Source organism: Shewanella sp. SM69 (assembly GCF_025653985.1).
Taxonomy (GTDB): Bacteria; Pseudomonadota; Gammaproteobacteria; order Enterobacterales; family Shewanellaceae; genus Shewanella; species Shewanella oncorhynchi.
Genome location: NZ_JAKKRV010000015.1, coordinates 56,885 through 114,555, shown reverse-complemented (window position 1 = coordinate 114,555; position 57,671 = coordinate 56,885). Strand labels below are relative to the sequence as shown.

55 protein-coding genes (1 of these 55 cut by a window edge) are annotated in these 57,671 nt (G+C 45.6%); 28 read left to right on the top strand and 27 right to left on the bottom strand.

Annotation, left to right across the window (positions count from 1 at the left end; genetic code table 11):
* The 12 genes from L5M37_RS18380 to L5M37_RS18325 all read left to right on the top strand — a co-directional run.
* Positions 1-285, top strand: the end of a protein-coding gene (locus L5M37_RS18380) for a hypothetical protein (protein WP_263195749.1). 600 nt of this gene lie to the left of the window's left edge; 285 of the gene's 885 nt are visible here — the last part of the coding sequence; the start codon falls outside the window, past its left edge; it ends in the stop codon at positions 283-285.
* Positions 286-396: 111 nt separating this feature from the next.
* On the top strand, positions 397-564 hold the full coding sequence (locus L5M37_RS18375) for a hypothetical protein (RefSeq protein WP_263201516.1): 168 nt from the start codon (positions 397-399) through the stop codon (positions 562-564).
* Positions 565-582: 18 nt separating this feature from the next.
* Positions 583-765 (top strand): hypothetical protein, encoded by a 183-nt coding sequence (locus L5M37_RS18370; RefSeq protein ID WP_263195750.1) that lies wholly within the window; start codon positions 583-585, stop codon positions 763-765.
* Between the two features lie 97 nt (positions 766-862).
* Complete coding sequence (locus L5M37_RS18365) at positions 863-4,828, top strand: DEAD/DEAH box helicase (protein ID WP_263201514.1); 3,966 nt, start codon at positions 863-865, stop codon at positions 4,826-4,828.
* Complete coding sequence (locus L5M37_RS18360; RefSeq protein ID WP_263195752.1) at positions 4,825-7,224, top strand: PIN domain-containing protein; 2,400 nt, start codon at positions 4,825-4,827, stop codon at positions 7,222-7,224. Before L5M37_RS18365 ends, L5M37_RS18360 begins: the two co-directional genes overlap by 4 nt.
* 3 nt (positions 7,225-7,227) lie before the next feature.
* Positions 7,228-8,373 carry a hypothetical protein gene (locus L5M37_RS18355; RefSeq protein ID WP_263195753.1) on the top strand — a complete coding sequence of 382 codons (1,146 nt, stop codon included), beginning with the start codon at positions 7,228-7,230 and terminating at the stop codon, positions 8,371-8,373.
* Positions 8,370-10,232 carry an AAA family ATPase gene (locus L5M37_RS18350; RefSeq protein WP_263201513.1) on the top strand — a complete coding sequence of 621 codons (1,863 nt, stop codon included), beginning with the start codon at positions 8,370-8,372 and terminating at the stop codon, positions 10,230-10,232. Before L5M37_RS18355 ends, L5M37_RS18350 begins: the two co-directional genes overlap by 4 nt.
* Position 10,233: 1 nt before the next feature.
* Entirely contained in the window at positions 10,234-10,821 is a 588-nt protein-coding gene (locus tag L5M37_RS18345; RefSeq protein WP_317629680.1) for a 4Fe-4S single cluster domain-containing protein, read from the top strand.
* A gap of 26 nt (positions 10,822-10,847) precedes the next feature.
* A complete protein-coding gene (locus L5M37_RS18340; RefSeq protein WP_263201511.1) occupies positions 10,848-11,876 on the top strand; it encodes a radical SAM protein in 1,029 nt (342 codons plus the stop codon).
* Positions 11,873-12,733 carry a histidinol-phosphatase gene (locus L5M37_RS18335; protein ID WP_263201509.1) on the top strand — a complete coding sequence of 287 codons (861 nt, stop codon included), beginning with the start codon at positions 11,873-11,875 and terminating at the stop codon, positions 12,731-12,733. The genes L5M37_RS18340 and L5M37_RS18335 overlap by 4 nt, the downstream gene beginning before the upstream one ends.
* On the top strand, positions 12,730-13,854 hold the full coding sequence (locus L5M37_RS18330) for a phosphoribosyltransferase family protein (RefSeq protein ID WP_263201507.1): 1,125 nt from the start codon (positions 12,730-12,732) through the stop codon (positions 13,852-13,854). The genes L5M37_RS18335 and L5M37_RS18330 overlap by 4 nt, the downstream gene beginning before the upstream one ends.
* A 77-nt stretch (positions 13,855-13,931) precedes the next feature.
* A complete protein-coding gene (locus tag L5M37_RS18325) occupies positions 13,932-15,977 on the top strand; it encodes a capsular polysaccharide synthesis protein (RefSeq protein ID WP_263201506.1) in 2,046 nt (681 codons plus the stop codon).
* A gap of 172 nt (positions 15,978-16,149) precedes the next feature.
* On the opposite strand, the gene L5M37_RS18320 is transcribed toward L5M37_RS18325, so the two are convergent.
* Positions 16,150-16,386 (bottom strand): helix-turn-helix domain-containing protein, encoded by a 237-nt coding sequence (locus L5M37_RS18320; protein WP_263201503.1) that lies wholly within the window; start codon positions 16,384-16,386, stop codon positions 16,150-16,152.
* A gap of 155 nt (positions 16,387-16,541) precedes the next feature.
* Here L5M37_RS18320 and L5M37_RS18315 point away from each other — a divergent pair, with 155 nt between their 5' ends.
* From L5M37_RS18315 to L5M37_RS18305, 3 genes are read left to right on the top strand one after another with little or no spacing between them, the layout of a single operon-like run.
* Complete coding sequence (locus L5M37_RS18315; RefSeq protein WP_011717288.1) at positions 16,542-16,754, top strand: hypothetical protein; 213 nt, start codon at positions 16,542-16,544, stop codon at positions 16,752-16,754.
* Between the two features lie 9 nt (positions 16,755-16,763).
* Entirely contained in the window at positions 16,764-17,942 is a 1,179-nt protein-coding gene (locus L5M37_RS18310; RefSeq protein WP_263201502.1) for a site-specific integrase, read from the top strand.
* Positions 17,939-18,814 carry an HD domain-containing protein gene (locus L5M37_RS18305; RefSeq protein WP_263201500.1) on the top strand — a complete coding sequence of 292 codons (876 nt, stop codon included), beginning with the start codon at positions 17,939-17,941 and terminating at the stop codon, positions 18,812-18,814. The genes L5M37_RS18310 and L5M37_RS18305 overlap by 4 nt, the downstream gene beginning before the upstream one ends.
* 183 nt (positions 18,815-18,997) lie before the next feature.
* Here the strand turns inward: L5M37_RS18305 and L5M37_RS18300 are convergent, their stop codons facing one another.
* From L5M37_RS18300 to L5M37_RS18280, 5 genes are all read right to left on the bottom strand, one after another.
* Entirely contained in the window at positions 18,998-21,901 is a 2,904-nt protein-coding gene (locus tag L5M37_RS18300) for a site-specific integrase (RefSeq protein ID WP_263201498.1), read from the bottom strand.
* Positions 21,886-24,159, bottom strand: coding sequence for a hypothetical protein (locus L5M37_RS18295; RefSeq protein ID WP_263201496.1), 2,274 nt, complete (start codon positions 24,157-24,159; stop codon positions 21,886-21,888). The genes L5M37_RS18300 and L5M37_RS18295 overlap by 16 nt, the downstream gene beginning before the upstream one ends.
* A complete protein-coding gene (locus L5M37_RS18290) occupies positions 24,159-24,773 on the bottom strand; it encodes a hypothetical protein (protein WP_263201494.1) in 615 nt (204 codons plus the stop codon). The genes L5M37_RS18295 and L5M37_RS18290 overlap by 1 nt, the downstream gene beginning before the upstream one ends.
* A gap of 396 nt (positions 24,774-25,169) precedes the next feature.
* Positions 25,170-25,889 (bottom strand): hypothetical protein, encoded by a 720-nt coding sequence (locus tag L5M37_RS18285; RefSeq protein WP_263201492.1) that lies wholly within the window; start codon positions 25,887-25,889, stop codon positions 25,170-25,172.
* A 61-nt stretch (positions 25,890-25,950) separates the two neighbouring features.
* Entirely contained in the window at positions 25,951-26,988 is a 1,038-nt protein-coding gene (locus L5M37_RS18280; RefSeq protein ID WP_263201490.1) for a helix-turn-helix transcriptional regulator, read from the bottom strand.
* A gap of 163 nt (positions 26,989-27,151) precedes the next feature.
* Between L5M37_RS18280 and L5M37_RS18275 the strand changes: the two genes are divergently transcribed.
* Positions 27,152-27,502 carry a hypothetical protein gene (locus L5M37_RS18275; protein WP_263201488.1) on the top strand — a complete coding sequence of 117 codons (351 nt, stop codon included), beginning with the start codon at positions 27,152-27,154 and terminating at the stop codon, positions 27,500-27,502.
* On the opposite strand, the gene L5M37_RS18270 is transcribed toward L5M37_RS18275, so the two are convergent.
* Genes L5M37_RS18270 through L5M37_RS18260 form a run of 3 tightly spaced genes read right to left on the bottom strand, consistent with a single transcriptional unit; the run spans position 27,495 to position 28,815 of the window.
* Positions 27,495-28,094: a metallophosphoesterase gene (locus tag L5M37_RS18270; RefSeq protein WP_263201487.1), complete on the bottom strand. Its 600-nt coding sequence runs from the start codon at positions 28,092-28,094 to the stop codon at positions 27,495-27,497. The genes L5M37_RS18275 and L5M37_RS18270 overlap by 8 nt on opposite strands.
* Positions 28,095-28,096: 2 nt before the next feature.
* Positions 28,097-28,516, bottom strand: coding sequence for a hypothetical protein (locus L5M37_RS18265; RefSeq protein WP_263201485.1), 420 nt, complete (start codon positions 28,514-28,516; stop codon positions 28,097-28,099).
* Complete coding sequence (locus L5M37_RS18260) at positions 28,513-28,815, bottom strand: cyclic-phosphate processing receiver domain-containing protein (RefSeq protein WP_263201483.1); 303 nt, start codon at positions 28,813-28,815, stop codon at positions 28,513-28,515. The genes L5M37_RS18265 and L5M37_RS18260 overlap by 4 nt, the downstream gene beginning before the upstream one ends.
* Positions 28,816-29,341: 526 nt before the next feature.
* On the opposite strand from L5M37_RS18260, the gene L5M37_RS18255 reads away from it, so the two are divergent.
* A complete protein-coding gene (locus tag L5M37_RS18255) occupies positions 29,342-29,974 on the top strand; it encodes a hypothetical protein (protein WP_069217084.1) in 633 nt (210 codons plus the stop codon).
* Between the two features lie 545 nt (positions 29,975-30,519).
* Here the strand turns inward: L5M37_RS18255 and L5M37_RS18250 are convergent.
* Positions 30,520-30,669: a hypothetical protein gene (locus tag L5M37_RS18250; protein ID WP_263201481.1), complete on the bottom strand. Its 150-nt coding sequence runs from the start codon at positions 30,667-30,669 to the stop codon at positions 30,520-30,522.
* Between the two features lie 363 nt (positions 30,670-31,032).
* On the opposite strand from L5M37_RS18250, the gene L5M37_RS18245 reads away from it, so the two are divergent.
* Together L5M37_RS18245 and L5M37_RS18240 are read left to right on the top strand one after the other, a co-directional pair.
* A complete protein-coding gene (locus tag L5M37_RS18245; protein ID WP_063885021.1) occupies positions 31,033-31,545 on the top strand; it encodes a DUF1993 family protein in 513 nt (170 codons plus the stop codon).
* Between the two features lie 411 nt (positions 31,546-31,956).
* A complete protein-coding gene (locus L5M37_RS18240) occupies positions 31,957-32,166 on the top strand; it encodes a hypothetical protein (protein WP_105251048.1) in 210 nt (69 codons plus the stop codon).
* A 97-nt stretch (positions 32,167-32,263) separates the two neighbouring features.
* Here L5M37_RS18240 and L5M37_RS18235 read toward each other — a convergent pair whose 3' ends face one another.
* The 7 genes from L5M37_RS18235 to L5M37_RS18205 form a co-directional block, all read right to left on the bottom strand.
* Positions 32,264-32,740 (bottom strand): GNAT family N-acetyltransferase, encoded by a 477-nt coding sequence (locus L5M37_RS18235; protein WP_219251305.1) that lies wholly within the window; start codon positions 32,738-32,740, stop codon positions 32,264-32,266.
* Between the two features lie 102 nt (positions 32,741-32,842).
* Positions 32,843-34,159 carry a sensor histidine kinase gene (locus L5M37_RS18230; protein ID WP_263169656.1) on the bottom strand — a complete coding sequence of 439 codons (1,317 nt, stop codon included), beginning with the start codon at positions 34,157-34,159 and terminating at the stop codon, positions 32,843-32,845.
* 4 nt (positions 34,160-34,163) lie between these two features.
* Complete coding sequence (locus L5M37_RS18225) at positions 34,164-34,823, bottom strand: response regulator transcription factor (RefSeq protein ID WP_011787606.1); 660 nt, start codon at positions 34,821-34,823, stop codon at positions 34,164-34,166.
* Positions 34,823-35,089, bottom strand: coding sequence for a PepSY domain-containing protein (locus L5M37_RS18220; RefSeq protein ID WP_105251051.1), 267 nt, complete (start codon positions 35,087-35,089; stop codon positions 34,823-34,825). The genes L5M37_RS18225 and L5M37_RS18220 overlap by 1 nt, the downstream gene beginning before the upstream one ends.
* The gene (locus L5M37_RS18215; RefSeq protein WP_263169658.1) at positions 35,082-35,645 is read right to left on the bottom strand and encodes a diheme cytochrome c; all 564 of its coding nucleotides are present in this window, start codon (positions 35,643-35,645) and stop codon (positions 35,082-35,084) included. Before L5M37_RS18215 ends, L5M37_RS18220 begins: the two co-directional genes overlap by 8 nt.
* 90 nt (positions 35,646-35,735) lie before the next feature.
* On the bottom strand, positions 35,736-36,182 hold the full coding sequence (locus tag L5M37_RS18210) for a DUF1924 domain-containing protein (protein WP_259524463.1): 447 nt from the start codon (positions 36,180-36,182) through the stop codon (positions 35,736-35,738).
* A gap of 53 nt (positions 36,183-36,235) precedes the next feature.
* Complete coding sequence (locus L5M37_RS18205; RefSeq protein ID WP_263169661.1) at positions 36,236-36,823, bottom strand: cytochrome b/b6 domain-containing protein; 588 nt, start codon at positions 36,821-36,823, stop codon at positions 36,236-36,238.
* A gap of 216 nt (positions 36,824-37,039) precedes the next feature.
* Between L5M37_RS18205 and L5M37_RS18200 the strand changes: the two genes are divergently transcribed.
* The gene (locus tag L5M37_RS18200) at positions 37,040-37,504 is read left to right on the top strand and encodes a DUF2809 domain-containing protein (protein WP_263201480.1); all 465 of its coding nucleotides are present in this window, start codon (positions 37,040-37,042) and stop codon (positions 37,502-37,504) included.
* Positions 37,505-37,587: 83 nt separating this feature from the next.
* The gene (locus L5M37_RS18195) at positions 37,588-38,091 is read left to right on the top strand and encodes a hypothetical protein (RefSeq protein WP_263201479.1); all 504 of its coding nucleotides are present in this window, start codon (positions 37,588-37,590) and stop codon (positions 38,089-38,091) included.
* 166 nt (positions 38,092-38,257) lie between these two features.
* Here the strand turns inward: L5M37_RS18195 and L5M37_RS18190 are convergent, their stop codons facing one another.
* Complete coding sequence (locus tag L5M37_RS18190) at positions 38,258-39,778, bottom strand: aldehyde dehydrogenase family protein (RefSeq protein ID WP_263201478.1); 1,521 nt, start codon at positions 39,776-39,778, stop codon at positions 38,258-38,260.
* A gap of 381 nt (positions 39,779-40,159) precedes the next feature.
* On the opposite strand from L5M37_RS18190, the gene L5M37_RS18185 reads away from it, so the two are divergent.
* The 4 genes from L5M37_RS18185 to L5M37_RS18170 all read left to right on the top strand — a co-directional run bounded on the left by L5M37_RS18185 (position 40,160) and on the right by L5M37_RS18170 (position 45,702).
* Positions 40,160-42,061, top strand: a complete 1,902-nt coding sequence (locus tag L5M37_RS18185; protein WP_263201477.1) for a sigma-54-dependent Fis family transcriptional regulator — start codon at positions 40,160-40,162, stop codon at positions 42,059-42,061.
* Between the two features lie 281 nt (positions 42,062-42,342).
* Complete coding sequence (locus L5M37_RS18180) at positions 42,343-43,863, top strand: catalase (protein ID WP_113941374.1); 1,521 nt, start codon at positions 42,343-42,345, stop codon at positions 43,861-43,863.
* A 178-nt stretch (positions 43,864-44,041) separates the two neighbouring features.
* Positions 44,042-44,548 carry an ankyrin repeat domain-containing protein gene (locus tag L5M37_RS18175; RefSeq protein WP_219254959.1) on the top strand — a complete coding sequence of 169 codons (507 nt, stop codon included), beginning with the start codon at positions 44,042-44,044 and terminating at the stop codon, positions 44,546-44,548.
* Between the two features lie 173 nt (positions 44,549-44,721).
* Complete coding sequence (locus L5M37_RS18170) at positions 44,722-45,702, top strand: MDR family oxidoreductase (protein WP_263201476.1); 981 nt, start codon at positions 44,722-44,724, stop codon at positions 45,700-45,702.
* Positions 45,703-45,795: 93 nt separating this feature from the next.
* Here the strand turns inward: L5M37_RS18170 and L5M37_RS18165 are convergent, their stop codons facing one another.
* On the bottom strand, positions 45,796-47,145 hold the full coding sequence (locus L5M37_RS18165) for an ATP-binding protein (RefSeq protein ID WP_263201525.1): 1,350 nt from the start codon (positions 47,143-47,145) through the stop codon (positions 45,796-45,798).
* A gap of 14 nt (positions 47,146-47,159) precedes the next feature.
* Entirely contained in the window at positions 47,160-47,846 is a 687-nt protein-coding gene (locus L5M37_RS18160) for a response regulator (protein ID WP_105251061.1), read from the bottom strand.
* A gap of 284 nt (positions 47,847-48,130) precedes the next feature.
* Here L5M37_RS18160 and L5M37_RS18155 point away from each other — a divergent pair, with 284 nt between their 5' ends.
* The 3 genes from L5M37_RS18155 to L5M37_RS18145 all read left to right on the top strand — a co-directional run bounded on the left by L5M37_RS18155 (position 48,131) and on the right by L5M37_RS18145 (position 50,494).
* Positions 48,131-48,640, top strand: coding sequence for a Spy/CpxP family protein refolding chaperone (locus tag L5M37_RS18155; RefSeq protein ID WP_113941370.1), 510 nt, complete (start codon positions 48,131-48,133; stop codon positions 48,638-48,640).
* 51 nt (positions 48,641-48,691) lie between these two features.
* Positions 48,692-49,582, top strand: a complete 891-nt coding sequence (locus L5M37_RS18150; protein ID WP_212600228.1) for a cation diffusion facilitator family transporter — start codon at positions 48,692-48,694, stop codon at positions 49,580-49,582.
* A gap of 354 nt (positions 49,583-49,936) precedes the next feature.
* Positions 49,937-50,494, top strand: coding sequence for a porin family protein (locus L5M37_RS18145; protein WP_263201475.1), 558 nt, complete (start codon positions 49,937-49,939; stop codon positions 50,492-50,494).
* 145 nt (positions 50,495-50,639) lie between these two features.
* Here the strand turns inward: L5M37_RS18145 and glnG are convergent, their stop codons facing one another.
* The 7 genes from glnG to L5M37_RS18110 all read right to left on the bottom strand — a co-directional run bounded on the left by glnG (position 50,640) and on the right by L5M37_RS18110 (position 57,440).
* On the bottom strand, positions 50,640-52,052 hold the full coding sequence (gene glnG, locus L5M37_RS18140) for a nitrogen regulation protein NR(I) (RefSeq protein WP_006079736.1): 1,413 nt from the start codon (positions 52,050-52,052) through the stop codon (positions 50,640-50,642).
* A gap of 38 nt (positions 52,053-52,090) precedes the next feature.
* Positions 52,091-53,137 (bottom strand): nitrogen regulation protein NR(II), encoded by a 1,047-nt coding sequence (glnL, locus tag L5M37_RS18135; RefSeq protein WP_105251067.1) that lies wholly within the window; start codon positions 53,135-53,137, stop codon positions 52,091-52,093.
* Positions 53,138-53,290: 153 nt separating this feature from the next.
* The gene (locus L5M37_RS18130; protein ID WP_263174538.1) at positions 53,291-53,797 is read right to left on the bottom strand and encodes a DUF4124 domain-containing protein; all 507 of its coding nucleotides are present in this window, start codon (positions 53,795-53,797) and stop codon (positions 53,291-53,293) included.
* A 204-nt stretch (positions 53,798-54,001) separates the two neighbouring features.
* Positions 54,002-54,628: a glutathione S-transferase family protein gene (locus L5M37_RS18125; protein WP_263201474.1), complete on the bottom strand. Its 627-nt coding sequence runs from the start codon at positions 54,626-54,628 to the stop codon at positions 54,002-54,004.
* 133 nt (positions 54,629-54,761) lie between these two features.
* Positions 54,762-55,454 carry a type 1 glutamine amidotransferase domain-containing protein gene (locus L5M37_RS18120; protein WP_263201473.1) on the bottom strand — a complete coding sequence of 231 codons (693 nt, stop codon included), beginning with the start codon at positions 55,452-55,454 and terminating at the stop codon, positions 54,762-54,764.
* Between the two features lie 59 nt (positions 55,455-55,513).
* Positions 55,514-56,671: an iron-containing alcohol dehydrogenase gene (locus L5M37_RS18115; RefSeq protein ID WP_263201472.1), complete on the bottom strand. Its 1,158-nt coding sequence runs from the start codon at positions 56,669-56,671 to the stop codon at positions 55,514-55,516.
* A gap of 172 nt (positions 56,672-56,843) precedes the next feature.
* The gene (locus L5M37_RS18110) at positions 56,844-57,440 is read right to left on the bottom strand and encodes a TetR/AcrR family transcriptional regulator (RefSeq protein ID WP_105251071.1); all 597 of its coding nucleotides are present in this window, start codon (positions 57,438-57,440) and stop codon (positions 56,844-56,846) included.
* Positions 57,441-57,671 lie beyond the last annotated feature (231 nt).

Genomic DNA, 57,671 nt, shown 5'->3' with positions numbered 1-57,671 from the left:
GATGATTTAAAGGCGCGGCTTCCTGCGCACATCAAATTGTATTGGTACTGGCTTGATGACAACGGCAGTGGTTATTTGCATCAAAGGGGATTGTTCACCGCTAAAGGTGGTCTGATCTACGACAGAGGGTTTGAAGAACCAAATGATCGTCTGCAAAGACAGGCGTTAACCGATATAACGCCAATGCCCCAAAGGGGGTTAGAAGCCAAGGCCAGAGATTTTAACCCCGCGCAACTGGGCCCTGAGTTGGCACTTGTCGGCATCCCCTGGAAGTCGCACCCATAGTGAATAGAACATTCTTGAAATTTGATACATATCTGTTTTTATGCACGTGCATGTGGTTTGTATATTGCTGAAAAATAGGAAATAACTTAGATTATTCGCAGGCGTGTAAAGATGAAGTACAAGGTGAAAACCTGGTTGGAAACTAAGTTTGGATCGCCATCTAGGCAAACCAATAAGCTGCTGGCCTGGCATATCCGCCCAGGCTATAGCGTGGCGCTACAGCTTGACCAGCCAGCTGATGATATTCAGAGCGGCAGTGACAGGTATGCACTGCTTTAGCTGCCAGTTGAAAGCGCCATGGAAGTGCCGGGTAGTATCGAACAGCGCCTCTACGGCGAAGGTGAGGGCCGCCACAGCAACACCTATGCCTCACCCGGCCTTGAGATAGGCCAAAGCGTCATCCGGCTTCACATAGAAAACTCGCTCCAGCTGGAGCAACTCGACAAGACACTGGTCGAAGGCAACAAGTCTGGAATGTAAAGACATAACTGCTGAACAGAGCGATGAATACTTTTTGGGATGAAACAACATCCGGTCGATTCTGGATGTTTGCATCAGGTAATGGAATACGAGAATAATGAACCTATACATAACCATTGATCAGAGTAATCAAGAACGAATTAGTAAGACTCTGATCGATATTAAGCGCCGTCATCAAGATTTTGATAAAAAGTGTAATGAGCGCGATGGGGTGGAAGATTTATATAGTCTTCTTTTCCCGAACAACATGCCATTTACTGGGTTTATCTCCAATAGACAGCGCGAAAAGCAGAATCCACGCTATGCCCAAATGGCAATTCGCCCCAGGATTCAAGGACGGAATGGGTGGCCTTTTCCAGAACTGTGTTCGTTCATTGTAACCGGCAGTTGGGATACTGCGCATCCAGCGCCACTGTTCAACATCACCAATTTCATCGAAACAGCAGATTTGCCCTCACGGCCGTTTGAGAGGGAGATTACGGCTTATGCGATACATGACAGTTTGCAACAGCCTCCACCGGGCGTGCGCCGAATTCAACGAACCAATAATCTGCTGACCCCTCAACTGTTAGCTGAATTGCCGCCTATCACCCAGCAAACTCAAACGCAGTTGGCCGAGTGGTCCGAATTTCTTCAATGGAAAGAAAGCCTCATCCGCTATAAGGCGCGAGGTTTGCGCTACATTGCGCGCGAGTGGCGTGACGATCAGTTAGTTTTTTCCCTCGTCGCACAGAGTACGCAAGAGTTGCAAAAATGCCGCAAGGCCTTGGGGCGGGATGACTTGATTGCATTTCAGATTGGGCAATCCAAAGATCCCTGGGTGTTCGGATTGCCAGAAAGGGAGGAGCGCCGCCTCCCCAGACTTGGGCAAGCTGGCAAACCCTCGGTGCCAACGCCTTTGCCAAAAGGCATGAAATTACCCAATAAAGATAACGTGCCTGAATGTCCGTGGCATGCACCTGTGCTGGCCGAATTGAGCGTCTCATTGACTGAAGATGATGCGAATGACCTTGCTAATGCCGAGGAGCCGGATACGTTACGTGAGCGCATTTTGAGTCGGATTCCTGAGTCTGGATTTCTGTCCATTTCTACGGCTGGCGACATGAGCTTGATCAAACGCCATCAGCAGGCGCTGCGACAGTTGCAGGAACAAGGCGGTTATGCGCCATATCTGACTGATTATCTGTTCGAAGCAGCTCAGGTATCTGTGCCGCAGTGCTTGGTTCCAGTGACAGAGTGGGCTAACCGTTCGCTCAACCCAGCCCAGAAAGAGGCCGTGGTTAAGATTCTTTCTGCGCCAGACTTGTGCTTGGTTCAAGGTCCACCAGGTACAGGCAAGACTACCGTGATTGCTGAGGCCATTGTCCAACTCGCGCGGCGTGGGCAACGGGTGTTGCTCGCATCTCAGGCGCATACCGCCGTAGACAACGCGCTGGACAGGCTAGGCCATGATGCCTCATTGCGCGTGGTGCGGTTGGCACGGAATGAAAGTAAGGTGACTGAAGATGGTGCTGCTTTCGCGGGGCATGCATCCTTACAGCGTTACTACAAGGCCTTGGCTGCACAAACAGAAGATCGCCTCGCAGTGTGGAGGCGGGCTGACGAAGACTTGCGTCTCCTGTTGGTGTGGCGTGACCGTGCAGCTTTTGTGCTGCACGACGAGAGGGAGTTGAACGCCAAGCATGGGCAACTTGAAATGGATTTTGCATCGGCTCGCAGCCAAAAAAGGCAGGCGCAGCAGGCGTATGACGCTGCTTGCACAGTGGTGGATGACGACAAGGCAAAACGCCATCGCCTACAAAGCGTTCAGGTTTTGCTGGATGGTGAAACCGAAACGCTACATGGTGACTTACGGGATGTTGAGCTACTTGCCAGAAGTGTGGTGCAAGGCCTTGCTTCCTGCGATGAGGCTGGATTGCTCGTGAAATTTTCAATAGACGACTGGCTCGCTCATACAGGCAGCCAGGGTTCAATGTTGGCGTACATGCTTTCGACATGGCGGCGTTTCACGAGTGTGCGAGAAGCCATTGCTGCGGATATTCGCCGCTTACGTGAAGCGGCAGACAGCCCGATTCAGGATGCCAGCACCAGGCTACGCATTGAATCGCTCCGAAACAAGGTCAAAGCCTTGGAGGAGCAGATGGAAAAAGATGACGCTTTCGTAGACGCTTGGAGAGCCACACGCAAGGAACTCAAAGATTTGGAGCAGGCTGGTGTGGGCTTGGAGCGCAGTCGCTATGAAGGCCTGTTTCGCCAAGCCGCTAAATGGTGTGCCCCCATAGAAAATGCGTCGCTACTGGCTGACGAAATAGCTGCCAGCCTGACGGAGTTGGAAAGGAAGCTGCCTGCCATCGAACAGGCAGTCGAAATCATCAAGCAATCCTTGCAGGCGCAGTTGTCGCAGCCCGCACCTGAAGTTCCGAGCGATGGTCTTATGCGCGGTGCACAGAACAAGGAGCGCATCGCTCAAAGTAACCTAGATGACTGGAATGAGCTGCGCAGGCAGCATGAGCAGAAGGTTAAGGAGCTGTTGCAGGATGAGGCAATCACCCAAGGTAGCCGGCTGCCGCTAGAACCCGCTGCTACTTTGTCGCAGCGCATCGACACCGTGACCCAAGTCATCAAGGCCTTGGAGCAACGCCAAGCCAGCCAGCAACATGAGCGTATGACATGGGGGCCGTTACTGGAAGATTGGATGCGCGATTTGAGTCGCAACAACGCCGCAGTAGAAGACTGGCAACATCTGAGCCCAGATTTTCTGGCAAGCTGCAACGTAGTGGCCATTACCTGCAACGAAAACGAGCGCACGCTCGACGAAGCCGGGCAGACGAGTTTTGATGTCGCAATCATTGATGAAGTGAGCAAGGCTACGCCGCTGGAATTGCTGATGCCCCTGATGCGTGCGCGTCGCGCTGTGCTGGTCGGTGACCACCGTCAGTTGCCTCCGCTGTTTCAGGAAGGCGACGAAGCCCGCAGCTTCATGGATGAGGTTGAAGAAAACGAAGCGGCCAACGCTGAGGAAAACAGCACTGGTCACCCTGCCGAAACTCAGACTTTACTGACCCGCGACAACTTGCGCCGCTTCGAGAAGATGGTCACAGCCTCGTTGTTCAAGTCACATTTCGAGATGGCGGACGATTCCAACCGTGCACGACTCAATGTGCAGTTCCGCATGCATCCGCAAATCATGGCGATGGTGAACCATTTTTACGAAGGTCAGTTGGAATGTGGCCTCTTTCGGCCTGATGATGACCCAAACCCTAAGCTTCGCCGTGTTCACGGACTGACATTGAAGAATGTTGACGGTGGCTCAGTTTTACTCACTCCGGGTGACCACGCGTTGTGGGTGGACACAACCTACAACCTGTACAACCAGATTCATCGTGAGGACATGGACGGCAACCAGCCACGGCGTACCAATAAGCTGGAAGCGGAGTTGATCGCCGAAACGCTAGAACAAATCGAGCGGCAATCCGCTGCGCAAGGCTACTCACGAACAAACAAACGCAAAGTCGGCGTGGTGTCTTTCTATGCCAACCAATGCCGAGAAATTCGTGCCGCGATCCGCCGCCGCAGGCCAAAAGAGTCAAACGGGCGATTTGATTGCCTGGATGTCGAAGTCAATACCGTGATTCGCTATCAGGGCAAAGAAAAGTCCATCGTGCTGGTTAGCATGGTGCGCCATGATGGATACGACCCCTTTCGATCAGGCAATCAACCCCGACGTCGTTCCAGCAAGGCCAATGTTGCTCGGTTTGAATTTATTAATGTGGCATTTTCGCGTGCGCAGGAACTGCTGATCGTTTTTGGTGCGAAAAGTATGTATGCCTCTTATGAGGTGGACTTGCCGCGCATGGACAGTGCAGGCAGCGTGAAGCGAACTGTTTACAAAGACATCCTGGATCAACTGGAGCGCGATGCACGGCTGGTTCCTGCAAGGCAATTGATGTCGCCTGACATGCTACCCCAACAGCAACAACAGCGCGGCAGGTCTAGTGCCCCGACTCATCGGACGGCTGCGACCAAAAACGACAAGTATGGTAGCCGGGGAGGCCGAGCATGAAGCTAGCAGAAATTTCCGTTCCCTTGCCCTTGTATCGCATTGAATCCGATGTGACCTATCACACAGAGCGCAAGCCCACAGTATTTGAACGAATGGTGTTGCGACTGTGTGATCCTGGACTCCATTTGCCCGACAAACAGAACTTGTCTTTGCTGGGAGTTTTCCGCGATCAACTGGGTGCAGGTGACGTGCGTGAACTGCTGGAAGGCTGCGTATCTGAACTTTCCGCTTTGGGAGCACTGCCCAAACGTTACGCTCAGGATAGGCTTGAGATGCCTTTAACTGAGCTTGAATTGACTGCCGACGGCTTGCAATTTTTGCGTAGCGACAGCCTGCCGGTTCGCTCGCGCACGGTTAAGGTCTGGCACCGCTATGACCCCATCAGCGACGAGATTAAACCCACACAAAATGATGGAGCGCGTCTCAGCCAAAGTGATTTCAGTCGCGTCAGAGTCGCGGATCAGGCTTTAAGGCCGCAAAATCCGCTTCCGCAGGTTGAGCGCGCTATAGCTCAGGAAAAGTATGATTGGAAAAACCCTGCGACAGTTATAGACCGCATCGCGCCCATGGTGCAGCCAGCGGGATGGGGAGAGCGCCGACTCGAGATCTCGTGCAGTGAGGATGGTGCACTGTCCGCGAGCGCTCCGCATGATTTAGCGTTGCAGCGTTGGCTGGAGCAAGCGCAACCCGAACTGGCATGGTCAATTCTGCTTTCTGATGCACTGACAAGCGAGCCGGAATCCTTGCTACCCATTGTTGACTCTTCTGTTTTACGAGACGCCCGCACTGCCAGCTCCATTGTCACAACTAAAGGGGGGGCAGCCAGATCGCGGTTGTGCATCGTTGCTCAAGGGGTTGCGGCTGCGGATGCAACAACACCCTCTATCATTTTGTCGTCTGAAGTGAACTCACCAGCACTGGTTGCCAATGGCAAACAACCGACCGCATTCACACTGCTCGTGCCCGCCCCAGCAGGAATTATGACGGGATTTCGTAGCTTGTCTCTGCCCCAGATCGACGGAGCGAGCATTCAAGTAGAAGTGGCTGGTAACCTCCGCCTCTATTGGGCCGGACAACCGCGTTTGTGTGGCCTGGCGGTGACGTTGAATGACCAGGCTGCAAATGCGCTATGGGCCAAGCTGCGCAGAGAATTAGAGGGCACTTGTGAGCACTCTGATGATCCACGCATTGCCTTCATGTCTGCAGCATGGCGGGATGTTGATGCACTCGGTGAAACTGTGTGGCAATGGCTTGTCACGCGTGCTGAACAGCCTCTGGATGACCTGATGGCGTTGGTCGAACCCACTACGAAAGCAATTGGATTATGGCGGCCTGATAGGAAAGACTGGAGATCTGCTTGGGAAGAATCTCTGTCGAAAGCTATTGAAGTGTCGTTGAGACATACGCACTATCAGCTAGATCCTGAAGATGTCGTTTCTCTATTAATCCAGATAGCTCAGGTCCTATCTGCCGACAAAGCTGCGTCGTTGCAAGCTGCGCTGCTGCGTCATGCGGCCCCCATTCGTGCCTTGGATTCATTGGCAAAGTTGCGTTCTGCTTTGCTTTCATCCATTGAAATTCCAGAAGAATTGCTTTCCAGCGAATTGCGGCAAGTGTGGCTTGAGCACGCATTGCAGCGCAAAGAGTTGAAGCTGTATGGCCCACACGCCATACAGCAACCAATGCAAGTTATTGAGAAAGCCGTCCAGGATATTTACCGGACTATTGGCGAACAGGCGTTGAAGGCGGCGAGTAATGATCAAATAGATGTGCGTACCCTGACTCCAGGTGCATTAAATGCCGTGCGCGCTTGGCGTAAAGCAGCTGAGCATTTCCACGCTTTAAATACATCATCCCCCCACTGGGATACGTTGAATAAAGCAGTGGAAAGCTGGAATCGTCTGGCGCAGGACATGCTGGCCCCGGTTGAGAATGGGCACCGCATTGTAGTGTTCGACACCAGCGCTCTGATGGAAAGCCCTGAATTTTTGCAGGATCTTCGTTCAGATGATATTCCGGTTGTTCCCCATCTGGTTCTGAGCGAGTTGGATGGCTTAAAGTGCAGCGAAGATGGAGATCGGGCAGCTAAAGCTCGAGCAGCTATTCGCCAGCTGGATGCAAATTCATCCCGTATCCGCCATGAAACAGAATACACGGGCTTGCTGCCCGCAGAGTGGGATGCTAAGCAACCCGATCATTCCATTCTATCAACTGCGTTGTTCTTCCGTTTGAATGAAGTTTTGTTTCTAAGTAATGACATCAATCTACGCAACAAAGCCAAGTCGCTTGGATTAAAAACGCAGGAATCCAATACATATGCACCTTCGAAACTTGTGTCCGCGGACTCTCCAAAAATGCATCCACGCAAGCAAAACAATAGAAAAAGAAGGAAATAAACTATGAGTCGGGCAGACGAATATCGCTACCAAATTCAAAGGCAACGTAAGCAAGAGCTTGATCGACAGCGAGTGCGTGAAACAACGCGCCCTTTCCTTGAGCGCTACCGTAGCGTATTGAATGATGTCATCGGTCAAGGACTTGATGCCGTAGTTTCGGAAGAGTTTCGTGAGTTAAGCATCGCTCTTGACCGAATGGAGACTTTGTTGGGCTCCGACCCGTTTGCTGCCAGAGATATGAGCCGTTCGCTAGGTGGACGATTTCACGGATTACCAAGATTTGCTCGTGAGCAGCGTCGATCCCGTCAAGATGCGGAGCTAGCCACCGCCGAAGCATTCCGCAAAGCGCAGCAAGCAGAGGCCGAACGACAGTTTCAGATAAGGGCAGAACTTGAGGCTGCATGGCAGGAGAGCTTGAGCAACTGGAGCACTCCTGTCGCACTCAACGCCGCGTTTGCTGAATTGCAGCAATTACGGGCGCGACTACTTGGTGATGCCGCCGGTAATATGACCCCAGCGCAAATTTCAGCCTCCTTGCGCGAAGTTCGGTTGCGGTATGAAGGGGATGCTGAACGTCAGTTGCAGGAAATGAAAAATCGTGCACAGAGTGAAGCCGTTACCGATGTTCTTACGCTGCAAAGAGAGCAGTTGGAGCTGGAGGCGAAAAAGAACAGCGGCGAGCGCTCCGCCAAGTTGCGTGAGGCGTTGGCTCATGCGACAGGGCTTGCTCCTGAAGAGCAAGCTGAAGCCTTGAACCAACTGGCGCAAGAGCAGGATGAAGCTGCCGTAGATGAAAGTCAGCGTCGTGAAGTTGTACGGGCTGTTTATCTGTCACTGCAACAAGCTGGCTTTGTCGTGGATGGTCCCGAGCATTTCACATCACAAGGGCATGACGAAGTGCTGATTCGCGCCCGTCGTCCTGCTGGCGCGCAAGCAGATTTCCGCGTCAACCTGAGCGGGCACCTCAGCTACAAATTTCATCAATACAAAGGCAAAACGTGCGAGAAGGATGTTGCCCCCGTCATGGCAACGCTGCAAGATGCTTACGGGATTAGTCTGAACGACAAGCGAGTGATTTGGGTCAATCCCGATGATCAAGATCAGGATGCTCGCCCTTACCCGGATGCGACACAGGAGAGATGCAAATGAGTTCAGCTTTGTTACCTTGGCAGGAAGATTTTCGCCGCGAATGCGGAATACGACGCGGATTGATATTGCACGGTAATACGGGTGATTTGACATCCGATCCCGAAGCTCCAGGACAATGGACGGTTTTGCCTACCGCGTTGATGAACCTGCTGCGTCAGCGTGGATATCAGCATGTGGTCTTTTGGAACCGCGTCAATGGTGTCAGTGGTGTCGATGCGAGGACTTGGGGGGAATTGCAAAGCTTAGTTGTCCCCCCTGCTGCAAGAGAAAGTACATCTGAAGGGAATGCCTATGATATGGGTGATTTGCCGCCCACGCCTTTGGCGCGCCCCGCATCCAACGGCATCACGGCCAGCGCGGATGACTTTCTAGCTGTTGCTGCACAATGGCTGCGGCAGCCACGCGCAGATAGGCCTGTCGCTTTTGTGCTGGACTGGACACAATACTTGTTTGGCAGCGCCAACTCGCTGAGCGAGAACGAGCGCGGCTGGCTACTACGCCTGGGGCAGGCGACTCGTGATGCCGCCGTGGTTCGCAATGCTGAAAGCATAGGCCAACCTCAATCACTGCTGGTGCTGCTGTGCGGGGGCTTGAATGTGTTGCCACCTTCGCTTTACTTGAATAATCCACTATTTAAGGAAATAGCCATTCCCTTTCCATCAAGGCTAATTCGCGAGTCTGCAGTACTGGGCTTGAAGGAAGTGTTTCGGCTGCTGCCCCCTTTACAGCAAGGAGGGCGTGAGCTGGCTGACTTCGTTGACGGTTTAGAAGGCCAGAGTATCCGCGACATTCACAACTTGGCGCGACTCTCACGACAGGAGACTGAAGTTTCAAGTGCTTTGTCTTTGCTCAATCTTTATCGCCACGGACGCAGACACAGTCCTTGGGAACAACTAGATCACAAAAAACTTCAGACCATTGTCGAAACCCTAGGGCGGCGGGTTAAAGGGCAAGGGGAAGCTATTGAATCGGTACGGCGCATCCTTGTGCGTGCCTTCACTGGGCTATCGGGGCTTCAACACTCTTACAGGCAACGCACTCCCAAGGGCGTGTTGTTTTTTGTTGGCCCAACCGGTGTAGGTAAAACGGAATTGGCAAAGTCCATTGCCGAATTCCTCTTTGGCGACGAAGAAGCCTGTCTTCGCTTCGATATGTCAGAGTTTAATCACGAACATGCCGATCAGAGGCTGGTGGGCGCACCTCCAGGATATGTGGGTTACGAAGCTGGCGGACAGTTGACCAATGCTATCAAACAAAGGCCATTTTCCCTGTTGCTGTTTGACGAAATCGAGAAGGCGCACCCGCGCATTCTCGACAAGTTTTTACAGATTCTTGAAGATGGGCGCTTAACGGATGGCAAGGGGGAAACGGTGATGTTTTCAGATACCGTTATCGTATTCACTTCAAATATTGGCGCAGCCGAGGTCAGTTATGAAAGTCAGGATGTGCGCAATGAATTCATCCAAAAGGTGCGGCAGCACTTCGTGCACGAGCTAAAGCGCCCAGAATTGTTGGGCCGAATCGGCGAGGCCAACATCATTCCATTTAACTTTATGCGTGACGATAACTTCTTGATTGACATCGCTCGCGCAAAGCTGGAACCGTTGCGCAAAGGGCTGAAGGACAAATGGGGGGTGTCGGACTTGAAATTGATTAAGGAGGCCGAAATACTGACCTTGCTAGTCAGGGACGTGGATCGCGGAACGGGAGGGCGCGGCGTCCCCAACGCTCTGACCAATAAGCTTATTGATCCATTGGCCGATTTTCTGTTTGAACAAATGGTATCGCCTGCTGAGATCCGAGGTAAGGCAATTGAAGTTCATATTGCCGGAAGTAAATTGCTATTCGAGTTGGAGTGACATGATGCATTGTTTGAATTTGGCATCTCGCCTTCCTTGTACAGAAGCCGAAGGGCCGGGACGCAGAGCAGCCTTGTGGGTACAAGGGTGCAATAAGCGTTGTCCTGGCTGCTGCAACCCTGCGTACTTGCAGCTGGCAGAGCGTGAGCTTGTTTCGGCCTCATCAGTGCTCGAATGGTTGGAGAATTCGCACTATATGCATGATTTAGAGGGAATTACCTTTCTCGGTGGCGAGCCAATGTTGCAGGCTCAGGGCTTGGCCGATGTTGCTCAAGGAGCTCAGTCACTTGGTCTGTCGGTGATGGTATTTAGCGGATATACATTAAGAGAACTTGATGAGTTGTGTTTACCTGGAGTTGAACGATTACTTCGTTATACGGATGTCTTAGTTGATGGTCCTTACGAATCTAAACAACGAGAAAATAGTCGGCAATGGGTGGGCTCTACGAATCAGCGATTTCATTATCTGACTAACAGATACGATAGAACGATTGAAGTGAGAGACAGTGTAGAAAGAGTGATAGAGGTACACTGCAATTTGGATGGCACAGTATTTTTAAACGGATGGCCAGAAAAAGTCGTCATATGACTTAAATTTTTTAGGGAGATTTAGAAATGGAATTACAAGGCCACTTGTTATATTTGGATATCACGCAAATATGTGGCATCGGGTGCGATTTCTGTATGTATGCTGATAAGCACGCGTCTGGGAAAAATATGGTTCTTTCGGAACTTGCGCGGGTTAACTTGAAAAGGTTAATTAATGACCCTGCAGTAAGGCGTATTTCAATTAGCGGAGAGGGTGAACCACTAAATAATATAAACACCCTTTATGAAATACTTGAGTTGTCGCAAGGTGGTAACAGTTTTGAATTTATTACCAGTGGCTTTCATCGGCATGAAAAGTTGGAGGATGTTTATGATAGAATAAATTATATTGTGTCTAGAAATAAGGATACGTGCAATATTAGATTAAGCTCGGATAGCCATCATGTAAAAAAAATAAAGTGGAAGGCTCACGGCTTCAGTATAGATTATTGGCAACGTAAGAAACCCACTGGGTTGAGTTTTTCATTTCGTTCTGTTGATAATCAACGGGATTTTACACGGAATTATCTCATACAGGATCTGGATAGCTGGGGGATTGATGCTAACATTCAGCCAGTTAGCGTGTTGGAAGATTTGCTTATTGTTGGTGGCTTTTCATTTGGTATTGATTATAAAAATTTAGTAAATCCGGCACCAAGTACACCTAGTGGTTATCTTGATATGCACGGTTATATTGCTGCAATTGAATTAAAAGTTAAAAAACCATTTACTTTTGGGAGTTTGAATAAGCTTCCTCAGAAAAATGGATTAGATGTCACAGTTAAACCAAACGGTGATGTGTTTTTTTATGGGATTGAAGTTGAAAAGTGTGGAAACCTGCACACAGACATCTTTGATTGGCCAAAATTGGAAAAATGTGTTAGGGAAAATCCGCTGTCTTATGCATTATATACTCAGCCATTAACTGACTTGCTCGCCAGATTAGATAATGCACAACAAATTCGAACCATAATTGCTAAAGCAAATAACCCTTATTGGTTGGTGAAAGAGATTGCAAAGCACTCTGACTTATTAGAAAAATGGAAAGTAGCATGATTGATTCTCACTGTCATACTTTTTATTCAAAACATGCTGTTGGTACTGTTGATGAGCTTGTACAAGCATCAATTGCGGCGGGCGTTACTGTGTTGACGATAACCGATCACGCGCCTTTTCCAATAGATAAAGATAATAGGTTGGTAGAGTCAGAGCTCGAGCGTTACTTCGCCGATATTGATAAGGCACAAGAGAACTATAAAGGCGAGATAACTTTATTGCGAGGATTAGAATTAGATTTTATCCTCGGTTCCGAAGTCTATACAAGTAGACTATTGCAAAATTATCCGTTGGATTTTGTACTTGGTTCCATCCACTACGTTACGGCCAAAGATGATTCCATGATTAAAGTTTGGGATCTTCCACGACTGAAAAATACAGATTTCTTAGATAGATATTTTGCAAGTATAGAATCATTGATTGAATGTGGTTTATTCGATGCAGTTGGTCACGTGGATTGTCTCCTGCGTGGAATATCCGAGGATGAATTTTTATTCAGAGCTGAACGTCTATTGCCGGCCATTGTTAGAAGCGGAATTGCATATGAACTAAATTCATCCGGATTACGAAAATCAATATTTAATTCTGAAAGTGATAAAGAACTTATGGGGGTATGGTCTTATCCTTCACGGATATTTGTGACAAAATTGCTTGCGCTTGATGTACCTTTTACAGTGGGCTCTGATGCGCACACTCCTGCAGATGCTGGAGCTGGAATTACAGAATTAATTGAGGCTTTGAAACCGACAGGTTTACATGAAATCAGTTATTTTGTGCAGCGACAAAGAATTGATGTTGCGCTTGATAAACTACAATTAGCAGTTAATTCTGGACTGGTTAAAGAAGGATTTTTGTGAATACGTCTTTTAATAGAAACTGGAAAGAGCTTCTTGACGAGGTTGTTCCTATTCAATTGTCCGCATTTCATGCGGCGAAAAAAAATATCCATCCAGAACAGGTAAAAGCTGGTTTTCGTGCATTTGCAGCTAATTTGCTGAAGCGCGATCTTATATCCATGGCAGATTATGTTGCAGTTTTTGGGGGACATGCATTGAACCATCTTACGCCGATGGGACCAGAGAAATTTTACAGTATGAGTACATGCAATGATGCACAGCCCTTGACTGAAGTTTATAGCCGCGCGAAGTATGGTGGAGTTAGCGATATACGTTTCTTGGCGAAAGGTATAACTGAATACCTATGTGCTGAACTGGATGATGAATGTTCTTCTTGGTCAAGTTTGTTCCGACAAGCCAAAATGAGCGGTGAACATGTTGTTTTGATGACAACCGGATGGCGTAATGTTCCCTCCGCCTCAAATGTGCTTTATGAGATTGTGGTGGAGGATGTGAATATGAAGTTGGCTCATATGGGATTTCCCACAATAATCAATGTCAAATTGCCTCGTATAGCCCCGCCCTGCGAAAATTACGCCACTCTAAGCCTTGAGGAACGAAATCTAGTAAACTTGAGTCAAGATCATGTAATACCAGCGAAAAATTTCTATCGTTTTAGTGGCGTGCACGTCATTTTTGGGGATGATGTTTTGGTTACTGGTGCAACAGCTGACAAAGTGATGTACGAGTCACTTCTAAATGGCGCGAAATCGTTTCGCGCCATTTATTCCGTGGCGATCGATCCTAGAGTTGCATTAAACGATGCTTCAGTTGAAGAACGTTTAAATTCGACGTTAATCAAACAGAATCTGGATAGTAATCTTGCAATACTGCTATCTGAGCCGGGTTACCAACCTATCTTGCGTACGCTGCGGCTGATTTTCGAAAATATTAATAGAGATAGTCTTTCAGATTTTTTGCCTCAAGTGCCTTTGGCAACTTGGGTAAAGCTATATAAATCAGCACTTAACAATGAATTTTTAAGTCAGGCAGAATGTGTCCAATCGCTGGTTATGCTGCGTGATTATCTTACAAAGAATAGAGTGTTGAATGATTGTGGTATGGTAATGGAACGTAGATGATAAAATGTGAATAATAATTAATGTTTACTCAGTTTATGATTCTTTTTAAATAATGTTTTACGTAGAGAGGGTGTTAGGTGAAATTGTCAATTAAAGTGTCGATTTTCTTAAGGTATTTCTCTAGAACGTTATGCAAAATACTGTTTGATAGAAATCTAGGTAAAATTGTTTGCAGAGATATTAAACATATACTTTTAATAAATTGGCGCGGAATGATTGGGGACGCAACAATTTCATCTAGTTTCATATCTGCAATAAAGGCTGAAACAGATATAAAGATACATGTAATAACATCAGCTAGTTTGGCGGATTTATATATTAAAGATTATAGGGTTGATTCTGTTTATATAATAAAGAATAATTTTCGTTTTTTTGATTTATACAGAGCGGCTAAGTCACTTAGTTTTTGTGATACCATAATACCTTTGATTGGCAAAATGCAGTGGAGAGATATATTTTTCGCAGGAATAATAAGGCCATCAAATTTTTTATCTATTGATGACTCGTTAAAGATGTCGAATCTAAACGGTGGTGAAAAAATTTCTCAGCTATCAATAGATGAGCTTTTTCGACTTTTTGCTAAAAAAATTAATAAAAACATTAGGAATGATTATTCATACATAATTCCAAGTTCAACTAGAAAATTTTTAGATACTGACTTTATTCTATTTAATCCATTTGCAAGTAGAGCTGATAAGTCTTTATCTGTTTTTAGATCTGTTTCTCTACTGAATTTCTTAGCGGGATTTATGCCAGATAAAAAAATTTATCTATTATATTCTCCAGTGACATATTCATTGGCTAAAGACATAGTAAATCTAGCTTCTAATAAAAATATTAATTTGTCTCAAAACATTTCAGATATCAGTGATGCTGTGTCTTACATAAAAAATGCGGAGTATATAATTAGTGTTGATACATCTATAGTTCATTTGGCATATGGCTTGAAAAAAAAGACTGTCGCAATATATCCGAGAATGAACCAATTTAATCCCTGGATGCCACCAAAAAGTTCAAATATTGAATTTGTCTTTAGCAATGCTGAAATTGTTAATGGATTGAAAAATATGAATGAATTTTTGGATGTTGAAATAGGCTATGCCATAAAAAGATTGAATAACGGCTCAGTTTTGGGTGATCAAAAATCTATATTTCTCTACTATGATAAAGAATTTGATGAAATTCCTTTTTTACAAAGATGGAATATAGTCAACTTGATTAGAAGAACAAAAGGTGGAAAATATAGAGTTATACTTACAAATCTAGTCGTGGATTCAGAGTTTTATATTGAAAACTATATTGATCTTCCTATGTATTTTAATGAAATAAAAAATAAAACGTCTAATGTTTCATCTGTAAATGGAAATCAAAGTGATATTATAAGGCTCCGTCTGTTAGAGCGTTATGGTGGTGCTTACTTTGATACTAGTACGATATTTTTGAAAAAATGCCTTAGTGAAATAGAGCTGTATAATAATCTTTTGCTATCTCCTAATGCAACCGTTGCTGGTTATTCAAATGTTACATTTATTAGAAAAAGTGAACATGGTCAGTATTTTTTTGAGGACGGGATAGATGGCATTGAACTGGGAATGCTTTATGCCAAAAAGGATTCTTTATTTTTGAAATATTTCAATATTGAGATAGATAGATATTGGAATTGGAAGTCTTCAGCAAAATCTTATAGAGATTATCCATGCTTTTTACGTGCAAACCTTCAAGAAGTTAGCTTTTTGAATGAATATCACATTCATTATTCTATATTTCATTTAATACTTACAACAAATCCGGGTCTGCATAAGCATATTGTTACTCAAAGTATTCATATGAAGAATAAAGAGAACTCAGTTAAAAATGGACCAAATACATTAACAGACGCTTTCTGTAGGGGGCTCAGCGGTTATGAATCTGGTAAGCCAGTAAAACTCTTAGAATGTTTTAAAGGCGGTTTGGTAGAGAAGTTCGATGGGACTCTTACAACACTAGCAGAAAGAGCTGAGATCATCGAAGATATGGAATTAATCTCCATTCCTGGTTATATGAGAAAGAGTCTTGAAGCTGAGTTTACAGAAGAACAAGATTACTCTGATGAGCAATCGTTATATTCATATATTTCAGCATAGTCATCCTAACTAGCTGTTCCAAATTGGAGGCTATTCAAAATTCTGTGTCATGCTAAAAATTAAAGACCTATGTACTCATACTGCCGCTCTCAAAATAGATCGACAGCTGGGACAATTTCAAATGGTGCTGTTGATTGATTGTTGGCTAAAACAGATTCATGAATTTAACACTCTAATATGTATTGGATTCATCTTCGACATACATCAATAGTTCCCCTGGCTCACATTCAAAATACTTGCATAAGGCATTGATGGTATCAGTGTTAGTCACATTGCCTGGCACGTTGGCTATACGCGTTAATGTGGCACGGCTAATACCTGTCTTTTCACTCACTTCAGACAAGGTGATACGGCGCTTTTCCTTGAACGCTTTTTCATCAAGCTGCTTAATGAGAAGGATCCTGATCATGTTCTATCCATAAGTCTTATTTGTCATCCATCATATCAAACGACTCATATATGACGCAAATAAAGCTTGACTTTAATCTTTTGTGGGTTATTTTAATCTAGAAAGATTCAAATGAATCATTTATGAGTCAAGTTTAAATGTGCAAGGTGACAGGTATGAATACTTATCTTACTACTGAAGAGTTATCCATAAGGATTAAGTACGACGTTCGTACTATCCGCCAATGTTTAAAGGATGCGGTGCTGTTTGAGGGGATCCATTACATCCGCCCCTTTGGCGGGCGAAAAATTCTCTACATTTGGGAACGAGTTGAGGAGTCTATGTTGCTTGGAGCCTCTGCCCATGATCTGATAAATCAGCTGAACTAGGGGGTTGCCATGGGAACTGTAAATAGCCGAGATGGCAAACTTTATCTAGATTTTCGCTATAAGGGTGTACGTTGCCGAGAGCAGACCAGTCTTGCCGATACTCCGGCGAATCGACAAAAATTAAATAAACTGTTGTTAATGCTGGAACAGCAAATGAAAGCTGGTTCATTTGATTATCGGCATCATTTTCCTAATAGCCCTAAAGTCGAACACTTTGCTCAGTTAGCTAAACTCAGTCAATTCCATGCTGCTGGTGGGCGCATGTTGTTTAGTGCCTTTGCTAATCTTTGGCTGGACGAGAAGCGGGTAGAATGGCGCGCTAGTCAAATTGAGACGGTTGAGGGGATCTTAAGATGTCACCTCATACCCGCGATGGGGACTAAGATGATAGCCACTATCTGTAAGCAGGATATTCTGGGTTTGCGTCTAAGTCTTTGTGAGGTCGATGCACTCACAAATCGTTCGCTGTCAGCTTCAAGAATCAATCACATCATGACTTATTTACGATTAATCCTAAATGAGGCTGCTGAGCGCTTTGGTTTTCAGACTCCTTGGCGAAATATCAAAGCGTTACCTATGCCGCGAACGGATATTCAACCATTTTCTTTGGTAGAGGTATATCGGATTATCGAGGGTGTAAGGGATGATTTTCGCCCTTACTACACCGTTCGATTTTTTACAGGTATGCGCACAGGGGAAATCGATGGTCTGACGTGGGAAAATATTGATTTTACGAACAGATTGATCCACATCCGCCAGTCATTAGTTCGTGGGAGCCTTGGCCTAACTAAAACGTCAAGTTCAGACCGTGCGATTGCAATGAATCAGCCTGTATATGAAGCACTTCAGGCCCAAAGTGAGCTAACCAAAATTCGGAGCAAATTCGTTTTTTGTAACCGCCGTGGAGACGCACTGAGCCATCGGAATGTGACCAAACGTGTTTGGTATCCACTGCTGGAAAGCCTGGCACTCGAAAAGCGAAATCCTTACCAGACTAGACACACTGCAGCAACCCTGTGGCTTGCAGCTGGAGAGAGCCCAGAATGGATTGCTCGGCAGTTAGGACATGCCAATACGGGGATGTTATTTAGAGTGTATTCTCGCTATGTACCTAATTTATTAGGGCAAGATGGCGCAGCGTTTGAACGGTTGATTGGCAATGGTCCAAAAGGGGAGTCGTCAAAATGAATATTAAATCCCGAACAAATAATGCTGATGACTTGGCCTGGGTACATCTGATAGAGCGGAGAAAACAGGTAGAGTTGTGGCAATTTAGCTGCTTAAGACAGTCTTATGCACTAGAGCTAACCCCCAATGTTATGGAAGGTGTAAACCCTGAGGGGCAGCTAGTGATGGTTCAGTGGAGCCCTAGCAATGATTTGCAGCGAGTAAAAATAACCTTGAATATCCATGAGGTTACCGATAAAGCTGCTGTGCATCATCATTTTAAACTTGTCCCCGCAGGTTGTGAGTCAATCATTATCGATATTTGGGGGATTTTGGGACTTATCCATGATGAGGCATTAAGACGCTTTTACTTAGCGGTATTACTCAACAATGAGCTGATGGGACAGTTTTTTAACGCCAGAGCGAGCCGAAGTCATCATCATAATCATGCTTGTGGATTACTGGAACATAGCCATGAGGTGGCTGTTACGGCAGCAATGCTTTGCTGGCGATACAATGTTGGGCCTTTAAGTGTATGCGTCGCTTTTATTGGAGGCCTTTTACACGACATAGGTAAAATTCACCTTTTTTATAATGCAGATACTCGGGATGGCATTGCAGGTTCACACGAGTCATACAATTTTATGGTATTGGCTGAGCCATTAGCGTTGTTGTATCGAAATTCCCCCAAGATTTTTGAGGCGCTGAGTAGTTGCTTATCGGTCAAGATCGGGCGCCGCTCTGAGGCATATATTCCGGCCTCTATGGTGAGACTATGCGACAATCTCTCCATGGAAGTATGCCATTGGCGCACCGCTTTTGCAGATGTGCCTCCACATCATTGGTACGCTCATTCTGCTATGAACGATCAATGGTATAAGCGGCTCGGATGACGCTTGGTGACATTAACTCTGTTCCCATTGCTTTATTTGCTCCGCTTTGAACAGGATAATCGCCAGCTGGTGGAATAAGGTTTTCAGTGCCGGGGAGGAATATTGGCTTATTGCTTCGTCGCCGCGTGTTTTTATGTGACGTAAAAATAATGCTCCAGATCCTTCTGGATATTCATTTATTTTCTATAACGTGTAGCAGGTTATCTGAAGGTTGCGGTGGCATTTCCACTGATTATAGGGTTTTCCATATTGATAATGCAGTCTAAGGTGCCAGCGCTTCCAAGTAAAAAGCTTGCTTACCACTGCCATAAATCGCTGAAACTCTGTTGTTTTGTTAAACAAAATCGACGGGTTACTGCTGGTTGTATGCGTTAAGTAATACTGAATAGCCCATTGTAATTCGACGTTTCCTTTTTGACTCGACTTGAGTTCGCGACATACTTGTAGGGCTGAATAAATATCCTTTCGAACAGAAATATCAATGGGGTCTGCGGGTAGCAGCGCATTACAACGTCTGTTTGAAAATAATCGGCCAATACCTCGTGGTGTTTTTAACATCCGAAGTGCAGTTGCAGCATCTATCCAGCGTTTAACGCGTTCAGGAGTGAGGCGATACTGAAAGGCAACGTCTTGATAGTCATGACCTAGATCAATATTCCTGAGTACCGCCAAGGCTTGATTGTAGTGACTGCTTTTTACAACCTCATTTTTCTGGCGGATTGTACTTTGGCGAATGCCGCTCACCGGGCCCATAAAAGGGACTAGCCGCTTTCTAAAAAATGGCAGCAAACGCACAGGAGTGATGTTTCCTGATTTTTGCATCACTTTATAACGGTGTGGGCGTACTCCAAGTACATTATTTGCGGTGTATTCAGGTATTTCTTGAGCGTTTATTGCCAAATGGCAGCCCAGCAGTAAATCGGTAAAATGTAGATAGCTTCTGAATGTGGTGTCTGGACTGCTATGGCCAGCAAACACTGCCAGCGCAGAATATCTGTCTCGTAACCGGTCTTCACCAAATATCAGTTTAGATATTATCCTTTTTTGTGACGGTGGGTATGGCAACATCGTCTTGATAACTTCAGGTAATGTGATTAAGTCATCATGGGCAAGGAGTTGAAGTCTGGACAATGCTGTATGGCGAAAATGATATAGACGATAATAAATTCCGCCGGTTAACTGAGACAATATCTCTTTCACCATCAAGGAGATTTGGCCAGTATTGACAACTTGAAAGGGATTAGCGTCTTCGTGAAAGAGCAATTCGTTATAACGTTCATGGCAAGCCATAAGGCGATCCCTAAGATAGCTTTCCATTAAACTTTTTTCGTTGTCGGTCAACAAAGGAAATAAAGGCACTTTTCGAAGCGCAGAGTCGGTTTTGTTATGCCCGTGGCGGCTTTCACGAATAAATAGCCAGCCGATAGAGGAAGGCTCAATGTCTTTTAGACGCAGTTTGGCGACTTCACCGGGTCTGAGACCTGTACGATAGGCAATGAGCAAATAGCATTTTAACATCCGTTGGGCTGCATGGTCTAAATCGTCTATGTAATCGATTTGGCGAAGCAGGGCCGAAAACAGTGGCTCATCAACAATGGCTGCACTTACATGGGGAGTAATATTGCTACCTTCGCTGAGTGGCTGATTAAGAGGAGGGAGATCAAATCTCTGTTGTGCGAATAAATGTAGGTTCTCAAACCGACGAGCTTTATAGTGCAGTTCATGTTGACTATCAGTACGATTCATAATTTCTTGATAAATATCGATAAAATCTTCACTGCTCAGGCTGTATAAGTCAATGTCTGCGGTCGCAGCCAACCAGTGGCCTCCAATTGCTCCAAAGTACCTATTCGCTGTTGATACTTCATTTTTCTCAGTAGTCAGGTGGTGAATGAGCCATTGAAGCAGGATCTCTTCGTTAGGGCAGAGGCTTGCTTGTGTTAGTTCTTGTAAATGAAGAACAACTTGGCGCTTTCCTTGGGGATTGGCGTTATTCTGCTTAAATATTTCTCTTATTTGGTTAAGCAGGTATCGGTTACCTAGCTTAAAACGGTGTGATGGCGATGTTACTGAAGAGTCTGTTTGTATTGAATTATACCATTTCTTGAATTGAGCAAAGCTTCTTACGTTGCAAGGTCCCGTTGCACCTTTAAATAATCTGAACCAGTAGGCATTGGGTAGGGATGCGCTTTTTTGACGTCCCAACGAATACTCTACCAACACTTGTGGTAACTCGACATTAGGCTGAGCCTCTGCAAAACAAATCCCACCTTGTTGAAACTGTTTTTTTGGAAGAATGAGTTTAAGTTCTGACTTAATTATCTCTAAACATTGTTTGACTGATTTTGGGGGGCGCCAACTTCTTGTTCGGCTGTTTAGAAATGGCTTTATTAGCCCGAGACTTATTGGATCGGGGAAAAAATGAACCTCGACCTGAGCTTTATTAGGTTCAAAATCGTCTTGAACGGTGTAAAGATTACTGGCAAAGCTCTGCCCTGGACTTGGTCTCAACGTTAGCCAGCAAAGGTCTTTATTGCCACTTAATGGTTTATCGCTATTTAATGCCTTCGCCAGCGCGGGCCATAGCCTAGGTCGATTCAGGCCACTATAGCAAATGCAACTCATCAGCAATCTGGCAAAGCATTGTTGGGGATCGGATGTTTTATCAAGCTTGTCTAGCAAACCGTCAATTTTTGATGCGAAAGCAGAAGTATTGTGTTGCCAGGTCAAATTTCTAAGCGGTCGAACTCTACGAAGCGTGAGATAGTCTGAGGGAGGATTGATCTGCCAAAGCCCTTGTCGGTTACCCGTTTCTAGTTGCCTGCAGATAAAAGCATATCCTCGGCGGTAGGCTGTTTCCGATTTGAGAACCTTTCGCAGATCTGAGTCAACCTGTGGCCAAACTGCCGAAAATCGGTCGTATTTCGGTGGTGTTTCAAACAGTTCAGGTAGATGATGTTCAAGTACGGCCAGAGCTTGTTTTATTATCGTTATATGACTTTTTTGCCGAGCAGCAGTTCTGGACTGATGCCCCAATAACCGTACTAGGGATTTCTGTTCATGTGGAAGGATCAGCGGGTTTTCCATGCGTCAACCACCGTAATTTCATGAGTGTTCAGTAGCGTTTCGATATGCTGAGCAATACGGTTGAGGTATTGAGTTGATAGCATGCTATGACGACCCATTGATTCTTCTCCAATATCTTCGTGTCCCATCCAACCATCTATTTCTGCCGGAGCAACACCGAGACGCTTTAATTCGCTGCGCATGTGATGCCTCCCCCAGTTGCCAGGCCAGGGTAACTGGTCTCCAAGAAATGCTTTTACTCTGGCAGGCGTGAGTTCTTGCGTAATTTGGGGGATGTTGTCCTGTTCTTGATGTTTTATAAAAAATAGAAGATTTCCGCTGCCGGTCATTGCCTCGTCTGCACGTTTGAAAATATCTTTTGCGATGAGTTGACTGCGTTTTTTCAACTCTTGAAGATGTTGTAGATAATGTTCAAGTTGCTTCACTGCAGTCTGTGGAAGTATCAGCGTTCTAGCAGATATCCCATGTCGGTTTTCTTTATCGCTAATCCACCAGGTATTGTTATGGCTGTTGAAATCGGTACGCTGTCCCATTGGTGCATTAACATCGCGGTGACCGGTTGCAAACGTCAAAAGCGCCCATACGTAGCAGACATAGTGATTATGTAGTGTCGTGAGTTCTTCCAAAGATTGCTTTCGCGGGCGAGGAATTTGACTCCTCAAAACGCGAAAAAAATTGTGTAAAGTCCGTGGAGGGAGATGTAATGCACTTCCCAGTTGCTTTTTGATGGGCTTTACTTCGGGGAGTTGCGAAGCGATTTCAGCTATCTCGAAGATTGAACTCACGTATCTGTGGTGGTTTTCAATCAGTTTATCTGCATCGAAATTTGAATAGCTCAGTGCAGGCTGGTTTCGGGGGGCTCGCCCTTTTATGAGTCCGACTTCGGCACGATCTAGTCCATTATTGATATACCAGTGTTCAAGAAAACGGGTGATTCTTCCGAGACTTAAACGACATCGGTGTTGCTTGTTGATGTCACTAATGACTGACTTCAACTCTGCCGTGTCCACGTTTTGAGTAAGCTTATCTTGTAAAAATTGAGGGAGCGGCAGCACTAAATGGTTTGTTATATTGTTCAAACATTTTTCTAGTCTTACATCTTGTTTGCTTGCTGGTACTGTGTGGGTTAGAGATATGCAAGGGCGATTTTTGTAATGTGTGAGACAAAATGTATTTGAAGATTGTCCTAGTGAAATAGGATCTCGACCGCATAGCAGGCACAGCAGTAGGGTTGAGCAGCTATCTGGGTTTACTCCAGTTTTAATTCCATTGGTCGTAAAACGAATGAGTTGACATATATCCCATTCGGTCAGTTGATTGTAACTGCAATTTAAGGATAACTGCATAATGCCGAGTTTTTCAGTCAGACACTTATGCTGTATAGCCCGTACCGCTCTTGAGGATGGGGGAGGGGGTGTTTTTAGTTTATTCGTTAAGGGTTTATCTTCAATACGAAATGTTCGACCAGCTGTTACCGATATAGCCTCATCTCGTTCTTGAGCCGTCGTCGGTTTTGTGAATGCGACACATAGTTCTTTAACCTCAAGGCCTGCGTCTTCAAATGCATCAACGGGATTAAGTTCGATGAAGGTGTCAGGGTCTGAAATAGGAGGTATTCTAATTCTTCGTCGTCGTCTTTTGCTCCCTGATACAGCTTCTCTAAGCACTAACTCCAAGTAGCCAAGGCCGTACTCTTGCGGGGCAGGATATTTTTCCTTTCGTAGTTCTTTAAGTTTTGACACCAGTCGTTCAACTGATGATGCGTCATCCAATTCTGGCAGTATATCTAATAGTTTTCGATGCTTGGGGTCCATCGCTACCAGACGTAGCTCTCGTAATGCATTTTCATTTCCTGAGGTTGCGAGTTGCTGGTCATGGGTATAGCGTATGAAACAACAGATAAGAACAATCGATTGGTATGCTGTGTATTTCGTTCTCCATTGTAGTGTGGCATTTGGGGGTAACACTGCACAAATGGTGGCAGCAAATGGGTATGATGTAAGATGCTTATTTTTCTTTAAAATTCCAAATATTTCAGTGTTACTGACAGAGCCTGAAGGCATTTTTGTTATCAGAATTTTTACTAGCCTATCTATTAGTTCGAATTGCTCCCAATAGCCTGCTGGAAATGCTTGAATACTATAGGCTAGTTGCATTAACAGCGTTTGCTTGAGCTCTGGATTTAAATGCTCTGGCGCAAAATATTTGCTTAAAAATTCCTTTAATTTTTTGCTGGTGTTGCGTACAGGAGGAGTCATTATTTGGGCTCCCATGGCATTGCTAATTCGGCGAGAATATCGACAGAATCAGATATTGGGCATTTAGGAAACTGGCGCTGGCGCTGCTGAACCAGAGTGCCTCTCGAGATAGATAACAAATCACAAAATAGCTGATCAGATAGTGTATCCTTCCCAAAGAGTTCTCGTGAAAACTGCTCTGGTAGGCCTTGACGCCAGTCATCAATAAAGGCGGCAACATATTTAGAATTGATGGATAGACAGAGCACTTGCAATAGTGATAACCATGCTTTTTTCTCGACGCTTTCAGGCGTCAATTGGCCTTGAGTATTTGTTTCTAAAACCAGAAGAGTACCTTCTGGTGGGCGACCATTTTCCCAAAAAAGTGCTGCCCAGATAGGACTATAAAACTGAAATGTTCTGGTATGGTGTTTTGCTTTATTGATGCTGGCTTTCGAATCTATGTACTCCAAACAATATATTGTTTGGGAGGCAAATTCAGACCTGATATTTGCAGGTAAGGCATGTTGATTACATAACCCAGGTAATGATTGCATTACATCGAAAGCTTTTCTCGCTGCTGGATGTAAGTTCACCTGATGCTTCTTTTGGAGCTTTAAAATTATTTGGGCCATCAGAATTCCATTTCCTGTGATTGCGTCCTTCCTTTAATATAGGGCTCACTTTTTCATCTCCCAAGTGTGATCAAAAGTTGATCGGTAAAAAGATCGATTTATGTGATCGTGATCTGATTTGTTTCCTTAATCGAATTTATAAACAAGCCACTGAAATTTTTGAATATTGAACTTCGAAATGATTTTCAGCATTCCTTGTCCTGCAAGCTGGTTTAAATCCTTAATCGTGGCGTGCGTTGTATGCTGTTTCCGTATACGCGAGCGTTGCTGTGAATTGACTAACTTTTGCCCCATTCGAAGTTAGCAACGCGACTTGAGATGAACATCACTAGCCTAATGTTGACCAAAATTGAGTAATGCGACAAAGTGACGACTGAAACGATGTCGATTCACTTTTCAATAACGAATAGGGACATACAATTTTGCACGTTCAATTGCGCCATCTTGATAGTCACTAAGCTCTAGCTTACGTGACTGCCTAGCACTAGGATGATTAATACGAAAACAGTGGGTTTCATTTACTTGAAAATGCCAGAGTTTCCTAGGTACCACTACCTCAACTGTCGAATAATTCAATGCATTTTTAATGTATTTGTCACGATTTGAACCCGTTGTAAATATAGCGATATCAGGTTTCAGAATAGTAAACTGTGCTTCTAGCAGCGAGTTAGAAAGCTCTTCGATCATTTTAAATGCTGGACTTCGTTCAGGGCTTCTTCTTTGGAGGCTCATGCAGAATTGATTGGAATAAACGGCACTACACCCAATTTCCGGTTGCCCTTCAGACAGCGCGAGAGAGCATTTATGGTAAAAATTAAGCAGCTTATGTTTCCCCGACGGTAGTTTACTTTGATGCACTGTTTGAGACATTGCTTGTTGAATGAGTTGCTGCGTAACCTCTGCACCATTTTTTATTGGGCAATTCGTTCTCCATGTTTTCGGCTCTTGCCCAATAAATAGCACTTTACGCTTCGCTTCAAAGTAGCTTTTATCCGGACAAGCTAAGAAAATGCCAGACAGGCCGGGGGAAGCATAAATTTTCGAAAAATCTGTTTTGGACAGTATGTCTAAGTATGCTTCCTTCAACTGAATAATGACCTCTGTATCGTTTGGCAAAATGACTAATCCCCTAAAACCTTAATGAACATAAAAAATCATCAAAATTAATCAGTTAATTTTAATAATTACTAATTGCGGCATTTAGCCTGTTTACAACTTGCTCTCGAATTATCTGGGGGGATACACAAATTACATCCTGCCCAAATTTAAGGATCCAACCGATGAGATCGTAGGTTGGGTAACACCGAAAAGTGACGCTCCACCATGTATCATCAATTTGCGCTAGCTGTTGGTCATCGGCTAATTGGTTGTGCCGAACAACGTCCAACGCATGATCTTTAACCTTGAGCTCAACAGTGACTAAGGTATCTCTCAATAACCAGCCGGTAGGATTCTTCGCGCAATATTCTTCCAGCGTAAAGCTCTTAGGTGCAGTGATATCCAAATATTCCTTTTGGACAGAGACAATCTTATGGAAAAGAAATAGCTGCGGTACCTCGGGGGTTTCTTGCTTGGTCGCGACCAGATAATGACTCTGCTCTCGAATGATCAACCCGATAGGGTTCAGCATGTATGAACTAAGCTCCAAATCCTTGCCTTTTTGATAGCGTATTGAGAGCATTTTTTCGCTAAGCACACACTCATAAATAATCTTCCGATATCGCTCATCAATATGGTGCTCATCGTAAATCACCGGATAGTTGTCTGAGACGACCCTCACCTTATTCATCCAATTAGCATAAAGTGTTTTGGAAGATAACGATGCATTGGCCTGACTCAGCCACGCTTCTAGTTTTTCCCCAAGAGTGGATGGCAGTACTTTGCGCAACAATTGCTCTGATAGAACCAACATAAATGCTTCAGATGTAGGGAGAATATCAAGCAGTTTTTGCGACTTAAATTTTCTAAACCAACGTCTAATCCCTTGGTCATCTTCTTCATGGTCGAGGTTTGCATTTGCCCAGTCATACAACATTTCGAGATCACGTTGGATCGTTCTAAGGGATATATCGAATCCTTCATCGTCAAGACGTTGGTGGATCTCAGACGATGTTAAACCTCGTGCAGGGAACACTGGCAGGCTATCTAACATACACAGGTTTCTGTAAATGGCACCTTTGCGGCGTAGTTCTTTTTTTTCGTTTGCTTGTGGCATGTAACCCAGTGACCTCAAGGGAATATATCAAGATTATTAACTAATGTTAGCCACCTTATCCTGACCTACGTCATGTTATGTCGCCCTCGCCACAACTCATAACGTCACTAGTTGTCGCTGCCATAGATAGCATTATAAAAAATGAAACAAATTGGAGATAGCAATGGACTTTGAATCATTATTTATCAATAAGTTAATGAATGCATGCCCATCCCTTGCGCTCAGAAAAGGCTATATTTTTATTGGCTCACTAGAAGATGAGGCACCATACTCGAGGGCATGCTTTCAGAGTTGGCGTTTAGTTGGGGAGAAAGTTGCATTATCAGACGAAGCGACATTTGCAATCGACAGGGTCATCGCAGACTTAATGGACAGTTGGCCGCTCTCAGTAGGTAGACCTCATGGAATCTTTACAATTGAACCACCTAACATAACCTTCAAATGGGCATCGAGTGACATAGTTGAAACTATGCTAGCTGAATTAGAGGAAAAGAAAGCGCTAAAAGCTAAATAGTGATCCAATGGTGGTTGGGTACATCATTCTTCAAATTGGCACCAGGATTAGATATTCTACAGCCTCGGAATCTAACCGCATTTTTCTCTGGACGATGAACATGACCACTCAGAATCCAAAGTGGAGATAAGGTTCCTTCTTTTATCGCAGTTGTGAGATAACTTGAACCAAAATCCCGGTTAGCCTGAATTGCTACGCTAAGACCCGCTGGCGGCTCATGGTGTAGCAATAACATACAACAAGCGAATTGATTGAAATCAGTTGTTCCGTAAGCGGCGCAACCAATCGTTACGCTTTGAATTGTCACTATGGAACTATCTGCGTATATGCCTTCAATCTGCTTGAGCCAGCTGGAATCTAACTCGTTGCCTAATTCATCATGATTGCCAGAACAGATAAACACTGGTCGACTTAGACCTATCAGCCAGTCTGAGATCGCAGTTACTTGCTCACTGATAGGCGTTGGACAGTCATAGCGACTATCAATGAAGTCACCCGTAACACAGATAATGTCTGCTTTAGATGAGTTTGCTGTAATCCATTTCATCTGCACTTGGTTAAAATGCAGATCGGTAACATGGAGCGCCTTCATCGTCAGTCCTCTTGAATAAATGGCATATTGGTTGGTGTGACTTCAGGGTTATACAGGCATATTGCCCCCTCTATATGGCTAAAAACCTCTGCTGTTACAAACACAGCATTGCCAGACTGAATGAGGATATTCACATGCTGCTGATACTCAAGCCAGGCACCACGTTCACGTCCAAAAGTTAGAAATATTTCAACATCAAAATTCTCAAACCAGTTATTTGCCTCTGCAATCATTCGCAATTCATAATCAGGCAAAATGACAGGAGTACTTGCTGTTGCTGACACAGTTCTAGCAATTGGGGATGATAATATTCGCTTAAACCGACAAATCAGTTGCAAGCTATTGAATGACGTCAGATCCTCGGTTATTTGAAACGGGTCATCTGGCAATGTCACTACAGGACCAATTACAGGCAAGCTCATTTGGCGTTCATCCTAGAGAGAAGGGAAATTTGAGAAACGGCGGAAAGCATTCTGAGCCGAGCAGGTGGATTACTTGTATGCACATTGATCTGAGGAGGACGAAAATTTTCCTTTAAAATGGCATGTTCTATCCAGACAAGAACGTCGTAACCAGTGCCTCTGTCATCATCACCCAAATCGTGATCAAGGCTAATATCGGTAACATGTCCTTTCGACAAAAATGCAATGGCTTCATCTGGCCATCGAACTTGTACCCATCCATTAGGCGCTAATCGTTCATCATCAAGGAATATTTTCATTCTGCTCAGCAATTTTACTCATAAATTAGCAGAGTATAGAAACTCAGGCGTCAACTAATGTCGCTTTCATATCAGATGAGGACAGAATTATTGCCAAAATTATCGACGATGCCCCATTCCGTGTTTCGGCTCGTTAGCTTAATCGAAAACTCCCACGTCTGCTGCCATACAAATTCTTATCTATTTGCCTATGTTTGGCCTTACCAGAAATCGGCTAACAATGTATGGATATACAATCATATTTAAATTTAGGTATTTTTGTATAATTTTAAGACAAGAGCATTGCGCACTAATTTCATCCGAGACAAGTAAAACTCTATAAAATCAATTGACTATAGAAGCTGAGTTTTAGTTAATAGGTTTGGAAAACGCGCATGCGCGTTTTTCGAGATGGTGTATTTGGCAGAAAGCTGATAAGTTCTTTGCATACAGATAGTTAACAATGCGCGCTCTCACTGGTCCAACGAGGTAAACGCGCATGCGCATGAATAAAATGTTAGCTGTTTTCAGGAGTTAAGAGGCAAATATGGATTTTTTACAACCTAATAGGCGGCAATTTGAAAGTGATCCGTTTAGCTACAGTGCTCAAGGCTATTTAAAGTGGAATATGTTACAAGCGATGGCTACTGGTTGTGATTTTGACCCTTATGCTGAACCGAAAATGGAAGACCTCAAAAGTCCTGTTTTGTGGTTGGCTCAAGCTGAAGCCTTAACACAAGCAGCTCTAGCAATATTTAAATCTGAACCTAAGTTTGAAACAATGCCGCTAAATTTTAAAGGGGTATGTGATAGTCAATTTTGTGCTGTTGGTTTAATGCTTGTTGGCTACAGCTTAGAAGTTGCATTGAAGGCTATGATGGTCATCGAACATGGTGTGGACGGCTATCTTAAAATAGAAAAAACCACTCGGCACCATAGGTTACATGAGCTGGCAAATTTTGTGCCCGCACTATCAAAGAAGGACAAAGCCATATTAAGAGCCCTAACTCATTTTGTATATTGGGCAGGTCGCTACCCAGATCCTGGTTCTGGCCGAGAAGGGGATGCTTCAAACATATTTGAAATAGCCGAAAAATATGAAATTACGGCGCATGACTTATTCAGTGTTGCTGCTAGGGTTATGAGTCATACAGAAAAAGTCGTCGAAAAAAACAGCTAACAAATTGCTTAATTTCGTTCCGGCCACAGAAAGCGTGGCCTCCACAGGACTGCCTGCGCTGCGGCAACCAATTAGCAAAGCGTTATCTCCTTAGAAATTTTAATCCGAAACTAACGAGTTAGAGCAAAGGGGTAATCACGCTTTTGTCCCCAAACGAGTCAATATTTGCACTAAACAAACAGTATTTGGGGTTAAAAGTATCAAAATTTGGTTGACTGCTTGTTTCTTCCCGTTGAGCAATTTGTCACCGGTGTGTTGGTGCGGTTGATGGGTTATATAGAGGTGTTCTATTACTACAGCATTATTTCAATGTTTCTATCGATTTCAGAGACAAAGTCATGAATACACTCCTCGCTGCAGGATATGGAAAACTCATCCTTTTTGCTGCTTTAAAACATTTTGGCTACAGAGTGTAATTTCGAGTGAGTACATATTTGCTTTAAATATGAAGTTAACACTATTTTTAGCCATTAAATTGATCAAATGTTGATCAATGAAAAGACCGGTTTTCGTGACCGTGACCATCAAATTGTTGTTAATAGTCGTTAATGTTTTAGTCCGATAGTCATGCGAATAATGCTAATTAAATCAATTGACAACAATTTAGGCAAAATAGGTAACGCACTAAAATCCATATCTGCACGGCCTGTCACGCCGGGGGTCGCGGGTTCGAGTCCCGTCCGCTCCGCCAACATTAAGAGATAAGCCTCATCGAAAGATGAGGCTTTTTTCGTTATGGCGTCGCGGATAATCCGTCCCAGTGATGCTATCGCTCAAATGGTTATCGTCATAGCCGGCCATCCCAATTCCTACGAGTGTACGTTATTGTTATTCGGATCAGTCCGAGATAATTTTAATCTCTTAGCTTGTAGCTGACGCTCTATCCCTACAGGTAACGTCTATCTTTTTCTTGTCCTAATTGACTTAATATCGTTTATATTGAAGTATTTATTATTAAGCAGATACTTAAATTCCAAGAATGATTGAAATTGAGTAATTTGCCCCAAGATCGTCTTAAGTGCTGCAGTTTTGTAGCGTCCATCAATGAGGTCTATGCCATGCTTTATGATTTAACGGTTGTACAATTTAGCAAGATGCTGAAAAATTTAAGCGTTATTCTTGAAAAAGGCGAATGCTTCGCAAACCTCAAGAAAGTTGATATGGCGGTTCTTTTAAACTCACGTTTAGCGCCGGATCAATTCAATCTTATTCGCCAAGTTCAAATTGCCTGCGATACTGCCAAAATTGGCGTAGCACGTTTGACTGATAACTTAGATACAGTGCCAAAGCATGATGATAGCGAGACGACGCTGGCAGAGTTGCAAGCGCGTATTAGCTCAGTTTTGGATTATTTAGCAACGTTTAAAGCGGATGATTTTGCTAATGCGGCCACGATCCATGTCTCACAACCACGATGGGAAGGAAAATATCTTACAGGTTATGAGTTTGCCATTGAGCATGCTATTCCGAACATTTACTTCCATGTAACAACAGCCTACGCGATTTTGCGCCACAACGGTGTTGAAATTGGCAAGAAAGATTACCTCGGCGCTATGCCATATAAGTCGTAAATCTAGGCTAGATGTAGTACTGTTGCGTAGCCTAATTGTTGCGCAGCAGCGCTTTGCCGCTTGAGCTTACCAACCTTTCTGCATTACCACCTGTTCTTTCTCTACCTATGTTATGCCGCTTTGTCGCTGGAAATTTAGGACTCGTTAGGGTTCTGTTACGCTGATGAAGTCAATCAATACTCAGTTTTTCATTTCGACCTTACGTCTCGATTATTTTTATCCTGTTAGCATGTGATTTAATTTTGTTGGCTTAGGTAAATGATATGGGCCGTAAGTTTATGAGTCGCCAAATTATCTATTACTTAAATAGTGAATGGCGAATTGACTCATTATAAAGATGACCTGTTTGTTCGTTTTGAACAGGGATTTACTGGAAGAGCCTATTTAAGGTTCTAATTAAAGGAGTTAGCTATGTCTATCGAATCTCAAGCCGTCGAGAGTCCTACGGATGCAACGACAACTGATTTACCGATGAAGAGCAAGAAAGCAAAAAAAGCCGCCATTACCAGTGGTTTGCGCCTCAAAGACAAGTTGACCCAAGACACTCGCCGCCGAATTGAAATTCTGCACGAGCAACGCCAATTATCCAATCGTTTCGGTGTGGATATTGAAATTGACTAAAGCCATTGGCTTGTCGCTAAGTATTGGATATCACATCTAGATATTTAGCCAGCATGTACAGCTTCACGACGTCCGTCGTGGAGCTTGCTCTCTTAACTTAGTAACTTTGCTGACTCAATTCATACTCCATTATCGTGACCATCTCGCCCTTATAATCTTCATGTGAAATCATTGACCAACCCTGCGTTCGATAAAAATCGGCTTTATCTGCAGTAAACAAATAGATTTTCTGTAAACCAATCGCTCTAGCATGCTCAACGACGGCATTGACGAGCAACTTACCTAATCCTTTATGTCGATGGTCTGCATTCACATACACATTGGCGAGCCACGGGCTTAAGTCAGTTCGGCTGTCCATATCTGCGATGATTAATGAAGATGATCCCATCACTTGATTTGCCTGTTCGCAGATAAACATCTTGGGGATGGCGGCGTCAGTTAAATACTCGTTCATTTCCTCAATCAATGTAGTGACTGAAGCATCCGCAGAACTCAAATGTGCCCATGCTTGATGATGCCACTCCGCCAATTGTGGAATGTGTTGCGGGGCAGATTTTAGGTCGATAACTTTCATATAAATCTCTAGACTGATTGGTGAAAGGGATTTGAATGGGCAAATTATACCCTCTATTGGCTTGCATGAACTCAGTGGGCACAGGCCGAGTGAGTATACCGCTTAACTCGGGAGCGGCAGAAATATGCTGGCTTTAAGTCCGCCTTGTTTCGCATGGCTAAAACTGAGTTCGCCTTGATAACTGTCGACGATATCTTTGCAGATAGATAATCCTAAACCATGGCCCTGGATGCTTTCATCTAGCCGAATGCCGCGCTCAATGATAACGGACAGCGCGGCATCGGAGACGCCTTCGCCATCATCACTCACTTCTATCCCATAGCCTGTGGTTGGCACGTCCTGCTGACTAATACGGATCTCAATGTTCTTGCGGCCATGCTTGCAGGCATTATCCAGCAAGTTGCCTAAGAGTTCGAGTAAGTCATCCCGATCAAACGGCATCACTAAGCCGCTCGTGTAATGGCTATGAATAATGCGGTCTGGGTAAATGCGCTGCATCACTTGAATCAGTGGCGCTAGGTCGTCATCGAGCACAGTATAACGCCCTGGAGTGGACAGGCCGACAATCTTAGTGCGCTTAAGCTCTCTCTCGATGATGTGGTGCAGGTTTGCGAGCACTTTACTGCCCTCACTTCGCTGTTCAGGCGGAAGGCTTTCTAGGTAGGACTGCAGCCCTTGTAACGGACGTTTCATTTCGTGGGCCAAGTTACCCAAGGCATTACGGGAGCGTTGTACTCTTTGGCCCAATTGATTGACTAAGCGATCTATCTCTTCGATCAGTGGGACTATCTCGCTTGGCACTTGGTCAGGATTGATTTCTTGCCCTTGGGTGCGCATCTGCCGTATGGCTTCTGGCATCTGCTCTAAGGGTTTAAAGCCGCGTTTCAGTAGCTGATACTGCGCCATTAATAGAATAACAATCGTGAGCAACACGGCTGCGCTGGCAAAGGCTAAAAATTGCACTTGGGTTTGTTCGAGCTCGCTGATGTCTTCTGTCACCCACAGAGTAACTAATTGGTCATCTTTGATAACGGCCTGACTGAACATCAGCCAATGTTCTTTGCCGACAAACTCAGTGGCTTGGCGTTGTTCACCAGCGGTCAGCTTAAGCATGTTTACGTTATGGTCGAATAGGGAGCGTGAGCGCAGAGTTTGCTCGCCGATTTGAATTGCAAAATAATGCCCAGAATTAACCCTGTGGTACACATTGGGTAAACGGTCGGTGGTGAGCGCCCATGTGCCATCGGGATTATGATTCAGGGCGGAGATCAGGCTGTCGGCATCGTGTTGTAGACGCGAAGCGACAAAGTCTTGGGTTAATACTTGGATGCCTTGGTATAGAAAATACAGTAACAGCACCATGGCAAAGGTGAGCGTGATCAGCAGATTGCGCGTCAGATAACCCTTGAGTGAATACACGCCTTTACTCCTTGAGTCGATAACCTTGGCCGCGGCGGGTTTCGATATAATCCTTGCCTAAGCGCTGGCGCAGGCGGTTGACGTACACTTCGATGACATTGCTGTCTTTGATTTGATCTTCTTCGTAAATGCGTTCACTGAGCTCTGACTTAGAGACGATTTTGCTGGGATTGACCATTAAGTAATGCAGCAGACGATATTCAATCTTAGTCAGTTCTATCACTGCACCATCAACATTAGTGACGGCTTGTTTGTCGACATCGAGGGAGACGCCTGCATGCTGCAACACATTGTCGGCGCGGCCAAAGTGGCGGCGGATCAACACTTCGAGCCTTGCGAGTAGTTCTTCGATGTGAAAAGGCTTGCCGAGGTAATCATCGGCACCCGCCTTGAGGCCATCGACTCGCTCGTGCCAAGCATCGCGGGCGGTGAGGATCAGCACTGGCATGGCTAAGCCTTTTTGTCGCCATTGGCCGAGGACTTGTAGACCGGGTTTGCCGGGTAAACCGAGATCGAGGATCACGGCTTCGAAGTTTTCTTCTTCGCCTAAAAAGGCACCATCAATACCGTTATCGGCGTGCTCGACGGTATAACCCGCCTTGTTAAGGGCGGGAATGAGGCGCGCGACCAGATCGGTATCATCTTCAATCAATAGCAAACGCATCAGTCGACCTTTTCCTTTAGCCACTCGCCGGTTTTGGCGTCAATCTTGATTTCATACACTATGCCATCGTCACGAAGGATTTCGAGCTCGTAGATGATCCTTCCATGTTTTTGCTCGACTTCGAGATCGAGCAATCGTCCCTTTAGCCTTGATTCATAGCGTTGCATTATGGTGTCGAAGGGCAAAACCTTGCCCTCCTTAACCCACTCGACCACCTTGCTGGAAAGATCATCGTCGTGGGCATTGCAGCTTGGACTGCTAATCATCCCAACGGCCAAAGCCAGGAATATTAACGGTATCTTCATCGAATATGCCCTTCTCTGCGAGGTTGTGACAATTGCTGCATTGACTGAATGAGCCGACTTTGGGGTTATCTTGCACCATACGCCTTGGGATCTCATCGTGTTTGCGAATAAAAAATGCCTGTTCTGTGATCTTCTGCGGCCCCATTCCCGCGAGCAGTGGCGTGCTGTTTTTCATCACCTTACCATTTTGCGCCGCATGTTGAACCAGATATTCCTCAATTCTAGCAGTGACTTGAGGATCTAGACTGGCGTTGTCACCAAAGTGATTATCAAGATTTGCGGTAATGGCGCGCCACTTGTCGGCGGGTAGTAAGTTCGCGGGATAAGCCATGTGGCAGCTGCCACATTCTGCCGTATATTCCGCATTCTGTGGAATGGCGCGGGTGAGCTCGCGGCCATCGTTTGCATAGCCTGTGCCAGTTAAGGTTAGGCTGACACCGATAACGCCAATGGCTAATGCCGCAGCTGTGAGTGATGAACCTAAGAACCAGCTAATAGGGTGTGCTTGTTTAGTCATGACATCTTCCTTTTTGTGCCGTTACCTTCTGTGGAAGGTATTGAAATTAATTGATCTAATTGAATGAGTTATAAGGTCGAAATTTGGTGGTTATTGCAGGCTTAACCAGAGTAAGGCATCGCCTTTTTCCTGTGGCGTGCAGTCGCGTTTAAAGGTCCAGTTACAGTTACGGGTAAACCATTTCTCGATTTTGGCTGAGTCGGTTAACCGATCTGCGGTAATCGACGGCGCCATTGGGTCAATGGGTTTACGGGTGTTTTGGTGCATCCCCATGTCGGTGACTTTGGCGGTATGGCAACTGGCGCAGCTACGACCGTCCATGTCCTGTAACCAAAGCTTTTGTCCTGCGGCTGCGGTAAAGGGTCCAGCGCCTTGGGCTTGATAACTTTGCAGCTGCGTGCCAATACGCTCGGCGCTCAGTGGCAGGCTTTGCACTTTACTGTTGGCGGCGCTAACGCTGAGGCTAGTCAGCAGCAAGGTGGAAATCGCGACGATAGCAAGGCGACTTTTATTCGTGTGTCTGGTGAAACTGTTCATAGGGCATTCCTTTTGGGCTGGATGTCTTGTTGCTAAGCAAAATGGCTAATGGATTAATCTTCTTGTTCCACTGGGCGTTGTTTCTTGCCCGTGACCATGGCTCTGACTAAGTTTTCTTTGTGTAGCAGGCTGCTGACGATGACGCCGCCAACATGGATGACCACAAGGAACACTGTGAAGTTGGCAAAGAATTCATGGACTTCTTTTATGGCGCCTTCGGGCCAAGTGGCGAAAAAGCTTGTGGCTAATGGGCCGTGTCCGTCGGTGGCGTACAGTGCCATGCCTGAGAATCCCGTGATGGCGATGCTGGCAATCAAGGCCACTATCATCATTGCTCCAGCGGGGTTATGGCCTATGTAGTCTTTGGCTTTGCCTGTGATGAGCCCTTTGAGGTACACCAGCACTTCTTTAGGGCGAGTGATAAAGTTGCTAAAGCGCGCATAGTGGGTACCAATCACGCCCCACAGCAGACGAAACACCAGTAAAATTAAGACGCTGTAACCTGCGTAACTGTGGATGGTCATCCACTCGTCTTCGCCTTCAGTGAGGTAGGCTAAGGTGAAAAAGCCGACGAGAGACCAATGGAATATGCGGATCAACAGGTCCCAGACTTTGATGGTTTGCAGTGTGTTTGATGACATGGTGTGACGCTCCTAAGTGGGTTTAGGTGTAGGCTACTTAACCCAAACTTAAACCTCGCTTAAATTTTGAGGGGCGAACATTTATCGAATTGGTGGGGGTGAGTGGTGCGCTTGCTTGGGTGGTGAGCCTTAAATGTCAACGAAAACTCACTTGTTAACCTATTGGTATTACGGTAAATTCTGCCATCTCAACCGAGTGAAGGGATTAACTTATTTATGTCTACCGCCGTTATTCGCGCTTTCATCAGCCGCAATCCGAGTCGTAAATCCTTTTGTATTTATGCCGTTTTATTATTTTTGACCGAAGTCTTAATCGCCTTATATGCACCTGCGGGTTTTATTCGTGGTTTTGTGGGCGATGTATTGGTGGTGATCTTACTGTTTTGCATGGTGCGGGCTGTCGTTCCGGTTGCCAGCCCAGTAGAAAAGCCCCTAGCACAAAACACAGACGAGGGTATTAAACGCTTTTTTCAAACTCCTTGGCTGGCGTTTGCGGTATTGCTGTTTGCCTTTGCTATCGAGTTTGGTCAGTATTGGGGTTTAGTCGACAAGCTAGGCTTGGGCGGAAATCGCTTGGCGCGAATAGTGATAGGTAGCCATTTTGATCCACTCGATCTCGTGGCGTATTTTGTCGGTTACTTGATCTTAGTGGGCTGTTATTGGAAAAGCCGCCAGTCCTAGTATTTGAATCCGCAAGAGCCGCGTGACGTGTGTTTTCGCGGATAAGTAGGCGAGATAGGTAGACGAGATAAGTGGGGTAAGGGATGCAGCCGATAACGGGGTTTTCACTGCTAACAGAGCATGCCGATGGGTTTGAGCCTAATCCACTGAAAATGCCTCTGTATTTCAATGGTCAACCTACTCATACCTTTATTGCTGGCTTAGTGATTGAAGGCCAATATCACTGCGTTTTATCCAATAAAACCTTGGGGTATTTGGTCATCACTTCTTTCGATTGTCCCTTCGAAGAATCGACCGAGTTTAGTCTGCTTGATGAAGGGTTTAAGCTCATTGCGACAACCTCTTTGGCGCAAATGTACGATTCTTTTCTGCTTTATGCCCATTGGCCTATGACAGATAACCGACTGAGGTTGTACTATTACGGTCAGTTTGTGCTGGATTTAGTGATGACAACGGGCAGTTCTTGGTTACCTTTTCAGCCAAAACTTAAACTGGTTGAAGTTGTCGATCCCCAAAGCGATCCACAAACAGCCTCCTCTCTTGCTGAATTAGCCCAGCGTTTAGCGCGGATTGATAATATAAACTGAGTGAGGTTTGAATTAAATTCAGTTAAAAAAGAAAGGGCTATTCGCCCTTTCATGTTTATCACTTGTATCGATTACTCATGCGGAAAGTGTTATAAGCTTGCTTGCAAAGACGTTTAAAAACCTAAATAAAAGCTTCCTCACATCAGCTTGTTTGAGCCCCAAAACCTTAGAAGAAACCTAAAGGATTCACATCGTAACTCACCAAGAGATTCTTGGTATTTTGATAATGGTTGAGCATCATCTTATGGGTTTCGCGGCCAATGCCGGATTTTTTGTAACCACCAAAGGCGGCATGGGCAGGATAGGCGTGGTAACAGTTAATCCACACTCGACCAGCTTGAATGCCACGCCCCATACGTTGAGCCGTGTTCATATCACGTGTCCACACGCCAGCACCTAGGCCGTACTCAGTATCGTTCGCGATCGCTAAGGCTTCGGCTTCATCTTTAAAAGTGGTGACCGAAATGACGGGGCCGAAGATCTCTTCTTGGAAGATACGCATCTTATTGTGGCCTTTCATAATCGTCGGGCTGATATAATAACCTTCGCTTTGACCGCCATCGAGTTGGCAAAGTGTGCCGCCCAATAGTACTTCTGCACCTTCAGCCTTACCTATGGCTAAGTAACTTAAGATTTTATCGAATTGCTCTTTAGAGGCTTGAGCGCCGACTTGAGTGTCGGTATCTAAGGGATCGCCTTGCTTAATGGTTTGCGCACGGGCGAGCACTTTTTCGATAAAGCGATCAAAAATCGATTCTTGGACTAGCACCCGAGATGGGCAAGTACAGACTTCACCTTGGTTAAAGAAGGCCAGCAACATACCTTCGACGGCTTTATTTAAATATTCGTCCTCATGGTCCATCACATCGGCAAAAAACACGTTAGGCGACTTACCGCCAAGCTCAACGGTCGATGGAATTAAGGATTCGGCGGCGCATTTTAAAATGTGATAGCCAATTTCGGTGGAGCCCGTAAAGGCCAATTTAGCGATGCGTTTGCTGGTGGCCAGTGCTTGTCCCGCTTCGGCACCAAAGCCGTTGACTACGTTAAGAATACCCGCGGGTAATAGGTCTTCAATCAGTTCGAGCAAGACCAGAATCGATACCGGCGTCTGCTCCGCAGGCTTGAGTACTACACAGTTACCCGCCGCTAGCGCAGGGGCGATTTTCCATGCCGCCATCAAGAGTGGGAAGTTCCAAGGAATGATCTGGCCGACCACGCCTAAAGGCTCTGGGAAGTGATAACTGACTGTGTTGCCATCGATATCGGCGGCACTGCCTTCCTGCGCGCGGATACAACCGGCAAAGTAGCGGAAGTGATCGACGAATAAGGGCAAGTCGGCATTTAAGGTTTCACGCACCGCTTTACCGTTTTCCCAGGTTTCGGCAACGGCTAAGTATTCGAGATTTTGCTCGACGCGATCGGCAATGCGCAGTAACAGGTTTGAGCGCTCGGTGACTGAGGTTTTACCCCAAGCGTCTTTGGCTGCGTGGGCAGCATCTAATGCTAATTCAATATCTTGGGCGTCGGAGCGTGGGATTTGGCAAAAATTTTGGCCATTCACGGGTGAGCGATTGTCGAAGTATTTGCCATTGACTGGGGCGACCCATTTTCCGCCGATAAAGTTGGCGTATTTTTCTTTGAAGTTAACGATTGCGCCTGCGGTTCCGGGTTGAGCATAAATCATAGAATCATTCCTTCTTGTGGATGGCATGCTGGGCGTTGGCGATTTTTACGCTCTTGGCTTCAGCAAGGGAGTCTTGTTGATGCATCTCTGCTGGATGCCTTTTTAAATATTTTTCGTTTTGCTTTAAGCCAATCCTATTGATTGGCTTAGTGTTCTCTTATGCAACACCTGAGGCTTGCATACCAAGGGTGCATCGCAAGGAGAGTGCCAAACTGGCAGGAGTTGTACACTTGTTGTGCTAACAGTATGATGAAAAGCTAATTTTGCAGATTTGAATAAGTATGGGTACTCAGGGAGAGAAGTGTGTCCTGTGGTTACTTTGTCATTGAGTGGCACACAGCAATTGTGCCGAAACGGAACACAGCTCTGGGGAGCACGGCTATGGCAGTTAAACCGCATTTACCATCGACACAAGCGTGGTTGGCCGATTCATGGCAGCGCAGCATTGGCGCTGGCTTGTCAGAATTTCAGTTACCCCAAGATCTTAGGCTCGATGCCTGCGAACTAAAGCAGAAACATGAGCAATATCAAATGCTCATCACATTAGTGCAATCCCATGCCTTGCCTTTGTTTAATCAGTTGATGGCGCATTCTAATAGCCGACTCCTGCTCTCCGATGCCGAGGGTTATGTACTTAGGCATTGGGGCGTGAGCCGTTACTCCACAAAACTGGCGGATGTAGCTCTGGATATTGGGGTGAATTGGCTTGAGCAGCATAAGGGCACTAATGCGATAGGGACGGCGCTTACGGCCAAACAAGCGGTATCCGTGGTGGGTGAGCAGCATTTTATTCGCCAGAACCGTTTTATGAGTTGCACTGCTTGCCCGATATTTTCCCCCCAAGGTGAGATGCTCGGGGTGATTGATATCACCAGCGAGCAGCAAAGGCACACCCAGCAGACGCTGATGTTAGTGTCCAGTTTGGCGCAGCAGGTCGAGACCGCGCTTTTGTGCCATCTGCCCGATAGTCATTATCGAATCGATTTAGCAGCGCAGCCAAACCTGTTGAATTCGGGTTGGCAGGGCATAGTGATTGCCGATAGCGATGGTCGCATCGTGGGTTGTAATCCCATGGCGAAACAATTGCTTAATCATGCCAAGGTAGGCGATGCCGTCGAGCAGTACTTAGGTGATAATTGGAGCCGTGCGGGTGGCTTTAATCAGCATTTAGACTTACATCTACAGACTCAATCCTTAAATATTCCTAGCATCAAGAGTCGGGTGGCGATGAGCAATAAATCGCTCACTCAACTGGGCGTGCGGTTTCGCGATCCTCAACTTGAGCGCGCATGGCAACATGCCAATAAGGTGATCACTAAACAAATTCCGCTGTTAGTGCTTGGTGAAACCGGCGTCGGTAAAGAGCAGTTTGTTAAAAAGCTCCATGCCCAGAGTGCGCGTCGCACCAAGCCTTTAGTGGCAGTGAACTGCGCCGCATTGCCCGCTGAATTAGTCGAATCAGAACTTTTTGGTTATCAGGCAGGCGCTTTTACTGGGGCGAACCGCACTGGATTTATCGGCAAAATTCGCCAAGCCCACGGCGGTTTTTTGTTTTTAGATGAGATTGGTGAAATGCCGCTGGCGGCCCAGAGTCGTTTACTCAGAGTATTGCAAGAGCGCGAAGTGGTACCCGTTGGCAGTAATCAAAGTTTTAAAGTCGACATCCAAATCATTGCCGCGACCCATATGGATTTAGAGCAACAAGTGGCGCAGGGGCTGTTTCGGCAGGATTTATTCTATCGATTAAATGGTCTGCAGGTACGTTTACCAGCGCTGCGTGAGCGGCAGGATATCGAGCGCATTATCCATAAATTGCATCGTAAACATCGTATCGCCGCGCAGGATATCTGCCCAGAACTGTTAGGGAAAATGATGCAATACGACTGGCCGGGGAATTTGCGTGAGCTGGATAACCTCATGCAAGTCGCTTGCTTGATGGCAGAAGGAGACAATACCCTCAATTGGCAACATTTACCCGATTATCTGGCGGCCAGACTCACATGCGAGCCATTAAAAGGAGACCTGTTACAAGCTGCATCTTTATGTGATGAATTTAAAGAGGTAAGCCGTCAACGTTCTGCATCACCCCTGCTAAGTGGTAAGTTCGCTGTGGAGCCGAATGTCACAAAGGTTCAATCGGATTCCCTAAATGAAGCGATTTATAGCAATGTGTTGCAGGCATACCAAGCCTGTAATGGCAATGTGAGCCAATGCGCTAAGCGTTTAGGGATCAGCCGTAATGCCTTGTACCGGCGATTAAAACAGATGGGGCTTAAGGATTAATATTAGCTTACGGCTCTTGTTACGAAGCTCAATCAATCGCCAAATATCTCTTAATCACCCACGTTTATCCACTTCGCAATAGACTAAAACCGAGAGGTTTTAGTCCACAATCTTTAGCTTCAGTATCTGACAATGTGACTTTTTGTTGTTGCCAATTTATGTCTAATAGGTTTTATTGATTCGTATAATCGATAAAGATCGTTTCTTCTAATTACAAATTCAGAACTATACTGCGGGCAGGCAGAAAAGAGCTTGGCGTTATGCATAGAAGAGGAACTGTTATGCATCTTACTAAAAGCCTTTTAATTATTTCTATGGGTCTGACATTGAATGTACAGGCTCAAACTTTACCAACAAATACCCTGACACGTGACAATGGTGCACCTGTGGGTGATAACCAAAACTCGACCACCGCGGGCAGTAATGGCAGCGTGTTATTGCAAGATGTACAGCTTATCCAGAAGCTACAACGCTTTGCCCGTGAACGTATTCCTGAGCGTGTCGTCCACGCCAGAGGCACTGGTGTACATGGTGAGTTTGTATCGAGTGGCGATTTTAGTAACCTAACCCAAGCGGCACCCTTTGCACAAAAAGGTAAAGTGACGCCCGTATTTGTGCGCTTTTCTACCGTGATCCACTCGAAAGGTTCGCCAGAAACGCTGCGTGATCCCCGAGGGTTTGCGACCAAATTTTATTCGGACCAAGGTAACTGGGACTTAGTGGGTAATAACTTACCCGTATTCTTCATTCGCGATGCGATCAAGTTTCCTGACATGGTGCATTCACTCAAACCATCGCCAGTGACCAATATGCAAGATCCGAATCGTTTCTTCGATTTTTTCAGTCACGAAGCGGGTTCAACCCATATGTTGACTCAGGTTTACAGTAACTTAGGTGTACCTGCCAGTTATCGTGAAATGGACGGTTTCGGTGTGCATGCGTACAAATTTGTGAATCGAGATAACCAAGTTAAATACGTGAAATTTAACTGGAAGAGTCTGCAAGGTGTTAAAGGCTTACGTCCCGATGAAGTGGTTAAAGTCCAAGGGCAAAACTTTAACCATTTAACTGATGATCTTTATAGTGAGATCAACAAGGGTAACTATCCTAAGTGGGATCTGTACGTTCAATTACTCGACCCGACTGAGCTTAATAAGTTTGATTACAACCCGTTAGATGCCACTAAGGTGTGGCTAGATGTGCCAGAACAAAAAGTGGGCACTATGACGCTGAACCGCATGCCTGCAAACTTCTTCCAAGAGACTGAGCAAGCGGCATTTGCGCCATCGAATTTGATCCCAGGGATTGAGCCTTCGGAAGACAGATTACTGCAAGGCCGCATGTTCTCCTACGCCGATACTCAGCTGTATCGACTCGGCGCGAATTTGTCGCAATTGCCGATTAATAAACCCTTAGTGGCGGTGGCAAACCACAACCAAGAAGGTGCGGGCAATATGGGGCATACCCAGTCCGATGTGAACTATCAACCGAGCGTACATTTAGCCTTGGCCGAAGATAATCGTTATCGTGCGGTAACAACTGCGCTGACGGGGACTGTGCAACAGACGGCTATTAGCAAGCAGGATAACTTTAGCCAAGCGGGCGTCTTTTATCGCAGCTTGAGCAAGCAAGATAGAGCAGATCTGATCACTAACTTGGCCGGTGACTTAGGCAAAGTGAACGATACCAATGTGAAACATCAGATGCTCAGTCACTTTTATCGTGCAGACCCAGAGTTTGGTGAGCGTTTAACCAAGGCCGTAAAGGGTGATCTGGCTGACGTTAAACAGCGTTCAATCTGATGTTGTTATTTTTTAGGACTGTTTTGGTCGCAGAGATTTGCGCGTTAACAGTCCGAACCCAGTAAGTCCCGCAAGACGTAAACAAGCTCTTTTCTGCCCAGTTTAAGAGGGCGTCTTGCGGGCATTTCGTCACATCTTATTGTTTAAATCTCTATTTTAGCTGTGCTGGGAGCCATTGATGAAACACACTATTGCTATCTTATTATTGATTATTGTGGCCCTGAGTATGTCGGTGGCAATGGGGGCAGGTTCGGCTCAGACACCCGCAACTGTGAGTCAAACGGACGAGCCCGATACCGCACAAGTACAATTGCTGGTGGACTATTTTTTTGCAGCAGCGCGTACCGGCGATATCACAGTGCTTGAGCATTTTCTCGATGCGGGCTTCCCTATTGATCAGAGAAATAGTCAAACCTATACCGCGCTAATGGTGGCGGCTTATAACGGCCAAGAGGCTGTAACGGATTTATTGCTTGAGCATGGTGCTAATGCTTGTTTGCAAGATAAGCGTGGTAATACGGCAATGATGGGCGCTGTGATTAAGGCCGAATTCAATATCGTAAAGCGGCTATACGCGAAAGAATGCGATGCGAGCCTAACGAATAATGCCGGAATGACCTTGACTGAGTTTGCCCGCTACTGGGGTCAAAGTGGCGCTTTACAGCAGGCGAGTTTAAAGCAATAAAGACGCTAGATCTTGCCATCTCTTGCGCTCGATCACTCTGGGTCATTATCTTTAATCTGTTTAGATCTCAGCATTTACTATTAGCAATAAGTCTGCTTGTTAATGATGTCTATGCCTTTTATGGTAACTTTTTGAATATCGTTTAATACGGTTTGGCCTTCGGAGAGCGATTTATGTTTGATGCCTTACTACTGACGCAAGAAGATAAACGTACGTTTGCTCAAGTTTCACAAATCACAGACGCTGATTTACCAGAAGGGGAAGTCTTGGTTGATGTCGCCTATTCCTCGCTGAATTATAAAGATGGTTTAGCTGTGACGGGTGCTGGCAAAATCATTCGCCAGTTTCCTATGGTACCAGGCATCGATTTTGCGGGCGTGGTGCGCGAATCGACGGATGCAAGATACCAAGTTGGCGATCAGGTGATTTTGACGGGCTGGGGCGTGGGCGAAAACCACTGGGGTGGTATGGCGCAAAAAGCGCGAGTTAAAGCCGACTGGCTGGTGCCCATGCCGCAAGGTTGTGATGCCGCTAAATCCATGATGATAGGCACGGCTGGGCTTACGGCTATGTTGTGCGTGCAAGCGCTGCAACAGGCTGGGATAACACCGCAAAGTGGGGATATTCTTGTCACAGGTGCCAGTGGTGGTGTGGGTTCTGTGGCGGTAACTTTGCTCGCCAATGCTGGCTATCGTGTGGTCGCCTGCAGTGGTCGAGTTGAACAGAATGCGCCTTTATTGAAGGAGCTTGGTGCTGCAGAAGTGATTGATCGCAGTGAGCTTGAACAAGATGCTAAGCCGCTTGAGGCGCAGCTCTGGGCGGGTGTGGTCGATACCGTTGGCAACAAGATCCTTGCCAAAGCATTAGCGCAAATGCAGTACGGTGGCGCCGCCGCTATCTGTGGTTTAGCGGGAGGTTTTGCATTACCAACAACCGTTATGCCGTTTATTTTACGGGGTGTGAGCCTACTGGGAATCGACTCCGTTTCTTGTCCATTCGAGAAACGAAAAGCGGCGTGGGAAGCTGTGATTAAAGCACTACCCGAACATTTTTATCAGCAAGCTTGCCAGCAGATATCATTGGCAGAGGTGCCTGATTTCGCGAATAAAATTATCCAAGGTCAAGTTACCGGACGTGTATTAGTTAAGCTATAATCTCGTTTTCTACGTTTTAACACAATGGCAACACTGAGGTGTTGCCAATTACGATTAATTAGTTCAGCCTCCTGTACTGGTTCTTCATATCGGCTATTTCGGCAGTGTAATCGTCACTTTAAGGCCCGTTGGTATACGGTTCTCGGCTTTAATCTTACCTTTGTGGGCGGTAATCGCCGCTTCAGTGATTGCCAGCCCAAGTCCCCAGCCGCCGCTTTCTCTTTGTCGTGCCGAGTCGGGGCGGTAGAAAGGTTTAAAAATGGCATCGAGTTCGGCGGCATCTATGCCTGGACCATCGTCTTTTATGGTAACTTGTACTTGATCAGCTGTCGCACTCGCCTGTAGGTGTATGTCGCTTGCGGCATAACGGATCGCGTTACGCAGCAGGTTTTCAATCGCGCGGGAAAGTGATTTAGGAAAATGCGCTAACTCAATTTCTTCATCGATATCGATAGTAATGCTTTTACCTTGCTGTTCTGCTTCAAATTCCGCATCGTCTAAAACTTGGCTCAGGGATTCTGCCAAGCCTAAATGTACCTTAGTTTCGTTAGTGCTGAGCTTGACCCGCGAGAGCTCTAACAATTCACTGATAAGCTTTTCGAGTTGCTCAGCTTCATAACCTATGCGTTCCGTTTCGGTGGTCTGCTGACCTTTTTTACGGGCGAGGGCTAGGGATAACTGTAGCCGCGTCAATGGGGTGCGTAGTTCATGGGAAATATCCCCCATGAGCCGCTGCTGATTATTAACCATAGCTTCGATGGAGTCGGCCATGCTGTTAAAAGCCGTGGCGAGCTGACCAATTTCATCGTTGCGCTGAGTGGTGGACTTATCGACTCGGTGACTTAAGTCACCCTCAGCGAGGGCATTAGCACTCTTTTTAAGTGAATTTAATGCCTTACCTAAATGCCACGCGAGCAAGCCACATAATAATCCCGAAAGGAAAATCGCCAGACTTAAGGTTAATAACTTATTTTCGGCGAAGAAAAAGAACCAAGGCCGTGGATGGTTATCCGGTAGGCGGCCATAAAGTGAATAGGTTTCAGCGCCCAGATTAAATTGATAGGGACCAAACACCAGCTCATCTTTAAACTGATGGCTAATTGGTTGTTTTTCTTCATCTGCCATCAGCATAAAGCTACGTACACCGCGACTCACCCTGTGGGTGTTGATCACTTGGCCCTGGCTGTTGACGAGATAAACTCGTAGTGGCTTGCCTTCCATGTCTCGATGTCTTTCCCAGCGACGAAGAAAATCGGATTCTAGTAAGGCGGGGTTTTCTTGAATGCGCTTAGCTATAGTCGATAGGACTTTTTCAAGGTGAGGTGGCAGTGGCGCACGGTCGTGATTTTGTTGCAGCAATGGTAACAGACCCACTAAGGCAATGATTAACGAGCTGCAAAGCCAAAATCCGAGCAATAATTTGATAAATAAACGATTAGGCACAGTCGATACCGCCGTTATGGAAGCCAAATATAACCTTTGCCACGGATGGTTTTCACCCTTGGCCGACCATCGCTACGCTCGGGGAGTTTTTTACGTAGATTCGATAAATGCATGTCTAAGCTGCGATCGAAGGGCATGAGTTTTTTGCCGAGCACTTTCTCGTTTAACTCTTCCTTGTTCATCAACTCTCCAGCGTGCAGTGCTAGGGTGTGCAGCAGAGTGAATTCAGTGCCTGTGAGTATGATTAATTGTTCATTACAGTAAGCTTCTTGGCGCGATGGATCTAAGCGTAGATCGCCAAACTCTTGGGCGGGCGCGGCATGGATTTCTTGGGTTGTTAAGTTCGAACGACGAATAATGGCGCGGATACGGGCGATTAACTCTCTGTCATTAAACGGCTTTGGCAGATAATCATCGGCGCCGATTTCAAGCCCAACTACGCGATCGATTTCATCGCCGCGAGCGGTCAGCATTAATACTGGGGTTTGTTTATGTTGGCGCAGTGCGCGTAGCACTTCAAAACCGTTTAATTTAGGTAGCATGACATCGAGTAGGATCAGATCGTAATCTGCGGTCAGTGCCAGATCTAAACCTTGTTTACCGTCGTAGGCCAAGGTTAATTGAAACCCTTCTAACTCGAGCAGTTGCCCTAGTAGCTCAGATAACCCCAGATCGTCATCGATTAATAATATCCGACTCATACTGTTCCTTAATCTCTGTAATGTGGCCTCATGTGCCTGTTTATCATAGACACTTTTAGCGCTTTGGCTGAGTATACCTGTTTTGATGTCAATTGCTGTGTAGCAATGTAAGCCAAAGTAAAGAATAGAGTTATTGCCGCAACTTTACAGTGATTTACTCAGGCAACGCCCTCACTTACATATAGGGGTTTAGACTGGAAGGGTCGAAAGTGATTCGGCTTAAAAGGGTCGTCACTGTGTCTTATTACTTGCCATATTAAAGTTGAACCATCGAGGTTAACACTATGAAAACATTATCACCTTTGAAAGCGAGCCTGTTTGCCATTCTAGCGAGTTCTGCGGTTTTCGCGACGGCAGTTAATGCTGCACCTAAGGATGCTGGCTGCGACTTCTCTAAATCTGAATTCCATAAAGGCGACCGCATGGAACATGGCGGCCGACATATGGACCACGGTGGCATGCATCGTATGTTTGAAGGGCTCGATTTAACGGATGCCCAGAAAGCTGACGTCAAAAAGTTGTTTGCCGATCAGAAAGCCACGCGCGCTGATAATCGTCCAACGAAAGAGGAACGTTTGGCACATCGCACTGAGATGCAGGCCTTAATTACCGCGCCTAGTTTTGATGAAACACAAGCAAAGGCACTGATGAGTGCGCAGCAAGAGCAGCGTCAAACTCAAGCCATTGAACGTATGAAGCTGCATAATCAAATATTTAATCTGCTGACACCAGAGCAGCAAGCTAAGTTTAAAGCGCGATTTGAAGCACAAGCTGGTAAAGAACCTCGCGGTTAAGCGTCTTAGCTGATATACAATAGGGTCATAGCTTCCCAAGATAGATCCCTTATGACTCAAACTTCCCAATACGATTTTTGGGTCAAACTGGCTAGCCGCGCTTCCGTGGCTACCGCTTTGATCCTTATTCTTATCAAGATGTTCGCTTGGCTTTATTCCGGCTCTGCCAGTATGTTGGCATCTTTGACGGATTCCTTTGCCGATGCTCTCGCTTCTATTATCAATTTTATTGCCATTCGTTACGCGCTTGTGCCGCCGGATCATGACCACAGATATGGCCATGGTAAGGCTGAGCCGTTAGCGTCTCTAGCGCAATCTGCCTTTATTATGGGCTCCGCATTTTTATTACTTTTCTATGGTGGCGAGCGTCTATTAACACCTGTTCCGGTTGAAAATGCCACCATAGGTGTAGTTGTTTCTATCATAGCGATTGTGATGACGTTAGCTTTAGTCATGTTGCAGAAACGCGCATTAGCGGCGACAAAAAGTACTGTGGTTGAAGCTGATTCGCTGCACTATAAATCAGATTTATTCCTTAATGGTGCGGTATTGTTGGCACTAGTATTAGCGCAATACGGTTGGTGGTGGGCTGACGGTTTATTTGCGGTAATGATTGCATTTTATATTGGTCATCAAGCCTTTGGCTTAGGTTATCGCTCAATTCAAGCCTTGTTAGACAGAGAGCTAGACGAAGAAACTCGCCAGCAAATCACGCAAATCGCGATGGAAGATCCACGGGTGCAAGGGCTGCATGATTTACGCACTCGTCAAGCAGGCAAAACTGTTTTTATTCAATTTCATTTAGAACTCGATGGCAATTTGAGTTTGAATGAAGCCCACAGTATTGCTGATACAACAGGGATAAGAGTCAAAGCCGCCTTCGAAGATGCTGAGGTGATTATTCACCAAGATCCGGTTAAACCTGATGTAAACGAAACATAAATTAAGGGCAAGCTATGGCATGGATGCAGAAGCAAAGTCACAGATGGGATCATTCCACTCGATTGATATGTTTGGATGTGAGAAGTCGTTCCCTCATCCGTTGGCTATATGCAAGTTTTATAGGATTGTTGCGGGTGCTAAGTTAAAATCGTTAGTTGTTTCAATTTAAAAAATAATACTTACAGTAAATGTGGTTTTGTTACATAACGAATAACGATAACTTCCATTTTCCGACTCAAGCTGAATCAATGCTGTATGATTTGTATTTTGATAATTTAAACCATGACACTTCTGAATTGCTTATTGTAATATCCGCGCCATCTAATACTTTCGTTAAATCATTAGGGAATTATGATGAATAAATTATCAATTGTTGCTATCTCTTTATTATCAGCATTAGCGGCCACTCAAGTCTCTGCAGCAACCGACACTACTGGATTTTATGTGGGTGGTGCATTAAATAGAGTCACAGCTGATGCTTTTGATGGTTCAGAAACCGGTACTGGTGTAGGCGTATACGGTGGCTATAACTTCAATGAGTGGTTTGGTTTAGAAGCTAACCTGTTTGCTACTGGTGACTTAGGCGATAAGGATGTTGATATTAGTGCAGGTGCATTAAGCTTCACACCTAAATTTACTGCACAAATTAATGATATTTTTTCTGCCTATGCCAAAGTGGGTATCGCATCTATGGCTGTGAATGTTGATGGCTATGGTTACGATGAAGACTTTACTGGTTTTGGTTGGACTTACGGTGTAGGCGTTAATGCCGCCGTAACAGAACACTTAAATATCCGTGTAAGCTATGATGTCACTACGGGCGATTTAGATGCAGACCGTAGCTATTTAGGATTAAAAGATATAGACACTGATATTAAGCAATTCGCTGTAGGTGTGCATTATCAATTCTAATTTTTTTAGATTTGGCATATTTAATTCATGCCAATGAAAATGAAATGAATTTCAAATTAAAAGGGATGTGAAGATATCCCTTTTTATTGTTTGATTATGAATAAGCTTGTATTGATATAACGAGTAGTAACGTTATTTTATCTACTCAATCCATCGACAGTTCTTTTAATTTCCGCGTTAAGGTATTTCGTCCCCAGCCTAAACGTTTCGCCGCTTCCTGTTTATGGCCTTGAGTATGGCGCAGCGCAGTTTCTAACAGTATGCGTTCGAATGCGGGCTGCACCTCAGTTAACAGATCGCTGTTTCCTTCCGAGAGTTTTTGGTCTATCCACTCAGTCAGTGCCGATTGCCAATCTTGGCTGCCTTTTGCCGTGTGGGTGACACTCACAGGGTCTTTCAGTAATTCTGGCGGTAAATCTTGGGGTAAAATTTCTTGCCCCGATGCCATTACGGTTAACCAACGACAGGTGTTTTCGAGTTGTCGGACATTACCGGGCCAAGGTAATTGGGAGAGTTTTACCGCAGTCTCCTTGGTCATGATCTTAGTTTCCACGCCAATTTCCTTTGCTGCAGAGGCGAGGAAATGGGTAGCGAGCTGGGGAATGTCCTCCCGTCTTTGTGATAGTGGCGGCAAGTGCACGCGGATCACGTTGAGGCGATGGAACAAGTCCTCTCTAAAGCCACCTTTTTGTACTAATAATTCAAGATCTTGGTGGGTCGCCGCTATGATACGCACATCGACTTGTACCGCATTATGACCTCCGACGCGGTAGAATTGGCCATCGGCGAGCACTCTGAGTAACCGTGTTTGTACGTCTAACGGCATATCGCCGATTTCATCTAAAAAGAGCGTGCCACCGTTTGCTTGTTCGAAGCGACCTTGGCGCACATTGGCTGCGCCAGTGAAGGCACCTTTTTCGTGGCCGAATAGCTCAGATTCGATTAAATCCTTAGGGATCGCAGCCATGTTCAGCGCGATAAACGGTTTATCTTTACGTGGGCTGTGTTTGTGTAACGCGCCAGCCACTAACTCTTTACCCGTCCCAGATTGGCCATTGATCAGCACGCTGATTGATGATCGTGAAAGCCTGCCTATGGCGCGAAACACTTCCTGCATCGCTGGCGCTTCACCTATGATTTCGGGTGTTTTGACTTGGGCTTCCTGCGCGGGTGCAGGGCTCTGTTCAGTGGCATGGGTAAGTGCGCGCTCAACCAGAGAGATAGCCTCATCGATGTCGAAGGGTTTAGGCAGATACTCAAATGCGCCCGCTTGATAGGCACTCACTGCACTGTCTAAGTCTGAGTGCGCTGTCATAATGATCACGGGAATATGGGGATAATGCACTTGCAATCGTTCGAGCAGGCTTAAACCATCCGTGCCGGGCATACGGATGTCTGACACTATCACGTGCGGTTGCGATATTTCTAATGCCTGCCACAGGGATTCGGCGGCGGCAAAGCTGGCGGTGCTGAGCTTAGCACCTTGCAGTGCCTTTTCGAGTACCCAGCGTATCGAGCTGTCATCGTCGAGGATCCACACTTGTTCACTAATTCGCATCTTGCTTCCTCATACGGTATGGGTAGGTACAGTCGAAATTATTTAGCGCTTAAAATTGGTAATGAAATGATAAATTCTGTGTGCCCAGCGCTGGAGAGGCAATCGATCCTTCCCGAGTGTAAACGGGCAATATTATGGGCAATCGAGAGGCCTAAACCTGAACCTTGCTCACGGCTTGTCACCATGGGATAAAATAATGTGTCCATTAGCTCAGGCGGTATACCGGGGCCGTTGTCGATAATCGATAGGGTTAACACTAGCTTGTGGCGCTGTGAACCTATGGTGACTTGGTGTTGAGTGCGAGTGCGGATCAAAATCTCGCCCCCCGTATGCTCAAGCGCCTGCACCGCATTTTGTAAAATGTTCAGCACAGCTTGCTGCATTTGGTCAGGATCCATCTCGATATCGGGAATGGATGGATCGTAATCCCGTTTGAGCTGAATGTTAGCGGGCAGCGCCATTTCAACTAACTTATAGACCTTTTGCACCACTTGATGGATGTTGTGCAGACTGTGCTGTGTCGGCCTTTGGGGGCCGAGCAGACGGTCCACTAAATTACGCAGCCGATCGGCCTGCTCTATGATGAGCGTAGTGAATTCCTTCAGCGCCGGATCATCCAGCTCCCGCGATAATAGCTGCGCCGCACCGCGAAGGCCGCCTAAAGGATTCTTGATTTCATGGGCTAAGTTGCGCACCAAAAACTGCGCCGCTTGTTGCTGTGCATCTTGACTCAGTTGCTGATGAATGCGTCTTTGTTGGTCGACTTGGCGCAGTTCGAGCAGGCTGAGCTCTGCCTCATCATCGAGGGGAATAAGGGTTAAATCAACGGTATGATGTTGGCCATCGAGCGTGACTAGTGCTGCCGTATTGACCGTTAAGCCTTGGCCGGCTGTTACTGCATCCATTAATAGCTTGGCGTCGACACCGAGGATTTGATAATGCTCAGGCAAAGTTTGTTCTACGAGTCTATGGCTACCAACACCTAATAATTGCTCTGCTGCTGCGTTGGCATAACAAGGCTTGAGATCCTTATCTATGACAAGTACAGCGGTAACTAAATGATTGAGCAGTGTCTCTTTATCCATCGACCGTTCCTAGAAATAGGGTTGCACCACTATGGTGCACCAATCTGGTGCAAGCTGCAACTTGTCTTCATCAAACGGTTTAGTCAGGAGGAGTTAAGCTAACTTCATGTATTTAAAGTTTTTATACTAACTTTTACTATACAAATAGTGACATTAACGCTTAGCTGCTTGATGAAGAAATATCTTTCTTGGTGAACTTGATGCAAAGACTTTGCCGTTTTGAGTCAAAGCGTCAACGACTAAGGTATGTTCACCTCGGTCGATGTTTTTGAGTTTGAAGGTACCGCCAATTTGCGGCTGACCTATGGGGTTGCCATCGAGCTTTAGGGCCATCAAATACTGACTTTTTAGCTCTGGGGTGATAGTCGCAACGACGTCGAAATCGCCATTGTTATCTCTGACGGTTTCCTCTTCGGTCGGAGAGGTAATATTGACTTGATATTGAATAGATTCAATTGCTTGATTTGAGCTGTTTAAGTCTGTTTTGGGCAGAGGAAGGGCAATTTGATTTAAGGTCTTATCTTTTAGCTCAACGACTTGGGCATTTGGCTGCGGCTCATCGGAGTAATGGACTTTGCCATCTTTATCGACCCATTTATAAACAGTCGCTTGCGCTAACATGCTAAATAGCACTAAGCCGATGAGTGTGAGTGAACGCATGCTAAAGTCCCTGTAGCCTTGAGATAGAGTTAATCAAGATTAGTCTCTTTTACATCAAAAATCATGGTGTTTGTTGCGCTAAGTGGTTAAGGACGTCACCACAGAGAAGGTATAAAGTCGACAGAAAATGTGGAGGCAGAAACAGGGGTTAGTTAAAGTGGGTTAAGCTCGGGCACTAACATGTGCCCGAATTCTATCCATCAATTAAAGGCTTGCATCGAGTTGTTTCTCGATCTCACTCGCTTTGACCCAAGCGGCATGTTGGGATAATTGAGTGGCATAGCGTTCAATGTGTTCAAATTTCGCGAGATCGCCACTGTTCGCCAGTAGCTCTACCACGAAGGACATCATGATATCCGCACCCGTGAGCTTGTCTGCAACAAGATAGGTTTTATCGGCCAACATATCATTGAAGTAATGGCTTATCTTACTGACTTCTATAGCAGCATAACCTTCAAGGAAATTGGTTTTACAACCGTCCTTTTGCACGAACATACGCAGTAACAAAGGCAGTATGGCTGAGCTTTCGGCAAAGTGTAGCCATTGCAGATAACTGACATAGTCTGCGCTGTCTCTGGCGGGGGCTAAGATATCCGCCGCATATTTTTCAATAAGATATTCGGTGATCGCACCCGATTCGGCTATCACTTGACCGTCCATTTCGATAACGGGTGATTTGCCTAACGGATGAATTTGTTTAAGTTCGGGTGGCGCGAGAAAAGTCTGGCTATCACGTTGATAACTCTTAATTTCATAGGGTTGACCGAGTTCCTCTAGCAACCAGATGATACGTTTAGAGCGTGATTTATTGAGATGGTGCAAGGTGATCATGGGCTTTCCTTTGGACAGTGAGAGTACATTTTGGCTGTCGCACTATTATGGTGCGACAGCTCTTTTTAACGTATTTAGCACACTTGTGCGCCTGTCTTTGTTCATTTCAAGCTGAGCGTCGCGTATTTATCGCTTAGCCTCTCGCGTTCAATTGCGCAACTATGGTTTCGGCTACGGCTTCGGATGATCCCGGATTTTGGCCTGTGATCAAATGGCCATCTGCGACGACAAAGCTTGTCCAGTCATCACCTTTGACATAATTGCCACCATTTTTCTGCAGCATGTCTTCAACCAAAAATGGCACGACATGAGTGAGTTGCACGGCTTCTTCTTCAGAGTTGCTGAAACCGGTAACACGCTTGCCGCCGACCAATGGCTTGCCATCACTGGTTTTAGGGTGCAGCAATGCAGCAGGCGCATGACATACGAGCCCTAGGGGTTTATTGGCTTGATAAAACTGTTCAATCAAGACGATAGAATGTTTATCTTCGGCAAGATCCCACAGTGGACCGTGGCCGCCTGGATAAAAAACCGCATCATAATCGGCTGCATTGATTTCACTTAAGCGAGTGGTATTCGCTAGCAGTGCTTGAGTCTCAGGATCTTTGCTAAAGCGCGCAGTAGCTTCGGTCTGAAAGTCTGGCTCATCACTTTTTGGATCGAGTGGTGGTTGACCGCCCAGTGGCGAGGCTAAGGTAATGTCAAAACTTTTATCTTTAAAAACATAAAAAGGTGAGGCAAATTCTTCGAGCCAAAAGCCGGTTTTTAAACCCGTATCACCGAGTTTATCGTGCGACGTGAGTACCATTAATATATTCATTTTCATACATTTACCTAAGTTGCTCACATCAATACGTGTGAGCTTTGGGTTTAGTTCATTTGACGTTATAGGGCTAAGGTCAAAATGTTACGGCTCATGGTTGGGTCAATGTTGCCATGTTCGCCGAGTGCCACCATGCCATGCAGTTCAAGCTGTTTCACTACGTGATCAACGTGGCTGGCATCGAGATCATAGGCAGATAAATGTGTCGGTATGCCCATGGCTTCGAAGAAAGCCTTGGTTTTTGCGATAGCGGCGTCGATACGCTCGTCATCTGTACCTGTGTTGATGTGCCACACACGGTCGGCGTACTGGAGTAGCTTTTCGCGTTTAGCCTCTTTTGTACATTGCAACAGGGCTGGCAATACGATTGCCAATGTACGCGCATGGTCGATATCGTAAAGTGCAGTTAGTTCATGGCCTATCATATGAGTTGCCCAGTCGTGGGGAACACCGACGCCAATCGTGCCGTTGAGTGCCATAGTGGCAACCCACATTAAGTTAGCGCGAATGTCGTAATCTTCGGGTTTAACTAGCACTTGTGGACCAAGCTCAATCAAGGTTTGTAAAAGACCTTCGGCAAATCTGTCCTGCACGGCGGCGTTAACGGGGTAAGTTAAGTATTGCTCTGTGATATGTACAAAAGCATCGACAACACCGTTGGCCACTTGGCGCTCCGGTAGGGTGAAGGTTTTAGTCGGATCGAGTATTGAGAATTGTGGATAAACCAAATCATTACGGAATGGCAGTTTAGCCTGTAGTGATTTACGGGTTACTACGCTGGCGTTGTTCATTTCGGAACCGGTCGCAGGTAAGGTTAACACTGAGCCAAAAGGCATAGCTTGAGTCACATTGGCGCCCCAGCTAGTGAGAATGTCCCAAGGTTCACCTTCAAATACCGCTGCAGCGGCAACAAATTTAGTGCCATCGATAACCGAACCACCGCCAACCGCGAGGAGGAAGTCGATATTCTGCTCACGCACTTGGGCGACGGCTTTCATTAAGGTTTCATAGGTTGGGTTTGGCTCAATGCCATCGAACTCGACAACGAAACGATTACCCAATGATTGTTTAACTTCGTCTAACGTGCCTGTTTTTCTAGCACTGCTGCCGCCAAAGAGGAGCATCACTTTAGCATCGCTCGGTACTAGAGAATCAATTTCGGCGATAGTGTCTTTACCAAAACGGATACGGGTCGGGTTGTAATAGTTAAAATTTAGCATGGATGATGTTATTCCTATTATTACTTTAAATGAGCAGCGTTAATTGAGCTGCATTAATTAATAGCCCGTTAAATTAGTAGACCAGTCGTCTAATTTTGGGGCGTGAAAATGTATTCTTTAAAAATCTGGGCTGATCGATATCAGCAAATATTAGTTTTGAGTCGGTATTAGGTTAAAGGGCCGTTTTAGGCGTTAAAATGGATTCAGTCGTTACGAGTGCACGTTCGAGTGCCGCAGGGCTGTGGCCCAACTTGTTCATTAAGCTGGCGCCTAACCACATGTGATACAGCATTTCAGCGGTTGATTGCGGATCTTGCTGGGCGATTGATCTATCGGTTATGCCCACTTGAACACAAGTCGTTAACCTCTCTATGATACCGGCGGAACCTTTAAGTAAGGCAACACGCATGGCTTCGGATAAATCGGCCACTTCGGCGCTGAGTTTCACGACCAGACACTTTTGATCTACGCAGCCATCGGCTTGTACGTGCAACCATTGTTGCCAGTATTGCATCAAGCGTTGATGGCCTGTCAGTGTCGAGTCATTGAATAATGCGTCTAAATCTAATTGATATTTTTCAAAATAATCAGTAATAAGCGCTTCGCCAAATTGTTCTTTGGATTTGAAGTAGTGATAAAACGAGCCTTTAGGCACTTCGGCCGCCTGCAGCAGTAGGGATAAGCCGACGCTGGAGAAGCCTTTGCGTACGATCAGCTTGTAGCCGATGTCGAGAATGTGCTGGCGAGTGGATTGAGTTTCAATTTTCATGGGGTTTAGGATAAGTCAAATTAGACCGGTCGTCTAGTGTTGTTTTTGTCGGCGATTTCAACACATTCGATTTAGTATGCTTTGCATTGTGAGTTTTACGCTGCCTTGAGCTAGGTTAATAAAATTGCCAAATTGATAAGTGTATTATTTATAAGGTATTTTGATGGTGAAGTGGTCGGGTGGATAACATACTCACAGTGCTGAGATAAACCGTCACTGTGAGTATTCGAT

Excerpts from the sequence above, each read along its gene's own strand:
- L5M37_RS18375 (WP_263201516.1), top strand. The coding sequence starts at position 397 with ATGAAGTACAAGGTGAAAACCTGGTTGGAAACTAAGTTTGGATCGCCA.
- L5M37_RS18370 (WP_263195750.1), top strand. The coding sequence starts at position 583 with ATGGAAGTGCCGGGTAGTATCGAACAGCGCCTCTACGGCGAAGGTGAG.
- L5M37_RS18365 (WP_263201514.1), top strand. The coding sequence starts at position 863 with ATGAACCTATACATAACCATTGATCAGAGTAATCAAGAACGAATTAGT.
- L5M37_RS18360 (WP_263195752.1), top strand. The coding sequence starts at position 4,825 with ATGAAGCTAGCAGAAATTTCCGTTCCCTTGCCCTTGTATCGCATTGAA.
- L5M37_RS18355 (WP_263195753.1), top strand. The coding sequence starts at position 7,228 with ATGAGTCGGGCAGACGAATATCGCTACCAAATTCAAAGGCAACGTAAG.
- L5M37_RS18350 (WP_263201513.1), top strand. The coding sequence starts at position 8,370 with ATGAGTTCAGCTTTGTTACCTTGGCAGGAAGATTTTCGCCGCGAATGC.
- L5M37_RS18345 (WP_317629680.1), top strand. The coding sequence starts at position 10,234 with ATGATGCATTGTTTGAATTTGGCATCTCGCCTTCCTTGTACAGAAGCC.
- L5M37_RS18340 (WP_263201511.1), top strand. The coding sequence starts at position 10,848 with ATGGAATTACAAGGCCACTTGTTATATTTGGATATCACGCAAATATGT.
- L5M37_RS18335 (WP_263201509.1), top strand. The coding sequence starts at position 11,873 with ATGATTGATTCTCACTGTCATACTTTTTATTCAAAACATGCTGTTGGT.
- L5M37_RS18320 (WP_263201503.1), bottom strand. The coding sequence starts at position 16,386 with ATGATCAGGATCCTTCTCATTAAGCAGCTTGATGAAAAAGCGTTCAAG.
- L5M37_RS18315 (WP_011717288.1), top strand. The coding sequence starts at position 16,542 with ATGAATACTTATCTTACTACTGAAGAGTTATCCATAAGGATTAAGTAC.
- L5M37_RS18310 (WP_263201502.1), top strand. The coding sequence starts at position 16,764 with ATGGGAACTGTAAATAGCCGAGATGGCAAACTTTATCTAGATTTTCGC.
- L5M37_RS18305 (WP_263201500.1), top strand. The coding sequence starts at position 17,939 with ATGAATATTAAATCCCGAACAAATAATGCTGATGACTTGGCCTGGGTA.
- L5M37_RS18300 (WP_263201498.1), bottom strand. The coding sequence starts at position 21,901 with ATGGAAAACCCGCTGATCCTTCCACATGAACAGAAATCCCTAGTACGG.
- L5M37_RS18295 (WP_263201496.1), bottom strand. The coding sequence starts at position 24,159 with ATGACTCCTCCTGTACGCAACACCAGCAAAAAATTAAAGGAATTTTTA.
- L5M37_RS18290 (WP_263201494.1), bottom strand. The coding sequence starts at position 24,773 with ATGGCCCAAATAATTTTAAAGCTCCAAAAGAAGCATCAGGTGAACTTA.
- L5M37_RS18280 (WP_263201490.1), bottom strand. The coding sequence starts at position 26,988 with ATGCCACAAGCAAACGAAAAAAAAGAACTACGCCGCAAAGGTGCCATT.
- L5M37_RS18275 (WP_263201488.1), top strand. The coding sequence starts at position 27,152 with ATGGACTTTGAATCATTATTTATCAATAAGTTAATGAATGCATGCCCA.
- L5M37_RS18270 (WP_263201487.1), bottom strand. The coding sequence starts at position 28,094 with ATGAAGGCGCTCCATGTTACCGATCTGCATTTTAACCAAGTGCAGATG.
- L5M37_RS18265 (WP_263201485.1), bottom strand. The coding sequence starts at position 28,516 with ATGAGCTTGCCTGTAATTGGTCCTGTAGTGACATTGCCAGATGACCCG.
- L5M37_RS18260 (WP_263201483.1), bottom strand. The coding sequence starts at position 28,815 with ATGAAAATATTCCTTGATGATGAACGATTAGCGCCTAATGGATGGGTA.
- L5M37_RS18255 (WP_069217084.1), top strand. The coding sequence starts at position 29,342 with ATGGATTTTTTACAACCTAATAGGCGGCAATTTGAAAGTGATCCGTTT.
- L5M37_RS18250 (WP_263201481.1), bottom strand. The coding sequence starts at position 30,669 with ATGTTGGCGGAGCGGACGGGACTCGAACCCGCGACCCCCGGCGTGACA.
- L5M37_RS18245 (WP_063885021.1), top strand. The coding sequence starts at position 31,033 with ATGCTTTATGATTTAACGGTTGTACAATTTAGCAAGATGCTGAAAAAT.
- L5M37_RS18240 (WP_105251048.1), top strand. The coding sequence starts at position 31,957 with ATGTCTATCGAATCTCAAGCCGTCGAGAGTCCTACGGATGCAACGACA.
- L5M37_RS18235 (WP_219251305.1), bottom strand. The coding sequence starts at position 32,740 with ATGAAAGTTATCGACCTAAAATCTGCCCCGCAACACATTCCACAATTG.
- L5M37_RS18225 (WP_011787606.1), bottom strand. The coding sequence starts at position 34,823 with ATGCGTTTGCTATTGATTGAAGATGATACCGATCTGGTCGCGCGCCTC.
- L5M37_RS18220 (WP_105251051.1), bottom strand. The coding sequence starts at position 35,089 with ATGATTAGCAGTCCAAGCTGCAATGCCCACGACGATGATCTTTCCAGC.
- L5M37_RS18215 (WP_263169658.1), bottom strand. The coding sequence starts at position 35,645 with ATGACTAAACAAGCACACCCTATTAGCTGGTTCTTAGGTTCATCACTC.
- L5M37_RS18210 (WP_259524463.1), bottom strand. The coding sequence starts at position 36,182 with ATGAACAGTTTCACCAGACACACGAATAAAAGTCGCCTTGCTATCGTC.
- L5M37_RS18205 (WP_263169661.1), bottom strand. The coding sequence starts at position 36,823 with ATGTCATCAAACACACTGCAAACCATCAAAGTCTGGGACCTGTTGATC.
- L5M37_RS18200 (WP_263201480.1), top strand. The coding sequence starts at position 37,040 with ATGTCTACCGCCGTTATTCGCGCTTTCATCAGCCGCAATCCGAGTCGT.
- L5M37_RS18195 (WP_263201479.1), top strand. The coding sequence starts at position 37,588 with ATGCAGCCGATAACGGGGTTTTCACTGCTAACAGAGCATGCCGATGGG.
- L5M37_RS18190 (WP_263201478.1), bottom strand. The coding sequence starts at position 39,778 with ATGATTTATGCTCAACCCGGAACCGCAGGCGCAATCGTTAACTTCAAA.
- L5M37_RS18185 (WP_263201477.1), top strand. The coding sequence starts at position 40,160 with ATGGCAGTTAAACCGCATTTACCATCGACACAAGCGTGGTTGGCCGAT.
- L5M37_RS18180 (WP_113941374.1), top strand. The coding sequence starts at position 42,343 with ATGCATCTTACTAAAAGCCTTTTAATTATTTCTATGGGTCTGACATTG.
- L5M37_RS18175 (WP_219254959.1), top strand. The coding sequence starts at position 44,042 with ATGAAACACACTATTGCTATCTTATTATTGATTATTGTGGCCCTGAGT.
- L5M37_RS18170 (WP_263201476.1), top strand. The coding sequence starts at position 44,722 with ATGTTTGATGCCTTACTACTGACGCAAGAAGATAAACGTACGTTTGCT.
- L5M37_RS18160 (WP_105251061.1), bottom strand. The coding sequence starts at position 47,846 with ATGAGTCGGATATTATTAATCGATGACGATCTGGGGTTATCTGAGCTA.
- L5M37_RS18155 (WP_113941370.1), top strand. The coding sequence starts at position 48,131 with ATGAAAACATTATCACCTTTGAAAGCGAGCCTGTTTGCCATTCTAGCG.
- L5M37_RS18150 (WP_212600228.1), top strand. The coding sequence starts at position 48,692 with ATGACTCAAACTTCCCAATACGATTTTTGGGTCAAACTGGCTAGCCGC.
- L5M37_RS18145 (WP_263201475.1), top strand. The coding sequence starts at position 49,937 with ATGAATAAATTATCAATTGTTGCTATCTCTTTATTATCAGCATTAGCG.
- glnG (WP_006079736.1), bottom strand. The coding sequence starts at position 52,052 with ATGCGAATTAGTGAACAAGTGTGGATCCTCGACGATGACAGCTCGATA.
- glnL (WP_105251067.1), bottom strand. The coding sequence starts at position 53,137 with ATGGATAAAGAGACACTGCTCAATCATTTAGTTACCGCTGTACTTGTC.
- L5M37_RS18130 (WP_263174538.1), bottom strand. The coding sequence starts at position 53,797 with ATGCGTTCACTCACACTCATCGGCTTAGTGCTATTTAGCATGTTAGCG.
- L5M37_RS18125 (WP_263201474.1), bottom strand. The coding sequence starts at position 54,628 with ATGATCACCTTGCACCATCTCAATAAATCACGCTCTAAACGTATCATC.
- L5M37_RS18120 (WP_263201473.1), bottom strand. The coding sequence starts at position 55,454 with ATGAAAATGAATATATTAATGGTACTCACGTCGCACGATAAACTCGGT.
- L5M37_RS18115 (WP_263201472.1), bottom strand. The coding sequence starts at position 56,671 with ATGCTAAATTTTAACTATTACAACCCGACCCGTATCCGTTTTGGTAAA.
- L5M37_RS18110 (WP_105251071.1), bottom strand. The coding sequence starts at position 57,440 with ATGAAAATTGAAACTCAATCCACTCGCCAGCACATTCTCGACATCGGC.